At 58.8% G+C, this 57,671-nt stretch carries 56 protein-coding genes (2 of these 56 running past the window's edge); 40 read left to right on the top strand and 16 right to left on the bottom strand.

Annotated elements, in window-relative coordinates; translation table 11 throughout:
* Nucleotides 1-286, bottom strand: partial view of a bifunctional NUDIX hydrolase/histidine phosphatase family protein gene (locus CHU71_RS07285; RefSeq protein WP_147760642.1) — the 5' end (the start) only. It extends 713 nt beyond the left edge of the window; only the first 286 of its 999 coding nucleotides appear in the window; it begins with the start codon at nt 284-286; its stop codon lies off the left edge, out of view.
* Between the two features lie 210 nt (nt 287-496).
* Here CHU71_RS07285 and CHU71_RS07280 point away from each other — a divergent pair, with 210 nt between their 5' ends.
* Nucleotides 497-1,495: an NAD(P)H-dependent glycerol-3-phosphate dehydrogenase gene (locus CHU71_RS07280; RefSeq protein ID WP_147760641.1), complete on the top strand. Its 999-nt coding sequence runs from the start codon at nt 497-499 to the stop codon at nt 1,493-1,495.
* A 23-nt stretch (nt 1,496-1,518) separates the two neighbouring features.
* Complete coding sequence (locus CHU71_RS07275) at nt 1,519-2,583, top strand: D-alanine--D-alanine ligase family protein (protein WP_147760640.1); 1,065 nt, start codon at nt 1,519-1,521, stop codon at nt 2,581-2,583.
* Nucleotides 2,584-2,602: 19 nt separating this feature from the next.
* On the opposite strand, the gene CHU71_RS07270 is transcribed toward CHU71_RS07275, so the two are convergent.
* Nucleotides 2,603-3,505 carry a DUF3515 domain-containing protein gene (locus CHU71_RS07270; protein ID WP_147760639.1) on the bottom strand — a complete coding sequence of 301 codons (903 nt, stop codon included), beginning with the start codon at nt 3,503-3,505 and terminating at the stop codon, nt 2,603-2,605.
* A gap of 44 nt (nt 3,506-3,549) precedes the next feature.
* Between CHU71_RS07270 and CHU71_RS07265 the strand changes: the two genes are divergently transcribed.
* From CHU71_RS07265 to CHU71_RS07230, 8 genes are all read left to right on the top strand, one after another.
* Complete coding sequence (locus tag CHU71_RS07265; RefSeq protein ID WP_049151715.1) at nt 3,550-4,521, top strand: thiamine-phosphate kinase; 972 nt, start codon at nt 3,550-3,552, stop codon at nt 4,519-4,521.
* A 31-nt stretch (nt 4,522-4,552) separates the two neighbouring features.
* Nucleotides 4,553-5,218: a uracil-DNA glycosylase gene (locus CHU71_RS07260; RefSeq protein ID WP_147760638.1), complete on the top strand. Its 666-nt coding sequence runs from the start codon at nt 4,553-4,555 to the stop codon at nt 5,216-5,218.
* Nucleotides 5,219-5,228: 10 nt separating this feature from the next.
* A complete protein-coding gene (locus CHU71_RS07255) occupies nt 5,229-6,575 on the top strand; it encodes a DAK2 domain-containing protein (RefSeq protein WP_147760637.1) in 1,347 nt (448 codons plus the stop codon).
* 2 nt (nt 6,576-6,577) lie between these two features.
* Nucleotides 6,578-8,692: an ATP-dependent DNA helicase RecG gene (locus tag CHU71_RS07250; protein WP_147760636.1), complete on the top strand. Its 2,115-nt coding sequence runs from the start codon at nt 6,578-6,580 to the stop codon at nt 8,690-8,692.
* A gap of 63 nt (nt 8,693-8,755) precedes the next feature.
* A complete protein-coding gene (locus tag CHU71_RS07245; RefSeq protein ID WP_147760635.1) occupies nt 8,756-8,971 on the top strand; it encodes an acetyl-CoA carboxylase biotin carboxyl carrier protein subunit in 216 nt (71 codons plus the stop codon).
* Complete coding sequence (gene rsmD, locus CHU71_RS07240) at nt 8,968-9,570, top strand: 16S rRNA (guanine(966)-N(2))-methyltransferase RsmD (protein ID WP_147760634.1); 603 nt, start codon at nt 8,968-8,970, stop codon at nt 9,568-9,570. Before CHU71_RS07245 ends, rsmD begins: the two co-directional genes overlap by 4 nt.
* 3 nt (nt 9,571-9,573) lie before the next feature.
* Nucleotides 9,574-10,050, top strand: a complete 477-nt coding sequence (coaD, locus tag CHU71_RS07235; protein ID WP_147760633.1) for a pantetheine-phosphate adenylyltransferase — start codon at nt 9,574-9,576, stop codon at nt 10,048-10,050.
* On the top strand, nt 10,050-10,790 hold the full coding sequence (locus CHU71_RS07230; protein ID WP_147760661.1) for a sulfite exporter TauE/SafE family protein: 741 nt from the start codon (nt 10,050-10,052) through the stop codon (nt 10,788-10,790). The genes coaD and CHU71_RS07230 overlap by 1 nt, the downstream gene beginning before the upstream one ends.
* A 92-nt stretch (nt 10,791-10,882) precedes the next feature.
* On the opposite strand, the gene CHU71_RS07225 is transcribed toward CHU71_RS07230, so the two are convergent.
* The 5 genes from CHU71_RS07225 to CHU71_RS07205 form a co-directional block, all read right to left on the bottom strand.
* On the bottom strand, nt 10,883-11,389 hold the full coding sequence (locus CHU71_RS07225; protein ID WP_147760632.1) for a hypothetical protein: 507 nt from the start codon (nt 11,387-11,389) through the stop codon (nt 10,883-10,885).
* Nucleotides 11,389-12,069: a hypothetical protein gene (locus tag CHU71_RS07220; protein ID WP_236593738.1), complete on the bottom strand. Its 681-nt coding sequence runs from the start codon at nt 12,067-12,069 to the stop codon at nt 11,389-11,391. The genes CHU71_RS07225 and CHU71_RS07220 overlap by 1 nt, the downstream gene beginning before the upstream one ends.
* 108 nt (nt 12,070-12,177) lie before the next feature.
* Nucleotides 12,178-12,654, bottom strand: a complete 477-nt coding sequence (locus tag CHU71_RS07215) for a YbjN domain-containing protein (protein WP_147760631.1) — start codon at nt 12,652-12,654, stop codon at nt 12,178-12,180.
* Nucleotides 12,647-13,150: a YbjN domain-containing protein gene (locus tag CHU71_RS07210; RefSeq protein ID WP_005531666.1), complete on the bottom strand. Its 504-nt coding sequence runs from the start codon at nt 13,148-13,150 to the stop codon at nt 12,647-12,649. Before CHU71_RS07210 ends, CHU71_RS07215 begins: the two co-directional genes overlap by 8 nt.
* 83 nt (nt 13,151-13,233) lie before the next feature.
* Nucleotides 13,234-14,649, bottom strand: a complete 1,416-nt coding sequence (locus CHU71_RS07205) for a TIGR01777 family oxidoreductase (protein WP_147760630.1) — start codon at nt 14,647-14,649, stop codon at nt 13,234-13,236.
* 303 nt (nt 14,650-14,952) lie between these two features.
* Here CHU71_RS07205 and pyrR point away from each other — a divergent pair, with 303 nt between their 5' ends.
* The 29 genes from pyrR (at nt 14,953) to secG (ending at nt 46,654) form a co-directional block, all read left to right on the top strand.
* A complete protein-coding gene (pyrR, locus tag CHU71_RS07200; RefSeq protein WP_005531662.1) occupies nt 14,953-15,531 on the top strand; it encodes a bifunctional pyr operon transcriptional regulator/uracil phosphoribosyltransferase PyrR in 579 nt (192 codons plus the stop codon).
* Nucleotides 15,532-16,485 (top strand): aspartate carbamoyltransferase catalytic subunit, encoded by a 954-nt coding sequence (locus CHU71_RS07195; protein WP_147760629.1) that lies wholly within the window; start codon nt 15,532-15,534, stop codon nt 16,483-16,485.
* Between the two features lie 16 nt (nt 16,486-16,501).
* On the top strand, nt 16,502-17,851 hold the full coding sequence (locus CHU71_RS07190) for a dihydroorotase (RefSeq protein ID WP_049145867.1): 1,350 nt from the start codon (nt 16,502-16,504) through the stop codon (nt 17,849-17,851).
* A gap of 44 nt (nt 17,852-17,895) precedes the next feature.
* On the top strand, nt 17,896-19,065 hold the full coding sequence (carA, locus tag CHU71_RS07185; RefSeq protein ID WP_147760628.1) for a glutamine-hydrolyzing carbamoyl-phosphate synthase small subunit: 1,170 nt from the start codon (nt 17,896-17,898) through the stop codon (nt 19,063-19,065).
* 25 nt (nt 19,066-19,090) lie between these two features.
* Nucleotides 19,091-22,432 (top strand): carbamoyl-phosphate synthase large subunit, encoded by a 3,342-nt coding sequence (gene carB / locus CHU71_RS07180; protein ID WP_147760627.1) that lies wholly within the window; start codon nt 19,091-19,093, stop codon nt 22,430-22,432.
* Entirely contained in the window at nt 22,416-23,255 is an 840-nt protein-coding gene (pyrF, locus tag CHU71_RS07175; protein ID WP_147760626.1) for an orotidine-5'-phosphate decarboxylase, read from the top strand. Before carB ends, pyrF begins: the two co-directional genes overlap by 17 nt.
* Before the next feature lie 293 nt (nt 23,256-23,548).
* Nucleotides 23,549-23,869 (top strand): integration host factor, actinobacterial type, encoded by a 321-nt coding sequence (gene mihF / locus CHU71_RS07170; protein WP_005531652.1) that lies wholly within the window; start codon nt 23,549-23,551, stop codon nt 23,867-23,869.
* Between the two features lie 8 nt (nt 23,870-23,877).
* On the top strand, nt 23,878-24,447 hold the full coding sequence (gene gmk / locus CHU71_RS07165; RefSeq protein ID WP_147760625.1) for a guanylate kinase: 570 nt from the start codon (nt 23,878-23,880) through the stop codon (nt 24,445-24,447).
* 40 nt (nt 24,448-24,487) lie between these two features.
* Nucleotides 24,488-24,790 carry a DNA-directed RNA polymerase subunit omega gene (rpoZ, locus tag CHU71_RS07160; protein WP_100622042.1) on the top strand — a complete coding sequence of 101 codons (303 nt, stop codon included), beginning with the start codon at nt 24,488-24,490 and terminating at the stop codon, nt 24,788-24,790.
* Between the two features lie 110 nt (nt 24,791-24,900).
* On the top strand, nt 24,901-26,175 hold the full coding sequence (gene coaBC, locus CHU71_RS07155; protein ID WP_147760659.1) for a bifunctional phosphopantothenoylcysteine decarboxylase/phosphopantothenate--cysteine ligase CoaBC: 1,275 nt from the start codon (nt 24,901-24,903) through the stop codon (nt 26,173-26,175).
* A 120-nt stretch (nt 26,176-26,295) separates the two neighbouring features.
* Complete coding sequence (gene metK, locus CHU71_RS07150) at nt 26,296-27,528, top strand: methionine adenosyltransferase (RefSeq protein WP_147760624.1); 1,233 nt, start codon at nt 26,296-26,298, stop codon at nt 27,526-27,528.
* An 11-nt stretch (nt 27,529-27,539) separates the two neighbouring features.
* Complete coding sequence (locus CHU71_RS07145) at nt 27,540-29,576, top strand: primosomal protein N' (protein WP_147760623.1); 2,037 nt, start codon at nt 27,540-27,542, stop codon at nt 29,574-29,576.
* A 133-nt stretch (nt 29,577-29,709) separates the two neighbouring features.
* Nucleotides 29,710-30,219, top strand: coding sequence for a peptide deformylase (gene def, locus CHU71_RS07140; protein WP_147760622.1), 510 nt, complete (start codon nt 29,710-29,712; stop codon nt 30,217-30,219).
* A 58-nt stretch (nt 30,220-30,277) separates the two neighbouring features.
* Nucleotides 30,278-31,231 carry a methionyl-tRNA formyltransferase gene (gene fmt / locus CHU71_RS07135; protein ID WP_147760621.1) on the top strand — a complete coding sequence of 318 codons (954 nt, stop codon included), beginning with the start codon at nt 30,278-30,280 and terminating at the stop codon, nt 31,229-31,231.
* Nucleotides 31,228-32,748 (top strand): RsmB/NOP family class I SAM-dependent RNA methyltransferase, encoded by a 1,521-nt coding sequence (locus CHU71_RS07130; RefSeq protein ID WP_147760620.1) that lies wholly within the window; start codon nt 31,228-31,230, stop codon nt 32,746-32,748. Before fmt ends, CHU71_RS07130 begins: the two co-directional genes overlap by 4 nt.
* 64 nt (nt 32,749-32,812) lie before the next feature.
* Nucleotides 32,813-33,478, top strand: coding sequence for a ribulose-phosphate 3-epimerase (gene rpe, locus CHU71_RS07125; RefSeq protein ID WP_147760619.1), 666 nt, complete (start codon nt 32,813-32,815; stop codon nt 33,476-33,478).
* A 77-nt stretch (nt 33,479-33,555) separates the two neighbouring features.
* Nucleotides 33,556-34,590 carry a bifunctional diaminohydroxyphosphoribosylaminopyrimidine deaminase/5-amino-6-(5-phosphoribosylamino)uracil reductase RibD gene (ribD, locus tag CHU71_RS07120; protein ID WP_147760618.1) on the top strand — a complete coding sequence of 345 codons (1,035 nt, stop codon included), beginning with the start codon at nt 33,556-33,558 and terminating at the stop codon, nt 34,588-34,590.
* 37 nt (nt 34,591-34,627) lie between these two features.
* Nucleotides 34,628-35,242, top strand: a complete 615-nt coding sequence (locus tag CHU71_RS07115) for a riboflavin synthase (protein ID WP_147760617.1) — start codon at nt 34,628-34,630, stop codon at nt 35,240-35,242.
* Nucleotides 35,243-35,253: 11 nt separating this feature from the next.
* On the top strand, nt 35,254-36,516 hold the full coding sequence (locus tag CHU71_RS07110) for a bifunctional 3,4-dihydroxy-2-butanone-4-phosphate synthase/GTP cyclohydrolase II (RefSeq protein ID WP_147760616.1): 1,263 nt from the start codon (nt 35,254-35,256) through the stop codon (nt 36,514-36,516).
* Between the two features lie 28 nt (nt 36,517-36,544).
* Nucleotides 36,545-37,024, top strand: coding sequence for a 6,7-dimethyl-8-ribityllumazine synthase (ribH, locus tag CHU71_RS07105; RefSeq protein WP_086891449.1), 480 nt, complete (start codon nt 36,545-36,547; stop codon nt 37,022-37,024).
* A gap of 52 nt (nt 37,025-37,076) precedes the next feature.
* Nucleotides 37,077-37,631, top strand: a complete 555-nt coding sequence (locus CHU71_RS07100) for a PH domain-containing protein (RefSeq protein WP_086891448.1) — start codon at nt 37,077-37,079, stop codon at nt 37,629-37,631.
* 1 nt (nt 37,632) lies between these two features.
* On the top strand, nt 37,633-39,684 hold the full coding sequence (gene uvrC, locus CHU71_RS07095; protein WP_147760615.1) for an excinuclease ABC subunit UvrC: 2,052 nt from the start codon (nt 37,633-37,635) through the stop codon (nt 39,682-39,684).
* Nucleotides 39,685-39,729: 45 nt separating this feature from the next.
* Nucleotides 39,730-40,602, top strand: a complete 873-nt coding sequence (gene rapZ / locus CHU71_RS07090; RefSeq protein ID WP_147760614.1) for an RNase adapter RapZ — start codon at nt 39,730-39,732, stop codon at nt 40,600-40,602.
* A gap of 42 nt (nt 40,603-40,644) precedes the next feature.
* Nucleotides 40,645-41,610: a uridine diphosphate-N-acetylglucosamine-binding protein YvcK gene (gene yvcK, locus CHU71_RS07085; protein ID WP_147760613.1), complete on the top strand. Its 966-nt coding sequence runs from the start codon at nt 40,645-40,647 to the stop codon at nt 41,608-41,610.
* 103 nt (nt 41,611-41,713) lie between these two features.
* Nucleotides 41,714-42,703, top strand: a complete 990-nt coding sequence (gene whiA, locus CHU71_RS07080) for a DNA-binding protein WhiA (protein WP_147760612.1) — start codon at nt 41,714-41,716, stop codon at nt 42,701-42,703.
* A 450-nt stretch (nt 42,704-43,153) separates the two neighbouring features.
* Nucleotides 43,154-44,161 carry a type I glyceraldehyde-3-phosphate dehydrogenase gene (gene gap, locus CHU71_RS07075; protein ID WP_147760611.1) on the top strand — a complete coding sequence of 336 codons (1,008 nt, stop codon included), beginning with the start codon at nt 43,154-43,156 and terminating at the stop codon, nt 44,159-44,161.
* Nucleotides 44,162-44,285: 124 nt separating this feature from the next.
* Entirely contained in the window at nt 44,286-45,503 is a 1,218-nt protein-coding gene (gene pgk / locus CHU71_RS07070; protein WP_147760610.1) for a phosphoglycerate kinase, read from the top strand.
* 38 nt (nt 45,504-45,541) lie between these two features.
* Nucleotides 45,542-46,321: a triose-phosphate isomerase gene (tpiA, locus tag CHU71_RS07065; RefSeq protein ID WP_147760609.1), complete on the top strand. Its 780-nt coding sequence runs from the start codon at nt 45,542-45,544 to the stop codon at nt 46,319-46,321.
* A 96-nt stretch (nt 46,322-46,417) separates the two neighbouring features.
* Nucleotides 46,418-46,654 carry a preprotein translocase subunit SecG gene (gene secG, locus CHU71_RS07060; protein ID WP_005531608.1) on the top strand — a complete coding sequence of 79 codons (237 nt, stop codon included), beginning with the start codon at nt 46,418-46,420 and terminating at the stop codon, nt 46,652-46,654.
* Nucleotides 46,655-46,844: 190 nt separating this feature from the next.
* On the opposite strand, the gene pgl is transcribed toward secG, so the two are convergent.
* From pgl to tkt, 5 genes are all read right to left on the bottom strand, one after another.
* On the bottom strand, nt 46,845-47,606 hold the full coding sequence (gene pgl, locus CHU71_RS07055; RefSeq protein ID WP_147760608.1) for a 6-phosphogluconolactonase: 762 nt from the start codon (nt 47,604-47,606) through the stop codon (nt 46,845-46,847).
* 39 nt (nt 47,607-47,645) lie between these two features.
* On the bottom strand, nt 47,646-48,578 hold the full coding sequence (locus CHU71_RS07050; RefSeq protein WP_070420257.1) for a glucose-6-phosphate dehydrogenase assembly protein OpcA: 933 nt from the start codon (nt 48,576-48,578) through the stop codon (nt 47,646-47,648).
* Nucleotides 48,579-48,590: 12 nt separating this feature from the next.
* Nucleotides 48,591-50,123 (bottom strand): glucose-6-phosphate dehydrogenase, encoded by a 1,533-nt coding sequence (gene zwf / locus CHU71_RS07045; RefSeq protein WP_082254333.1) that lies wholly within the window; start codon nt 50,121-50,123, stop codon nt 48,591-48,593.
* A 97-nt stretch (nt 50,124-50,220) separates the two neighbouring features.
* Complete coding sequence (gene tal, locus CHU71_RS07040) at nt 50,221-51,303, bottom strand: transaldolase (RefSeq protein WP_147760607.1); 1,083 nt, start codon at nt 51,301-51,303, stop codon at nt 50,221-50,223.
* Nucleotides 51,304-51,310: 7 nt separating this feature from the next.
* Nucleotides 51,311-53,380, bottom strand: a complete 2,070-nt coding sequence (gene tkt, locus CHU71_RS07035; protein WP_187272045.1) for a transketolase — start codon at nt 53,378-53,380, stop codon at nt 51,311-51,313.
* 287 nt (nt 53,381-53,667) lie between these two features.
* On the opposite strand from tkt, the gene CHU71_RS07030 reads away from it, so the two are divergent.
* On the top strand, nt 53,668-54,612 hold the full coding sequence (locus tag CHU71_RS07030; RefSeq protein WP_147760605.1) for a heme o synthase: 945 nt from the start codon (nt 53,668-53,670) through the stop codon (nt 54,610-54,612).
* 106 nt (nt 54,613-54,718) lie between these two features.
* Here CHU71_RS07030 and CHU71_RS07025 read toward each other — a convergent pair whose 3' ends face one another.
* From CHU71_RS07025 to CHU71_RS07010, 4 genes are all read right to left on the bottom strand, one after another.
* Entirely contained in the window at nt 54,719-55,690 is a 972-nt protein-coding gene (locus CHU71_RS07025; RefSeq protein WP_147760604.1) for a quinone oxidoreductase, read from the bottom strand.
* Nucleotides 55,691-55,792: 102 nt separating this feature from the next.
* Nucleotides 55,793-56,800, bottom strand: a complete 1,008-nt coding sequence (locus tag CHU71_RS07020; RefSeq protein WP_046645952.1) for a heme A synthase — start codon at nt 56,798-56,800, stop codon at nt 55,793-55,795.
* Between the two features lie 78 nt (nt 56,801-56,878).
* Nucleotides 56,879-57,640: an ABC transporter permease gene (locus tag CHU71_RS07015; protein ID WP_147760603.1), complete on the bottom strand. Its 762-nt coding sequence runs from the start codon at nt 57,638-57,640 to the stop codon at nt 56,879-56,881.
* Between the two features lie 5 nt (nt 57,641-57,645).
* On the bottom strand, nt 57,646-57,671 hold the 3' end of the coding sequence (locus CHU71_RS07010; protein WP_147760602.1) for an ABC transporter ATP-binding protein. 904 nt of this gene lie beyond the right edge of the window; 26 of the gene's 930 nt are visible here — the last part of the coding sequence; its start codon lies off the right edge, out of view — the gene reads right to left on this strand; its stop codon occupies nt 57,646-57,648.

Here is a 57,671-nt window from a genome sequence, read left to right as displayed (position 1 = left end):
CGTCGTAACCGGTTTCCTCACGGATTTCGCGCGCGGCGGTAGTAGGAAGCGATTCGCCCGGATCGACCTTGCCCTTGGGCAGGGACCAGTCGTCATAACGCGGGCGGTGAATAATGGCTACCTCTGGGTCATGAGGGTTTCCGCGCCACAGCACAGCGCCAGCTGCCAGGGTGGTGCGCTTGAATTCCTTGGCTGGGTCGGTGGGAATTTCCTGGTGGCGGCCGGAGATGAATACCTCAGACTTTACGTCCTTGTCGGTCTCGTGCATGTTCTTTTCCTTCGGCATTGTGCTCCTTAAAAGATTATGGCGCGCAGATTAACTCTTCTATTTTCCACTTTCTGGGCGAGCTTTGCATCCGCACGCGCCGCGGCGAAGCTTGTCCACCCCCTATGTGGAAGTAGCGAGCGCCGAAGCAGTCTTAGTCCAAGCTTCCCGTGCGTTAGTCTGGGTGCAGAACATAGTCCATGAATAAGTCTGGGGATTAGAGGTAGGGCAATGCATAACGTTGCGGTGATGGGTGCCGGTTCTTGGGGTACGACCTTGGCAAAGGTGTTTGCTGACGCAGGCAATGAGGTTCGTCTGTGGGCTCGGCGCCCAGCACTGGCGGAAGCAATCAACCAGACCCACGTCAACGCCGATTATCTGCCGGGCTTAGCGCTGCCAGAAAGCCTTTACGCGACGTCGGATGCTACAGAGGCTCTGGCTAACGCAGACATCGTGATCTTTGGCGTCCCATCCCAGACGTTGCGCTCCAACCTTGAGAAGTGGACTCCGCTCTTACCAGCTGACTCCACCCTGGTATCGATCTCCAAGGGTGTGGAGTCTGCGACGCTTAAGCGCATGAGCGAGGTCATTGCAGACGCAACCGGAGTAGAGGCGTCGCGTATTGCTGTGCTCTCGGGTCCAAACTTGGCCAAGGAGATCGCTGAGGAACAACCGGCTGCCACAGTTATCGCGTGCACCGATGAGGAACGCGCAAAGCTTGTGCAGCATGCAGCGGCGGCCCCTTACCTACGTCCGTATACCAATACGGACGTTATTGGCGCGGAAATCGGTGGCGCCTGCAAGAACGTCATCGCCCTAGCCTGCGGTATGGCCTCTGGACGAGGCTTAGGCAACAACACGCTTGCCACCATTATCACCCGTGGATTGGCAGAGATCACCCGGCTTGGTGTGGCGCTTGGTGCTGATCCTTTCACCTTTTCCGGCCTCGCAGGCATGGGCGACTTGGTGGCTACCTGCAGCTCGACGTTGTCTCGCAACCGCACCTTCGGTTACCGCCTAGGCCAAGGCGGAACGCTGGAAGAAGCCAAGGCTGCCACAAATGGGCAAGTCGCAGAGGGCGTCATCTCCTCGGATTCTATCTTCCGCCTCGCCCAACAGGTTGGGGTGGAGATGCCAATTACTCAGGCGGTGTTCGGCGTGTGCCACCGCGGAGTGAGTGTGGAAGACATGATTGTTGCGTTGATGGGGCGTACTAAAAAATCGGAGTAGCGGGCGGGGTAAAGTTTGACTCCATGAGCGAAAAGATCCGTGTAGCCGTAGTTTATGGCGGCCGTAGTTCCGAGCATTCAGTTTCCTGCATTTCTGCAGGCGCGATTATGAAGCATTTGGATCCCGCCAAGTATACGGTGGTGCCGATTGGCATCACTAAGGATGGCCAATGGACGCCAGGCACCATGGAAGGCCTTGAGATTGTTGACGGCGTGTTGCCAGAGGTCACTATGGGGGATGAGTTGGCGCTCTCCCTTAATCCTGAAACCAAAGGTCGTTTCCACAACGTGACCCAGCATAGCCACTTCGAAGAAGTCGACGTTATTATCCCCGTGCTGCATGGTCCTTATGGCGAGGATGGAACCGTCCAGGGTCTATTCGAGCTTTCCGACATCCCTTACGTTGGCGCCGGGGTCCTTGCCTCCTCCGCTGGCATGGATAAAGAGTTCACGAAGAAGCTTCTCACTGCCGAGGGACTGCCAGTTGCGCCCGAGGTGATTCTCAAAGGCCGCACCGAGCTGAGCGCTGATGAGAAGGCGCAACTGGGTCTGCCTGTATTCGTAAAGCCGGCACGAGGCGGATCGTCGATCGGTGTTTCCAAGGTCAGCGATTGGGCAGAGTTCTCGCGCGCCGTCGAGGTGGCATTCGAAAGCGACAACAAGGTGTTGGTAGAACCGGAGATCGTGGGCGCTGAGGTGGAAATCGGTGTGCTCGAATATGCGGATGGGACGGTGATCGCCTCTGTGCCTGCCCAGCTCAACGGCATTGAAGAAGCAGAGGAAGGCTTCTACGACTTTGATGCTAAGTACATTGATGAAGGAGTTAGCGCACAAATTCCGGCGCCTCTTGACACGGATCTGATTCAGACCTTGCGCGAAACTGCGGTCTCAGCCTTTCGCGCGCTCGGCTGCGAGGGGCTCAGCCGCGTTGACTTCTTCGTCACTAAGGATGCTTTCTACATTAACGAGATCAACACGTTTCCGGGATTTACGCCGATCTCCATGTACCCACAGGTTCTTGCAGCAACAGGCGTGGACTACGCCGCGCTTCTCGACGCCCTCATCGAAGGCGCGATGGCACGCGTATAACGCGGCGCCCAGCCTCCGGCTACTGGCTTGGTGTGGCTTTAACGAGGGCGTCGCTAAGCCGCACCAGAGCGGAGTTAGCGGCATCCTGCGGTGCGAACAGCGCTAAGTCATTCGAACGGCCGAGTGCGAATCGAGTGCTGCCAGTGGTGCCCTCAGCCAAGGTGGTGTCTTCAAACCAGGGGACGTTATTGACCTGCTGCAGCTGCGCGCCAGCTGCATAGTTCTCGGGGGGTGCTACGCCGCACCGCACCACAATGTCCTCGCGGCCTTTAGCACTCCAGACGTAGGTGTTCTTTTCTTTTATATCGGTGCGGCGGGTGTACTCATCGGCAGCCTCGGCTGGAAGTGCTTTTTCTAGGGCGTTGCACATGTCAGCGGGTCCGGTTTTGAGCTGGGAAAGCGGAGCCTGACGAGGTTCGTGTTTGGCTTTAGGAAGCTTTGCGAGTGCCTCTACAAGACCTTCTGGACGTTCGTCATTAAACGTGGTTACTGCAACAACCGGAGTGCGTTCAGTGTTGTACCACGTGGTGAGGTTCGATCCAGGGGTCATGTCTTTTACCTGCAGCCATTGATCGCCATCAACATCCTGGGTTTGGGAGTAGGTGGTGTATTGATAGGGCAGACTTGCTCCGCAGCGCAGGCTCACCGATTCAGAAGATAGTTTTGCCCATGCTACGGCCCCTGGTGGGACTGGCTCGGCGATTTCAGCCCGGGGCTGGCCCATCAATTCTGCAGGGGCAGCTGCAACAACTGCCTGGCACTCGGGGGAGTCTGCGTCTTCTGATTGAATAGGGGAAAGCGCAATTGGCGCTTTGGCCGTGTTCTCAAAGTAGAACTTGGCACCAAAAATAACCGCGAACACCATCGCTATGGAGAGGCCAAGTGAGATTAGAACGGCGGTGCTGTTAAATTGGTTGCTCATAAGCGTTTATCCTAACGCGTCGTAGAAGTACAAGCTCAAACCCCATGAGAAAGGCCATCGTGCATTTGTCTCACACTCTCGGGCAAGCAGGGGAACACTATGTCATTGGTGAGATCATCGCAGCGGCGCCGAGTGCGCTCAATGGCGACGACGCAGCAGTGATGTATCCCGCCACACCGAATTCCCGGACCGTGGCATCGACCGACATGATGGTCGAAGGGCGGCATTTCCGGCGCGATTGGTCAACTCCCAACGAGATTGGTCAAAAGGCCATTCTGCGCAACTTTGCGGATGTTGAAGCAATGGGTGCGCGCCCCACGGCGGCCCTACTAGCTATTGCAGCGCCTGCGGATACTCCAGTTAACTTCGTGCGAGGGATAGCCGAGGGAATCGGTCTGCGCTGTGCTTTTTATAACGCTGAGCTGGTGGGCGGCGACCTTACGCGCTCCAAGGAACTGGTCATTACGGTAACTGCAATCGGTTCCTTGGGTGGCAGCCAAGAGCCCTTGGTCTTGTCAGGAGCGCGGCCGGGGCAAAAGGTGGTCAGCCACGGCAAGATTGGCTATTCGGCTGCGGGGCTTGCTTTGCTCCAGGAGTTTGGCAGAGATTTACCACCCGAACACGAGGAGCTGTGGCCGCTTATCGACGCCCACTGCAATCCTTGGCTCAAGCCGGGCCGCGGCGTCATTGCGCGGGCGACTGGTGCAACCGCCATGACCGACAACTCGGATGGCTTGGTGCCCGATATTGGCACGATGGCGAAGCAGTCGAACGTCCACATTGACCTGAACTCCCACGCTATTGCGCCGGACTCTTTGTTGGTGACGGCCGGAGCGGTACTCGGTATAGACCCGTGGGAATGGGTCCTGACCGGTGGGGAAGACCACACTCTTGTGGCCACTACGCAGAAGGATGCTCCTTCGGGTTTCCGCGTTATCGGCACGGTCAACCGCGGTACCGGGCTCACCATCGACGGGAATAAACCTCGTTATGCCTCAGGATGGCAAAGTCTCTAGCACGGTCACGCGTGAAGAGAGGGGATAGGACATGAAAGCATTACACAGTCAGCTCTTCGATACTTCGGTCATCGATGAGTCATGGTTGCCAGTCTTAGAACTTGCGCTTGAGCGCTACCTGCCAGGCATTGAAGAAGCATTGGCTGGCCAGGAGTTCTTGCCTGCGCCTCCTTACGTGTTTGCTGCTTTTAGCCTGCCGCTGCCGCAGGTGAAGGTTCTCATCGTGGGGCAGGACCCTTACCCCACGCCAGGGCATGCGATGGGGAGGGCATTCTCAACGGCTCCCGGTGTTCCCGCGCCTCGTTCGCTGCGTAACATTTTTGCCGAGTTGGAGGCCGATCTGGGCATCGCGCCTAAGGCCGATGGGGACCTGAGCGTGTGGCAGGAGCAAGGGGTTCTGTTGCTCAACCGCGTTCTCACCGTTGCGCCAGGTGATGCTGGTTCGCACCGGAATTTGGGGTGGGAGCACATCACGGAGGCTGCGATTAAAGCCCTGAATAAACAGCCAATCGTGGCGATCTTATGGGGTAAGGATGCCCAGGCGTGCGGCGCATTTTTGCCCGACGTTCCGCGAATCGAGTCGCCGCACCCGTCGCCGCTTTCTGCGCGCCGAGGATTCTTTGGCTCTAGGCCCTTTTCCCGCACCAATGCGTATTTAAGTGACCAAGGCGCGCAGAGTGTCGACTGGCACTTGTAAACTAATCGGCATGTCTTTCCCGAGTTCGTTAGATGCCCGCGGTCTCCACAATTGGGCGATCCGCACCGTCGGCGAGCTTTCCCATCGAAGAGCTGAGATCAATGCGCTCAACGTGTTTCCGGTCCCGGACTCCGATACCGGCTCAAACATGGCGCACACCATGGAGGCCGCCCTCGCAGAGGTGGAAAAGGGCGGCGACGTAGCCGAGGCATTGGCTATCGGCTCGGTGCGTGGTGCACGCGGCAACTCCGGCATGGTGCTCTCGCAGGTGCTCCGTGGCGTTGCCGACTCAACCGTGGACTCCCGGGTGGATGGCCAAACACTGGCAGAGGCGTTGAGCCTGGCAGTTCGACTCGTTGAGAGAGCAATTGCGCGCCCAGTCGAAGGAACGGTCATCTCGGTGCTTCGTGCAGCAGCAGCTGCAGCGGAGGAATCCGCCCAGCGCCCTGGTGCTCAGCTCCATGAAATCTTGGTTGATACCATCACCGCTGCGCGCGAAGCGCTAGAGAAAACGCCCACCCAGCTGGCGGTCCTCCGCGAGGCTGGAGTGGTCGATGCAGGAGGAACTGGATTCGTCATCCTGCTCGAGACACTCTTGGCCGAGATCGAGGGCGGTACCGTTCGCGATGCTGAGGCTATTGAAGAGGTAGAGGCTGAGCTCGAGGTGGTCTTCTTCTTCGAAGGTGATTTGGTTGCGCTCGAGCAGATCTTGGCGCCGCACGGCAACAGCTTGGTCGTAGCGCGCGCAACCGAAGACGCTGGCACCGTTCACATTCACACCCGCGAGGCGGGCCCTGTCATCGAGATGGCTTTCGCAGCTGGAGCAGTAAGCAGCCTGCGCCTTGAGGTTCTTCCTGAAGCACAAGCACAAGCGGAAGCTGAAGCGGAAACGCGCACCATCTTCGCCGTTGCACCAGCTGGTCCTGTAGCCGCGCTATTCGAGACCGTTGGTGCCCGGATCGTGCGCCCTGATGAGGTCGTGGAGACCTCGGCGGCGCAGGACATCTATCTGCCCAACGGCTACGGTGGTGACGCCGGCGATGCCCGCGTTGTGCCCACCGCCTCCCTGGTGGCCGGACTCGCTGCGATTTCGGTCTACGAGCCAGATAACCCGGATACCGACTCCATGGTGTCAGTCATGCGCGACGCCGCGCGTTCCATGCGGGTAGATAGCCCAGATGAAGAGTCAGTGGAGGCAATCATCGCCAAGAGCCGGGAGATGCTCGCCGGGGGCGGGGAACAAGTGACTATCCTGTCTGGTGTTGAGCTCAGCGACGCTGAGTTGAGCGATGAGCTCGACGTAGAAGTCGTTGCGATTCACGTAGGCGGAATCACTACTGAAATTGGGGTGGAGTAGGCATGTTGGGCTGGCAAGATGATCGGCTATTAAAGGACGTCTTGCCTGCGAAGGATGCCGCCAAAATCAAAAAGGCCTTTGGCTACACCACCTGCGGGCAGCTGCTTAGCCACTATCCGCGCGACTACATCCGCCACAACAAGGAAGTAGGCCTAGGTGGCGCCAATGAGGGCGACTACGTCACCGTCACCGGCCAAGTATTGCGCCTCCAGCAGCGCAACACGGGCAAGGCTTTCCTGCTGACCTTGTCGATGGATAACGGCATCACCGCCACCTTTTTCAACGCCCATTACCTGACGCGAGTTTTGCGCCAGGGCATGCGCTTGATGCTCAGCGGCAAGCTCAAGTTCTTCCGCGGTCAGCCACAGCTTCAGCACCCTGACTTTGTCATCATCGATGCCGGTGGGCAGGGCGATGCGCTTTACGACGTTGACGATTCAGCAACTGGACCCAAGCTCAAGGCCACGGGCTCGCTGCGCAACCTCTCGCAGTTTGGCCAACTCGAGCAGCTGCTCGAGCAGGAGTGGATTCCTGTGTATCCGGCCAGCGGTAAGGTCACCTCGTGGTACATCATGGGCGCCATTCACATGGTCTTGGCAAATACGCCGCCGATTCCTGAACCATTGGACTATCGCATGATGGTGAGCCTGGATCAGGCTGTGCGCGAGATTCATCAGCCCACGGCCGCTGGCCCTGAACGCGCTATCCAGCGGCTGAAGTACAACGAGGCGCTGTCCATCGGTATTGTTATGGCACTGCGGCAGCGCGATAGCCAGGCGCGCACTGCGGTGGCCATGCCCGCCATTCTTGAGGGATATCGTGACGAGTTGCTGGCTAACCTGCCTTTCGAGCTCACGGCAGGCCAACGTCAGGTCATCGGCGAGATCGACGCGGATCTCTCCGGCACGCTGCCAATGATGCGCCTGCTGCAAGGCGAGGTCGGCTCGGGCAAGACCATGGTTGCAACCTGCGCGATGCTCCAAGCCGTCGATGCCGGCAAACAGGCAGCACTTCTTGCCCCGACGGAGGTCCTCGCGGCGCAGCACGCGGCGTCGATTAGCGCCAGCGTCCCTACTGGAGTAACCGTTACCTTGTTGACCGGTTCTATGCGTACAGCGCAAAAGCGCCAAGCGTTATTGGACATTGTCTCGGGTGAGGCCGACATCGTTATCGGTACACACGCGATAATCCAGGACACCGTCGAGTTCTTTGACTTAGGCCTTGTGGTGGTCGACGAGCAACACCGCTTCGGAGTCGAGCAGCGCGACAGCCTGCGCAATAAAACCAGGGAGGGAATTAGCCCACACCTATTGGTGATGACGGCGACGCCGATTCCGCGCACGATTGCCATGACCGTGTTCGGCGATCTTGCGGTCTCTACTCTCAAGGAGCTGCCGGGTGGGCGCAAACCTATTCAATCGAATGTGGTTCCCGAATGGGCCCCCGCCTGGGTGCAGCGCGCCTTGGCTCGCATCCGCGAGGAGGTTGTTGCCGGCCATCAGGCCTATATCGTGTGCCCCCGTATCGAAGGCGAGGGTGGGGTACTTGAGGTAGCAGAACAGCTGGAAAGTGGCCCGCTGCAGGGGCTCAACGTGGACATACTGCACGGCAGGATGGCCGACAAGGAAGAAGTTATGAGTCGCTTCAGCCGAGGCGAGACTGATGTGCTGGTCTCCACGACTGTGATTGAGGTGGGCGTGGACGTACCCAATGCCACGGTGATGCTCATCCGCGAGTCAGAGCACTTTGGAGTATCCCAGCTCCACCAGCTGCGCGGACGTGTGGGTCGTGGAGGCAACGCTTCCATTTGTTTGTTTCACACCACGGCTGCGGAAAACACTCCGACCTTTAAACGCATCATGCAGATCGCGGACACCACCTCCGGCTTCGAGCTCGCTGAGTTGGACTTAAGGCAACGACACGAGGGTGACATCTTGGGCACAGTACAGTCGGGCACGCAACGTTCCCTTAAGCTATTGGACTTGGCTCAGGATCGGGACATCGTCGAGCGCACACATGACGATGCTTTCGCTTTAGTGCAGCGCAATCCGCAACTGGCGCATGAGCTCACTAAAAATCTGAGCCAAAGTGAGCAGGAATATTTGGAGAAGAATTAGTTTTCCCGGTGGATAGTGCAGCCGGTTGAATGATGCCCCGCTTTAGGCGCTAACCTAGAAGCCATGATTATTTGCGCCCCCTTCGCCGGCACCGTGCGCTATCACGTACGCGTGGGCGAGCACGTCGCGGCAGGACAAGTGATAGCGACGGTGGAGGCGACCAAGCTCGAAGCGCCTGTTGTGGTGCCGGGGTCAGGTATCGTCGCCGAATTGTCCCAGGAAGACTATGCCAGTGTTTATGGCGGGGATGTGCTCGCAAATATTGGGGAGGAACGATGACCAGAATCATTGCAGGCGAGGCGCGTGGGCGCAGCATAAAGGTGCCCGAGTCCGGTACTCGACCGACCTCCGACCGTGCACGCGAAGGACTGTTTTCTTCGCTCAACGTGCGGTGGGGTTTTGCCGATAGTCGCGTTCTGGATTTGTTTGCAGGCTCGGGTGCCCTGGGTTTGGAAGCCGCGAGCCGTGGGGCAGAGGAGGTCGTGCTCGTTGAATCGAGTCCGGCGGCCGTAAAGGTCATCCAGCACAACATGGGCGTCGTCAAGCACCCGCGGGTGAGTGTCCGCGAGATGAAAGCCTCGACGTACCTGGCATCCGCTCCGCGCAAATACTTTGACATGGTGCTCGCGGATCCTCCGTACGCTTTTGACGACGTCGATGGCTTGCTTGCGGCGATTGAGCCAGTGCTTGACGACGCCGCGATAGTGGTCATCGAGCGTCACGTTGATAGCCCCGAAACCGTCTGGCCGAAGGGCTTCGAGCCGACCGGACAGAAACTGAAAAAGCGTACGTTTGGCATCGCCCGCTTTGACATGGCTATTTACCATCGAGCACTAGAGACGGAGCCGAACGGCCATGCCTCCGAGGAAGAGGAATAGAAGTTGACCACTAAAGCGGTATGCCCGGGTTCATTTGACCCGATCACCTTGGGCCACGTAGACATCATCAACCGTGCGGCTGCGATGTTCGATGAGGTGACGGTTCTGGTGACCGCCAACCCGGACAAGCCTTCAGGCCTGTTTAGCGTTGAGGAACGCGTGGATTTTATCCGCAAGACCTTCGATTCCCACATCAAGGTCGACTGGTGGTCAGGGCTGCTGGTGGACTACACCACTGAGCATGGTATCGACACCCTGGTTAAGGGCCTGCGTTCCTCGCTCGACTACGAGTACGAGCTGCCGATGGCGCAGATGAACCGCCGGCTTTCAGGAATCGATACGATTTTTCTGCTAACCGACGAGAAGTACGGTTACATCAGCTCCTCGTTGTGCAAACAGGTGGCGAAGTTTGGCGGTGACGTGACGGGTATGTTCCCTGAACACGTAGGACGAGCCGTGGTCGAGAAGTACGCACAATGATGTGGATTCCATTAGCGATCCTGGCGACGGTAGCGCTTGGGTCGTGCCTCCAGCGCGTCTCAGGCATGGGTCTGGGTCTTATTGGTGGCCCGATCCTAACCCTGCTGTTGGGACCAGTCCAAGGCATCATGGTGATCAACGTTTTGGCGGTGGTCAATGCGCTGCTCACCACGTATTCGATGCGCGCGAACGTAGACTGGAAGAAGTTCCTGAGTATCGCACCGGTAATGGTTCTGGGCGCAATACCAGCGGCATTGTTGGTCGCAAACATTGACTCGGCGGTGCTGCTCGTCTTGGTCGGAACGGCTTTGCTCGTGGCACTGGGCGTAGTGACTTTTGGTAAGAAATTCGTGCCGGAGATGAACGGAATTGGCCCGGCCCTGTCTGCCGGCGTTATCGGTGGCTTTACCAACACACTAGCGGGCGTGGCTGGTCCAGTGATCACGGTTTATGCGCAGGCTGCTCGCTGGCCGCAAGCCGTCTACGCCGCGACGTTGCAGCCGTGCTTCTTCGTCGGCGGGCTATTCTCCGTGACGACGAAGTTGCTTGTTGGTGCCGGGGGATTCTCCGATGTCACGTGGCTCATTTGGCCAGCTGGCGTGCTGGGCATGTTCATCGGTATTACGGTGGGCAAGCGCATCGCTCGCCACGTCCCGCGCGAAAAGGCGCGCATGCTGTCTTTGAGCGTGGCGTCATTGGGCGCGTTCAGTGCGTTGGTGCGCGGCTTGCTGAGTCTTTGAAATCGACTCCGTGGCCCCTTCGGCCACGGCTTCGACCCAGAGGCCGAAAGGCCGCGCATTCGCGACGCCGAATAGGCGACAGAGCCAGTGGGCTAGTTGCCCTCTTGCTCATCGGCCTCTTTGACGGCCAGCGCGAAGGCGTTGAAGCGGTCCAGGGAACTAAAGAGGGCATCCTGAGCTGCGATGATGGCGAGATTCAGCGCGTGAAAGAGCTGGTCATCATTCATGCCGGCGGTGGTGACAAAGCTGGCGTCGCCACGCAGCTCAATCATGCCTTCTTCGGTTTGACCGAGCAGCGCGCGGCCATCAAAAGCTGATGCGTTGTGTTCGTTCGTGATCACTTGCAGGACTTGGGCGACATCCTCGTAGGACAGCGTGGTGGGCAAGATGCACTCCAGCTTGACCAGATCCTCCGCAACCGAAATCACCCAGTCAAGATTGTTGAGCTTGCCGCTAAGTGAATCCGGAAAATCAGGATTCTCAACCGGGTCCATGTTGAGTTCAGGGGTGCCCAATTGCTTGGCGGTGCGCTGAACGGTCACAGCGGGAAACGACAGCTCACCGAAGAGTTGAAATGGGTCAACGTTATTGTTCGACATTAGCGGCCTTGACCTTTCTTGCGCGCAGCAGGGGACTGGTGCACATTTTCTTTCTCCTGCCACTTCACAGACTGTGGAAACTCCTGAGCCACAGTTTCGAACGCGGAGCCGAAGCTATCCAAGGCGCTCAGCACGAAGCTGCCGAGCTGGTTGCGGGTGAGACCTTCGCCGACGCCCATGGCGCGGTTGGCGCAGATGGCAATCTCTTCCGTGGGTTCCTTATCTGTGGGGGAGCCATTGCCTTTGACCCGGAAGTCATAGCTTAGCGTCGGGGCGGCCATGTTCCAGTTGAAGTGGGAGACGAATGCTCCTACTTTCGCCTCAGCGCGGGCTGGAATTCTGCCTTCCCACACCGCAAAGGCACTAAGCACATCGTCCTCTAGATCAAAATGGATCGTGATGTGGGGAAGACCGGTTTGCAGTACAAGGGCGTCGCCAAGCGAGGGGCCTGTGCTGCTCTCAGTGTTCTTTTCAGTGTTCTTTTGAGTGTTCTTTTCAGCGTGCTTCTCGGCGGTGTCATCAAGGTCGCCGTCGCTGCCGGACTCGCTGACCTTGTTTACCAAGACATAGTCTGCTTCAAGCAATTCAAAAAGCTCTGCGAGACGGTGGATATTGACCGGCTTAATTTGATGCAGGTCTGGGGATGCGGGAGATTGGTTGGAAGTGGACTTGATAGCCACGAAAGATGCCTTCTTTATCAATGGAGGATAAAAGGAGGGAGGCGCATTGGCCTCCCTCGGTAAACGGTGAGAGCTTAGGCTTGGGGCGCTTAAGCCGCGTTGCAGAGGCTAAGAATCCTCGCCGGCCTTCGCCGCTGTCTCGGACCCCAACTTCGCCATCTCTTCTGCGGAAGCCACCATGGCGTCCTGGGCGCCAATAACGCCGTCAACAGCTACTTTCAAAGAAGCAGCGAGTTGCTCATCGGACATTCCAGCGGCGCAAGCAATATCCCGCTCGGTCCGGACCACGAGGAGTCCTTCGTGCTCGGTGATGACTGCGCGTGCGCCCAGCGCGACGGAGTTGATTTGATTAGCAGCCAAGAAAAGACCGGCGTCGGCCTTTGCATAAGAAGCATCGGTAGGAACATCGCAGCGGACGATGGCCACTGAGTCAAGGACAGCAAAAAGGCATGGTAGGCCGTTTAGGTTAGCGGTAGCCGCGTCATCGCGGCCTTCGACTGCAGTCAGTTCAATGTCGAAGGTCTTCATGGCTTCAATAACGCGGTCTAGATCGACCTGCGGCTGAGCGGCGGCTTGATTAGTCATTCTGGTGCTCCTCCCAGGTTACGAGCTGCGGGTACTGTTCTTCCATCCACGCGAAGGACTGCAAGATGGCGTCCAAAGTGGACATCACGAAGGCACCAAGCTGGTTACGCGACGCGCCGTGCGTGATGTCGAGTTCTCGAACGCCGGAAACAGCCAGGGTGTTTTCCGGGCCTTCGAAGAAACGGAAAGTGGGTGCAAAGTGAGTCTGATTCCACTGGTTGATCAGCATCAAGAGGTTTGGGCCCTCAGAAGCAGGAACAGTACCGCGCCACACAGAATCAGCGGTGAGCGTATTTCCGCGCAGTTGCAATGCGATGGCGGTATTCGAGAAACCAGTACGCAGCAGCTGGACCGTCTGGTCCTCAGATACTGGTTGCTCTTCGATGCGGTACTCCAGATTCTCTGAATCGAAGATTTCAGCCACCCGCTCAAGAGTCACTGCCTCAATTGGGGTGTCTGGCACGATGGTGGGTTGACCGTTGGGCTGATCAGTCACTGATTACAATCCTCACGTTGGTACTTAGTGAACAAATTGGACGACTCACCCAAGGGTACCGGAGTGATAGGTGATGTGTTTACTCACCCGCGCTGCGACTGAGACCCCCACAGCTCTTCGCCGCCCAGCTCGTGTGCAAGGGCCGCATCGACACTTTCATAGCGGAAGGAATGACGCACCTGCTGAAGCTTTGTGGGAAGTACCCTTTGGTTGGCCAAGGCCAACTCACGCGCGCCTTCTTTGCCCAAAAGCAGTGCCGGCCCGATCGTGGGGATCGGCACTACAGCAGGCCGTTTGAGTTCCTCGCCCAATGCGCTCACAAACTCCTTGTTAAGGATTGGGGTGGGGGAGACTGCGTTGATAGCGCCGCTAAGTTGGGGATCTACCGCGGCGCGGAAATAGATGTCGGTGAGATCATCGAGTGCAATCCAGCTATACCAAAATTCGCCTTTTCCGAAAGAGCCACCGAGTCCTGTGGAGAAAAGGGCGCGCAGAATTGGGAGCAGGCCGGTGTTGCCAGAGAGAGCGATGCCGGTGCGCACATTTACTACCCGCTTTCCCGCGTTCCGGGCAGGAGCACAAGCATCTTCCCAGGCTTCTACGACATCGGCGAGGAATCCCTCGCCGCGCGGTGCGGCTTCGGTCAGCTCTTCATCGCCACGGTCAGATCCATAAAAACCAATAGCAGACGCGCACACCATGGTGCTCAATCCTGGGGTATGAGCTGCAACCTGCGCCAGGAGGCGCGTCGGTCCCACGCGGGAGTCCCGAATCTCTGCCTTGTGGGCGCTGTTGAATCGCCCAAAGATCGGCTCGCCAGCGAGATGAATGAGTACATCTACGCCTTCTAAGAGCTCAGGTGAAGGCAGGTGTGGCCGCCACACACGCTGGCCCGGCTTCGGGTTGGCGCGTACAAGTTGGATGACCTGGTGCCCAGCGGTGGTGAGCTGGGCAGTCAACGCACGGCCCACCCCACCACGGGAACCGGTAATAGCGAAGACGAGCGGACGGACGGCTTTTTGCTCAGCGACTGCAGGGGGTAGCGCATGCGGTCCCAGCCCCTTGAGCTGCGTAAGGAATTCAAAATCCTTGATGAGCTGCTGCTGGCGGTAAGCGAACAGGGAGTTCATCGCGTGGGCTGGAATGCGGGTATCGACGTTATCCGTGATCCGCGTGTACGGGACCTCGGCGCCTGCCTGGTTTTCGTCTTTGAAAAGGTGATCATGGCGCCATGTAGCCAGGGAGCGCATTGGCGCGGTCAGGCAGACGTCGGTGAAACTTACTCCGGTTTGGAAGCGCGAAAGGTCATGCCGCGCGATCCATTTAAGTCCGCCTGGCAGGCCGAGAATCGATGTACCGTCTGCCAAGGACTCGGCTTGTTGGAGCGGCGTCATGAAAACGAATGGAGGAGTAAGACGCGCTAGGGCTCCTCGGCGGGCGTGCCATTGCCATACTTGCTCACGTGGGGCAGGTACCACGTGCTGTGCCGAAAAACTCACTAGGCCTGTGCCTTCCTTCTCACCCGTTTGGTTACCTCATTGACGCTTTCACAGCACCAAACGAACTAATTCTTGATAGCTATGCACGACGCTAGCAGCGCGGAGTGCTGCTGTGTGGTTTCACCGTGCGCAAGTGCACACAAGTTAGGCACCGAAGTGCTAAAGTAATTGCTGTCTTTTAAGCATAGACATCTAAAACCATTCGAGGTGGAGTTTGTTGCGCAATCCCGCGGCAGATTTCCCTCGATTACATCTACCGGCATCCTTTAAAGACCGCACCGTGAGGCGGGGAAGGAGGTCACGATGAGTGGAACTGGCACCAACGCGGAGTCAAATGAGCTGTTGAGCTCTGATGACGTCGCGCGAACTGTCGCACGCATCGCGCACCAGATCATTGAAAAGACGGCGCTCGACTCTGAGGACGCACCTCGGGTCGTACTCCTTGGCATTCCCTCTGGTGGCGTGCCATTGGCTATGCGCCTAGCAACCAAAATTGAGGAATTTTCAGGGGTGGAAGTTCCATGGGGCTCGTTGGACATCACGCTCTACCGCGATGATCTCAACAGCAAACCGCACCGTGCCCTGCAGCCAACCAAGATCCCTAACGGAGGAATTAACGGCGCAACCGTTATTTTGGTTGATGACGTTTTGTTCTCCGGTCGTACGATTCGAGCGGCGCTTGATGCTCTCTCGGACGTGGGACGCCCCGACATCATCCAGCTCGCTGTCCTCGTTGATCGCGGTCACCGCCAGGTTCCGATCCGCGCTGATTACGTGGGCAAGAACATCCCTACGGCACGCGACGAAGACGTCACCGTCTTCAACGCTGATATTGACGACCGCGACGCCGTCGTCCTGACCCGCACCACCGCGGAGGCTTAAATGAAGCACTTACTGTCCATTTCAGATCTGTCCAAGGACGAGATCGTTGGCCTTCTCGACGAAGCCGACCGGTTCCACGAGGCTCTCGACGGCCGTGAGGTTAAAAAGCTGCCGACGCTGCGCGGCCGTACCGTCTTTACCCTGTTCTATGAAAACTCCACTCGCACCCGTTCCTCGTTTGAGACCGCGGGTAAGTGGATGTCTGCTGATGTCATCAACCTGTCTGCCTCGACGTCGTCAGTGAAGAAGGGCGAGTCCCTCAAGGATACGGGCCTCACTCTTTCCTCCATTGGCGCGGATGCCATCATCATCCGCCACCCATCTTCGGGAGCTGCTCAGCAGCTTTCCGAATGGGTTGCACCAGGTGGCAAAGGCCCGTCCGTTATCAACGCGGGCGATGGCGCGCACCAGCACCCAACGCAGGCGCTTCTCGACGCCTTGACTATGCGTCAGCGTCTTGGTCTAAAGGACGGAAACTTCTCGGGTCTCAAGGTCAAGATCGTTGGTGACTGCCTGCACTCCCGCGTAGTCCGCTCCAATGTTGATTTGCTGACCACGCTTGGCGCGGAGGTCACCCTTGTGGCACCGCCGACCCTCTTGCCTTTCGGAGTAGATACCTGGCCGGTGAACGTCTCCTATGACTTTGACTCTGAGATTGCCGACGCCGACGTTGTGATGATGCTGCGCGTTCAGGCTGAGCGCATGAACGGTGGCTTCTTCCCGTCGCATCGCGAATACGCCAACCTCTACGGGCTGTCCAAGACCCGTGCTGCAGCGATGAAGAAGGACGCCATCGTCATGCACCCAGGTCCTATGCTCCGTGGCATGGAGATCAATTACGCGGTGGCTGAGTATGACCAGACTGTGGTTCTGCAGCAGGTAAACAACGGTGTCCACGTGCGCATGGCAGTGCTGTTCACACTTCTGACTAATGGCGAGAACGCTGGAATCTAAAAGGGGAGAGCAACTTATGACTAACTATCCAGAAACCGGCCGTCTTTCCGCCCCCGCGGAAAAGAGTCTGTTGCTGACCAACGTTCGCCCTTATGGTGAAGGCGAGCCAGTGCAGCTCCTTATTGAGAACGGCGTAATTGCTGCCATCGGAGCAAACTTGGAATCCAATACCTCCTTCGATGAGAGCATCGACGGTCAGGGCAACGTCTTGCTGCCGGGCCTTGTGGACATGCACGTCCACCTGCGCGAGCCTGGCCGTGAGGACACCGAGACCATCGAGACCGGTTCCAAGGCAGCCGCCAAGGGTGGATTCACTGCGGTGTTCACCATGGCTAACACCACTCCGGTTACTGACCAGCCGATCATCGCTGAGTCCGTCTGGGCTAAGTCGCAGGCACTGGGCTTGTGTGACGTTCACCCGGTGGGTTCCATCACCAAGGGCCTCGAGGGCAAGACTCTTACTGAGTTCGGCATGATGGCGCGCTCTGACGCGAAGGTCCGCATGTTCTCCGACGACGGTAAGTGCGTCCAGGATCCGCAGCTGATGCGCCGCGCGCTGGAATACGCCAAGGGTTTGGATGTCTTGTTGGCGCAGCACGCGGAGGATCACCGTATGACCCAGGGTGCTTCGGCGCACGAAGGGGAAACCGCCGCGAAGCTGGGTCTGCGTGGCTGGCCGCGCGTGGCTGAGGAGTCCATCGTGGCCCGCGATGCCCTGCTCGCCCGTGACTACGGCAACCGTATGCACATCTGTCACGCCTCGACCGAAGGCACGGTGGAGCTTTTGAAGTGGGCTAAGAGCCAGGACATTCCGCTGACCGCAGAGGTCACCCCGCACCACCTGCTGCTCACCGACGAGAAGCTCGTGACCTATGACGGTGTGTTCCGAGTGAACCCGCCGCTGCGCGAGGAGCGTGACACCCTTGCTTTGCGCCAAGCCTTGCTCGATGGGCTTATCGACGTCGTTGCAACCGACCATGCGCCGCATGGCTCGGAAGACAAGTGCGTGGAGTTCGAGAACGCGAAGCCTGGCATGTTGGGCCTAGAGTCTTCACTGGCGGTCATTGCGAAAATCTTCGTTGCCACTGGGCTCGCTGATTGGCGTTTCGTCGCCCGCGTGATGTCTGAGCGCCCAGCTGAGATCACCAAGCTACCAGGTCATGGCCGTCCGATTGAGGTTGGCGAGCCTGCGAACCTGACCATCGTTGACCCGGAGCACCCGTGGGTATCTGATTCCACGCAGCTTGCCTCGAAGTCTGAAAACAACCCTTATGAAGGTGAGGAGTTTGGCGCCCGCGTCACCCACACCATTCTGCGCGGCACCGTAACTTATGAACTCGGCGCAGACGAAGCTGAAGGTAAGTAATCTTGCAACCTAGGAAATCTTTTGAGCCAGAGAAAGGCCACATTGTGACTGACAACAAACCGGCAAGGATCCCGGCAATTCTCGTGCTGGCTGACGGTCGTAGCTTCCGTGGATACGGGTTCGGCGCCACCGGCACCACACTCGGCGAGGCAGTGTTTACCACCGCCATGACCGGTTACCAGGAGACCTTGACGGACCCGTCCTACCACCGCCAGATTGTGGTTGCAGCCGCACCACAGATCGGTAACACCGGCTGGAATGACGAGGACAACGAGTCCCACGGCAACAAGATCTGGGTCGCGGGCTTGGTTATCCGCGACCTCGCACAGCGCGTGTCTAACTGGCGTGCCGAGCGCTCACTTTCCGAAGAGATGGAAAACCAGGGTATCATCGGCATCCGCGGCATCGACACCCGCACCCTGGTTCGCCACCTGCGCAACTACGGTTCCATTGCCGCCGGCGTGTTCAGCGGCGAGGCCGCTGAGCGCCCTGTCGAGGAGTTGCTTGCTGAGGTCAAGGGACAGCCGTCGATGGAAGGTCTTGACCTTTCGGCAGAGGTCTCGACAAACGAGCCTTATACCGTTCCGGCAGAGGGGGAGAAGAAGTTCACCGTTGTTGCCTACGATATGGGCGTCAAGACAGCGACTCCGGCCAACTTTGCTAAGCGCGGAATTGAGACCATCGTCGTGCCGGCGAACACCCCTTACGAGGAGATCAAACAGTACAACCCGGACGGGGTCTTCGTTTCCAACGGCCCTGGTGACCCAGCAACCGCTGACAAGATGGTCGTCGTTGTGCGCGATGTTCTGGACGCCCGCGTGCCTTTCTTCGGAATCTGCTTCGGTAACCAGATTCTGGGTCGTGCCCTGGGCCTAGACACCTTCAAGATGAAGTTCGGCCACCGTGGCATCAACGTTCCGGTCCGGAATCACCTGACCGGCAAGATTGATATCACCTCTCAGAACCACGGCTTTGCTATCGCTAGCCCATCCGGCAAAGAGAATCCGGCTGGCGAGGAATTCGACACCGACTTCGGTCGCGGCATCGTGACCCACACCTGTCTTAACGACAACACCATTGAAGGCGTGGCGCTCAAGGACGGAATGGCTTATTCCGTGCAGTACCACCCTGAGTCGGCAGCTGGCCCTCACGATGCCAACCCGCTGTTCAATCAGTTCATTGAGCTGATGACCGAGCACACCCCGAACAAGTAAGAACCAGGAAGAGGATTAGAAACTTATGCCAAAGCGCAACGATGTAAACCACGTCCTGGTTATCGGCTCCGGCCCGATCGTCATTGGTCAGGCTTGTGAGTTCGACTACTCGGGCACCCAGGCCTGCCGCATCCTGAAAGAAGAAGGACTGCGCGTCACCCTGGTCAACTCCAACCCGGCCACCATCATGACCGACCCGGAATTTGCCGACCACACCTATGTCGAGCCAATCGACCCTGTCTTCATTGAGAAGATCATCGTCAAGGAGCTCGAAGAGGGCCACAAGATTGATGCCGTCCTGGCTACCCTGGGCGGCCAAACCGCGCTGAACGCTGCCGTGCAGCTCGACCGCGCTGGCATTCTTGATAAGTACGGTATCGAGCTCATTGGTGCAGACATTGACGCTATCGAGCGCGGCGAGGACCGTCAGAAGTTCAAGGACATCGTGGCCTCCATCGGTGGCGAGTCTGCGCGCTCCCGCGTGTGCCACAACATGGACGAGGTCCACGAGACCGTTGCAGAGCTTGGCCTGCCGGTAGTCGTGCGTCCTTCCTTCACCATGGGTGGTTTGGGTTCTGGCCTGGCTTATAATCAGGAAGATCTCGACCGCATCGCAGGCGGCGGCCTGGCTGCTTCGCCCGAGGCCAACGTTCTCATTGAGGAATCCATCCTTGGTTGGAAGGAATTTGAGCTCGAGCTGATGCGCGACGGCGACGATAACGTCGTGGTCATCGCTTCTATCGAAAACGTCGATGCATTGGGCGTGCACACTGGTGACTCTGTAACCGTGGCACCAGCCCTGACCCTGACTGACCGCGAGTACCAGAAGATGCGTGACCTCGGCATTTCGATTATTCGCGAGGTCGGCGTTGACACCGGCGGCTGCAACATCCAGTTCGCCGTCAACCCGGTTGATGGCCGCATCATCGTCATCGAGATGAACCCGCGTGTGTCTCGTTCCTCCGCTCTTGCCTCCAAGGCAACGGGCTTCCCCATCGCCAAGTTGGCTGCAAAGTTGGCCATTGGATACACGCTGGATGAGGTTCAGAACGACATCACGGGTGTTACCCCGGCCGCCTTTGAGCCGACCTTGGACTACGTCATCGTCAAGGCTCCTCGCTTTGCTTTCGAGAAGTTCCCAGGTGCAGATGACACCCTGACCACCACCATGAAGTCGGTGGGTGAGGCCATGGGCATCGGCCGCAACTACATCTCTGGTCTGAACAAGGTGATGCGTTCGCTTGAGAGCAAGCCTAACGGGTTCTGGACCAAGCCTGACGAATTCTTTGCAGGCGATCGTGCTCAGGATCTGGACGCAGTCCTCAAGGACCTCGAGCGCCCGACTGAGGGCCGCATGTACGACGTCGAACTAGCTTTACGCTTGGGCGCTACCGTTGAGCAGCTCCACGAGCACTCCAAGATTGACCCATGGTTCCTTGCAGAGCTTAAGGCACTCGTTGATTTCCGCGCAGAACTCGTTAATGCGCCGGTTCTCGATGCTGAGCTTCTGCGTGAGGCAAAGGTCTTCGGGCTTTCCGACGCCCAGATTGCTGCGCTTCGTCCTGAGTTCGCGGGCGAGGATGGCGTTCGTTCCCTGCGTTGGTCTCTGGGCATTCGCCCGGTGTACAAGACCGTCGACACCTGTGCAGGTGAGTTCGAGGCACAGACTCCGTACCACTACAGCTCTTACGAGCTCGACCCAGACGCTGAGTCCGAGGTCCGGCTGGCGCCGGACGACAGCAAAGGAAAAGTCATCATCCTGGGCTCCGGCCCGAACCGAATTGGCCAGGGCATCGAATTTGACTACTCCTGTGTTCACGCAGCGCTCGAGCTGTCCGCACAGGGCTACGAGACCGTCATGGTTAACTGCAACCCTGAGACCGTGTCCACGGACTACGACACTGCTGACCGCCTTTACTTTGAACCGTTAACCTTCGAAGACGTGATGGAGGTATTCCATGCGGAATCCGAGTCCGGTCCGGTAGCTGGCGTCATTGTCCAGCTTGGTGGACAAACTCCACTGGGCCTTGCTGAGCGCCTGACTCAGGCCGGTGTTCCAGTCGTTGGTACTTCCGCATCGGCAATCGACCTGGCCGAGGACCGCGGCGAGTTCGGCAAGGTACTTGCCGAAGCAAAGCTGCCAGCACCAGACTTTGGTACCGCCACCTCCTTCGAGGAGGCACGTTCTGTTGCCCTCAGCATTGGATACCCTGTCTTGGTCCGTCCGTCCTATGTCTTGGGCGGCCGCGGTATGGAGATCGTGTACGACGAGACCTCCTTGCGCGATTACATTGAGCGCGCCACCGAAATCACCTCCGACCACCCAGTGTTGGTTGACCGCTTCTTGGATAATGCAATCGAAATTGACGTCGATGCGCTCTGCGACGGCGAGGATGTCTACCTGGGCGGCGTTATGGAGCACATCGAGGAAGCCGGTATTCACTCCGGTGACTCCTCCTGCGCACTGCCTCCTATGACCCTGGGCCCTGAGGACATTGAAAAGGTCCGTCAGTCCACCCGCGCCCTTGCACACGGCATCGGCGTGAAGGGCTTGATGAACGTTCAGTACGCACTGAAGGATGACATTCTCTACGTCATCGAGGCTAACCCGCGCGCATCGCGTACCGTGCCTTTCGTTTCTAAGGCAACAGGCGTCCCGCTAGCTAAGGCTGCCGCACGTGTGATGTTGGGCGATTCTATCGCCAGCCTGCAGGCTGAGGGAATGATTCCAACTGACTACGATGGTGGCTCGCTGCCAATTGAGCACCCGATCGCCGTAAAGGAAGCTGTTCTGCCGTTCAACCGCTTCCGCCGCGAAGACGGTAAGTTGCTCGACACTCTGCTTTCGCCGGAGATGAAGTCCACCGGTGAGGTTATGGGCCTTGCCAGCAACTTCGGTGCTGCTTATGCCAAGGGTGAGATGGCAGCCTTCGGCCCGCTGCCAACCGAGGGCAACGTGTTTGTTTCCGTGGCTAACCGCGACAAGCGCACCCTCATCTTCCCGATCCAGCGTCTGGCCTACATGGGATACAACATCATCGCTACCTCGGGAACTGCGCAGATGCTGCGCCGCAACGGCATTGACTGTGAAGTAGCAGTCAAGGTATCCGAGGCTGCAGAGGGCCAGGAATCCATCGTGGACCAAATCCTTGGTGGCAAGATTGACCTCATCCTCAATACCCCAGCTGGTTCTGGTACCGCACGCCACGATGGCTACGACATCCGCGCGGCTGCGGTATCTGTAGGCGTGCCGCTTATCACCACTGTGCAGGGCGTAACCGCAGCGGTCCAGGGTATCGAGGCGCTTCGTGTTGGTGACCTCGAGGTCCGTGCACTCCAGGAGCTCGAGCATGGTCCAACCAAGTAAGACCTTTGGTGAGCGGCTGGTCGCTGCAGGGGTTGCGCGCGGACGTCTATGCGTAGGCATTGACCCACACGCGCACCTTCTGCAGGCCTGGGGCCTGAACAACGATGTTGACGGTCTGCGGACGTTTGCTCGCACCTGTGTGGAAGCATTTGCTGACACTGTTGCCGTGGTTAAGCCGCAGGTGGCCTTCTTTGAGCGTTTCGGCTCCGCCGGCTTTGCAGTACTGGAAGAAACACTCCAGGGCCTACGCGAGGCCGGATGTTTCACGCTTGCTGATGCAAAGCGCGGTGATATCGGTTCCACCATGGCTGGCTACGCTGATGCCTGGTTAGGGGAGACCTCACCGTTGCTTTCGGATGCGGTCACGGTATCGCCGTATTTGGGGGTTGGCTCTCTTAAACCAGTCTTCGACTTGGCGGAAGAGACTGGACGCGGTGTGTTCGTTCTCGCTGCGACCTCCAACCCTGAAGCGGTGAGTTCCCAGTCCATCAAGGACGCTGACGGTGTGACAGTGGCACAGGGAGTGGTCAATCAATGTGCTGCGATTAATGCGTCTTACGCGGCAGAAGGCCGTGCTGGCAATGTCGGAGTAGTCGTTGGTGCAACATTAAAGCATCCACCGGTCCTTGACCAGCTTGCGGGTCCAGTTCTGCTTCCTGGCGTTGGAGCACAAGGGGCCACGGCACAGGACGTGAAAGCAATCACCATCGCAGCGCCGGAACTTGGTTTTGCAAATGTCTCCCGCTCTGTTCTTTCGCGCGGTCCGCAGGTGCGTGACCTGCAGGAAGCCGTGAAGGAAGCGCTGGCAGAAACTGCTTTTTAGGGAAGTGGTGTGGCCGATTAACAGCCACGCCATTTACCTGGTAGTTTGTAAAACGCACCGCGATGACGTGCAGGAATTCTATTTAAACTGGACCCAAATAATGTCATCGCGTAAACACCAGTGCTAGGATTGCCAGAAGTCGGTTCGCGCCAAGTGACAAAACCGGGCTCTACTCCAGGGTTGTAGCTCGGAGGTTGTCATGGCATCAAGGGATTCGCTCCCGCTATTGCGGCCGGAATCTGGTAAGACTTACTGGACGTAAATTATCAATCTAAAGAAATCGGAGGAAACCCGTGGCCCTTCCAAAGTTGACTGATGAGCAGCGCAAGGAAGCTCTCGCAAAGGCTGCTGAGGCTCGCAAGGCTCGCGCTGAGCTCAAGGCTGCGCTGAAGCGTGGCGAGACCAACCTGAAGGACGTTCTGGACAAGGCTGAGACCGATGAGATCATCGGCAAGACCAAGGTCTCCGCGCTCCTCGAGGCTCTGCCGAAGGTTGGCAAGGTCAAGGCCAAGGAAATCATGGAAGATCTCGAGATTGCTCAGACCCGTCGTCTGCGCGGCCTCGGTGATCGCCAGCGCCGTGCTCTGCTTGAGCGCTTCGGCTACGGCGAATAAGAGTCGCGATGTCTGACGCAACTACGCGCGGTCGCCTAGTCGTTTTGGCTGGGCCGTCCGCGGTGGGTAAGTCCACTGTAGTTTCGCGCCTGCGCAAAGACGTCGACAAGCTGTACTTCAGCGTCTCAATGACGACGCGTCAACCCCGACCTGGTGAGCAGGACGGGGTTGACTATTTCTTCGTTACTCCTGAAACCTTCCAACAGCGTATCGACGCCGGGGAGATGCTCGAATGGGCGGAAATCCACGGTGGCCTGCAGCGCTCCGGCACTCCTGCCCGTCCAGTACAAGAGGCAATGGCAGCCGGTCGCCCCGTGCTTGTCGAGGTAGATCTGGAAGGGGCTCGCAACGTCAAGGCGGCTTTGCCTGAGGCAAAAACCGTGTTCTTGGCGCCACCATCCTGGGAAGTGCTCGTTGAGCGCTTGACCGGTCGTGGAACGGAGCCACAGGATGTTATCGACCGCAGGCTAGAGACCGCACACGCGGAACTTGCCGCTCAAGACGAGTTCGACCACGTGGTTGTCAATGAAAATCTTGATGACGCCGTGGCAGCAATTAGTGATATCCTGCAAGGATAGAACTAGATTTTGACCATTTCCAAGTGAAGTAAAGGTGCATGTGACTAACGTGACCACCCCTGCTAATACTGAGGCCCAGAAGCCAGAGCCAGTATTCGATCCGCCAACGGGCATTACCGCCCCTCCGATCGATGAGCTCCTCGATAAGGTCTCTTCCAAGTACGCACTGGTGATCTTCGCCGCAAAGCGCGCGCGCCAGATCAACAGCTACTACCAAGAGCAGGATGAGGGCGTCTTCGAGTTTGTTGGACCTCTGGTAACTCCTGAGTCCGGCGAGAAGCCGCTTTCCATCGCTCTTCGTGAGATTGAAGCTGGCCTCCTCGACCACGAGGAAGGCAAGTAAGCTTTCTCCCGTTAAGGCCCCCGCTCGCATCACCCGATGTGGTTGGGGGCCTTCGGCATGTTCAAGTGCGTGGAGTACCGCCCTGTAGACTTGGGCGGGTGACTGACGCAATTGAGAATCTAGCGGCTCCTACTAACAGCCAAGAGCCGGAGAAGCAGCCGCGTAGCATCGTCGTTGGCGTAGCTGGCGGAATCGCTGCCTACAAGGCTTGCCACTTGGTCCGTGACCTTAAAGAGCACGGCGATGAAGTCCGCGTTGTTCCAACGCCCGCTGCGCTAAACTTCGTTGGCGCTGCAACCTTCGAAGCGCTCTCCGGCAATCCCGTCTCAACAACTGTCTTCGATGCCGTCGATGAGGTGCAGCACGTCAATATTGGGCAACATGCTGATGCCGTTGTTATCGCGCCGGCTACTGCAGATGTCATCGCCCGAATCGCTGCAGGCCGCGCAGATGATCTGCTGACAGCAACCGTGCTTGTGGCCACGTGCCCGGTCATCGTAGTACCGGCCATGCACACCGAGATGTGGCTCAATCCGGCCACCGTTGAAAACGTTGCTACGCTGCGTCGCCGTGGTATCACAGTCATGGAGCCTGCCCATGGGCGGCTTACTGGTAAGGATTCTGGCCCCGGCCGTCTACCTGAGCCTGCGCAGATCGCGGAGCTCGTGCGCACTGAGCTAAATGGCTACCGTATCCCGCATGATTGGACAGGCAAGAAGGTAGTTATCTCCGCGGGAGGCACCCAGGAGAACCTAGACCCAGTGCGCTACCTCGGCAACCGCTCTTCTGGGCGCCAGGGTTTCGCGTTAGCCGAGATTGCAGCGCAGCGCGGGGCAGAGGTATTCATTGTGGCTGGAAATACCGCTGAGCTTCCAGTGCCATCCGGAGCCAAGATCCGAAACGTGGTCTCTACCGCAGACCTAGAGGCCGCAATGGCTGAGGAATCGAAGGACGCCGACGTCATCATCATGGCCGCAGCCGTCGCTGACTACCGGCCTGCGCTTGTCGCCGAGTCAAAGATGAAAAAGGGCACGGATGACGACGCCCTCTCCTCACTCCAGCTCGTGGAAAACCCCGATGTCCTCAAGGGGCTGGTGGCCCAGCGCGCAGCAGGAGAGCTCAAAGGAGGCGTCGTCATCGTCGGCTTTGCAGCCGAGACCGGCGATTCCACCCATACCGCTTTGGAGTTCGCCCAAGCGAAGTTTGAACGCAAGGGCTGCGATGTACTCATGGCTAACGAAGTGGGCGAGGGCAAGGTCTTCGGCCAGACCACCAGCGAAGGGTGGATTCTACGCCGCGATAGCGAGCCGCGAGTCGTTGCCCATGGCTCAAAGCAAGTGGTCGCAGCGCAGATCCTGGATGCTGTGAATCAAATCCTCAGCTAGTAGACCGGCCTAATTGCATTAATAGACCGCTTGGTCTATGCTGGCTAGTTGTTAAAGCTTGGGGCCAGAACCATGCAATGAACGCTAAATAAGCACTTCTTTCTGCACTAAGGAATATTTGTGACTGTTAACCATGCAGCGGCTACCCGTTTGTTCACCAGTGAGTCTGTGACTGAGGGACACCCGGATAAAATTTGCGACGCAATCTCCGACACCATCCTCGACGCGCTGCTCGAGAAGGACCCGCATGCTCGCGTCGCCGTCGAGACCCTAGTCACCACCGGCCAGGTCCACGTAGTAGGTGAGGTCCGCACCACCGGCTATGTCGAGATCCCGCAATTGGTGCGCAAGACTCTCACGGACATCGGCTTTACCTCTTCTGACGTCGGATTCGACGGACACACCTGTGGCGTAAACGTCGCCATTGGCGAGCAGTCCCAGGAAATCGGTGCCGGCGTCGACACCTCTACCGAGGCCCGCGATCGCGGTGACGACTTTGATGAGGAGAATGACTCCGCAGGCGCCGGCGACCAAGGCCTGATGTTCGGCTACGCCACCAACGAGACCGCCGAGTTCATGCCGCTGCCTATCGCTCTGGCGCACCGCCTTTCCCGCCGCCTCAGCGAGGTGCGCAAGGAGAAGATCGTTGATCACCTCCGCCCAGACGGCAAGACCCAGGTGACTTTCGCCTATGACGACAACAACGTTCCTTCGCACTTAGACACCATCGTCATTTCCACCCAGCACGACCAAGACGTGACCCAGAAGTGGCTTGAGGAACAGCTGCGCAAGCACGTCGTCGAATGGGGCATCCAGGATGCTGGCTTGGAAAAGTACTACGGCGAAGACACCACCTTGCTCGTTAACCCTTCCGGCTCCTTTATCCTCGGCGGCCCAATGGGCGATGCGGGTCTTACCGGCCGCAAGATCATCGTTGACACCTATGGAGGCATGGCCCGCCACGGTGGCGGTGCCTTCTCTGGCAAGGATCCGAGTAAGGTTGACCGTTCCGGAGCTTACGCAATGCGTTGGGTGGCTAAGAATATCGTCGCCGCAGGACTCGCCGATCGGGCCGAGGTTCAAGTGGCCTACGCCATCGGCCGTGCGAAGCCGGTGGGCCTGTACGTCGAGACGTTCGGCACCGCACATGAGGGGCTCAGCGACGCCGCTATTCAAGCGGCAGTCAACGAAGTCTTCGACCTTCGCCCGGCGGCCATCATCCGTGATCTCGATCTGTTGCGTCCTATCTACCGGCAGACTGCGGCCTATGGTCACTTCGGTCGTACCGACGTTGACCTGCCATGGGAGTCGACCTCCCGTGCCGCCGCACTGCGAAAGGCAGCTGGCCTGTAGAATCTGAGCCTATGCCGAAGAGAACACCCGCCGCCCACAAACCGGTCGCGCGGGTGTTGCCTCTTTTAGGGGTTGCTCACTTAGATCGCGGGTTCGACTATCGCGTGGACGAGGAACAATCGGAGGCCGCACAGCCTGGGGTTCGCGTACGTATCCGCTTCAATGGGCGGCTTAGCGACGCCATCGTTCTTGAGCGCCGCAACGACTCGGAGTTCGCGGGCGAGCTGCGCTATCTCGACCGTTTGATCTCACCCTTTGCAGTCTATCCAGCGCAGCTCTCACAACTCGTCGAATCGCTTGCCGCCCGGTACGGGGCAGTTCGCTCCGACATCATTCGTTCCGCGATCCCTCCGCGTCATGCCAAGGCGGAAGAATCAGACTTGTCGACGCCGTGGGAGGAGCTGGGAGACGCCAGCGAACCCGATCTGTCCAGCTGGTCCTCGTATCAGTTCGGCGAGTCTTTCGTGGATACAGTGTTAGGCGGCGGCATTGCGCGCGCTGCCTGGCAGGTAGCACCTGGCGATGACTGGGCAGCAGCGCTGGCTGCTTTGGCTGCAAAGATTGCGGTAGACGGAGGTGGCGCGCTCATCGTGGTGCCGGATCAACACGACGTCGACAAGCTCGAGCGTGCGCTGCGCGAGATAGTCGCGGCTAAACAGGTAACCGTGCTCGGCAACGCCACTGGCCCGCAGGCTAGGTACCGGCGCTATCTTTCAGCCTTGGTAGGCCAGGCACGCATCGTCATCGGCACGCGGTCTGCGGCTTTTGCTCCGGTGGCGAATCTGCGCCTTGCCGTCATCGTGGACGATGGTGACGACAATCTCGTGGATAATCTCAAGCCCTACGTACATGCGCGCGAGGTGCTCACCACGCGCTCTGCGTTAGAGGGATGCAGCCTTATTTTGGCCGGGCACTCGCGCACCGCGGAGACGCAGCTACTGGTGGAGTCGGGGTGGGCGCACGACCTAGTGCCGAGTGAGTCGACGCTTTCGGCGCGGCGTCCTGCGATCACGCCGGTTGGAGCCTTCGGATTCCAGGTGGCGCGTGACCTGCAGGGCGGAACGACGTCGCTAAGCGGTCCTGCATACCAAGCCGCGCGTCGTGCCCTCGACCGCGGCGAACCAGTTCTCGTGCAGGTCCCGCGCAAGGGCTACGCGCCCATCCTGGCATGCGGGAATTGCCGCGCCCCGGCAAGGTGCCGCCATTGCAACGGTCCGCTTGGCCTGCCGGGTGATTCGCACGGTGGGCATGAGGGCCAAGCATCCCTGCCAACCTGTACGTGGTGCGGGCGCATCGACTCCAAGTTCCGGTGCACAGAATGCGGCTCGCCGCGCCTGCGCGCCATCGTATTGGGCTCGGAGCGTACAGCGGAAGAGCTGGGTCGCGCCTTTCCGAGCACGCGGATTGTCATGTCTGGCGGTAACAAGGTCATCGATGAAGTGCCAGGGGAGCCGGCACTTGTCATTGCGACTCCCGGTGCGGAACCCCATGTTGCGAACGGCGGTCATTATGGCGCGGCGCTGCTGCTAGAAGCTGCCACGCTGCTCAATCGTCAGGATCTGCGCGCAACCGAAGAGGCCCTGGCCAAGTGGGCTGCGGCAGCGACCTTGGTGAGCCCGCACTCCAAAGGCGGGGAAGTGATTATCGCTGCGGATGAGGCGTTAGCAGTTGTCCAATATTTAGTGAATTGGGACATGGTGGCAGCAGCGCGCGCTGAGCTGGCGGGGCGTCGGGAAGTGCGCTTCCCACCGGCCGTGCATATGGCAGCCGTGGATGGAGCGGATGCCGCACTGGATCACTTTCTTTCGATTGCAGAGCTGCCTGAGCATGCTGAGATCCTGGGCCCGGTCCCGCTTCCGCCCGGAGTCACCCTGCCCGGTGAGTATGACGAACAGCGCTTTGGGCCGCCACAAAGGGCACTCATCCGCACCCCGTTGGGACCGCGCTCACAACTGGGCACGGCGCTGCGCAACGCCAACGCTGCGCGCAGCGCCCGTAAGGACGAGCTGCCACTGCGCATTCAGGTAGACCCAATTCACGTCGGTTAACCGCCACCTTATGGACGTGGAGCGCGTGGTGGAGACGGTTTAGTGCTGCTGGGTCTACCCAGTCCGCCGCTGTGTCTGGCATGTCCACTATTGTCGAGTGCGACGTAATTGTTTGAAAGGTAGTGGTTCCGCAGTGGCAATCAGAGCAATTCGCATGTACGGCGATCCAGTCTTGACGTCTCGTGCTACCGAGATTGAAAAGTTTGATTCATCGCTTGAGGCCTTGGCCAATGACATGCTGGAGACCATGGACGCGGCCGGCGGAGTCGGCCTTGCCGCAAACCAGATTGGTTTGACCAAGCGCATCTTTGTCTATGACTGCTCCTACTTTCAGACCGGCTTGCGTGGAGCCATCATCAACCCGGTGTGGACCCCGTTGGGGGACAAGACGCAGGACGGCCCCGAGGGCTGCCTATCGATTCCGGACATCACCGAAAACACCGAGCGCTATGAATCGGTCGTGGTCCACGGCCGCGATGTACGGGGCAATGCCATCTCGATGGTGGCCTCCGGGCTGATGGCGCGTTGCATTCAGCATGAGACTGACCACCTTGATGGCGTCTTGTTCCTGCAAAGGCTCACCCCTGAACGGCGCAAAGAAGCGATGCAGGTTATCCGCAATTCAGAGTGGTTTAACTCCTAGTAGCTAGAGCAGCCTAAGAAACTAGAGCAACAAGAGAAGAAAGAAGTAAAGGTTCAGCATGCGAATTGTCTTCGCCGGTACCCCGGAGCCCGCAGTGGTGGCTTTGGAAAAGCTCATTGCCTCCAAGCATGAGGTTGTCGCGGTCATCACTAGGCCCGATGCGCGCAGGGGCCGGGGCCGTACTCTGCACCCCAGCCCGGTGAAAGAGCTGGCTCAAAAACATGGAATCGAGGTGCTCACCCCAAGCATCCTCAAGCCCGGCACCGAGGACGGCGAGGCGCTGCGCGCACGTCTGCGGGATCTTTCTCCTGAGGCTATCCCCGTTGTGGCCTACGGCAGCCTTATTACGCCGGATCTTCTTGACCTACCGCGCCATGGCTGGGTCAACCTGCACTTCTCCTTGCTACCTGCGTGGCGCGGTGCGGCCCCAGTGCAAGCTGCGATCGCAGCCGGCGATGAAGTCACGGGTGCTACTACGTTCCGTATCGATAAGGGATTGGACACCGGCGTCATCCTGGGCACGCTCGAAGAGAAGATTCAGGCAACTGATACCGCAGACGATCTTCTGACCCGCCTGGCCTATGCCGGTGGTGATCTCTTGGTGGAAACGATGGACGGCTTGGCGGCAGGCACCATCACCCCACACGAGCAATCGGGCGAGCCCTCCTACGCGCACAAGATCGCAGTTGAGGATGCTCGCGTCAATTGGCAGGATTCCGCGGAAGCCATCGACCGCCACATTCGGGCACACACCCCGGCCCCGGGTGCCTGGACCATGCTTGGGGAGGAGCGAGTCAAGCTTGGCCCGGTTAGCCTCATAGGCGTTGACCCGGCACTTGAGGGCGTTGCCCTCGCACCAGGTGAGGCGCACATTACGAAGAAGTCCGTGTACGTCGGCACAGCTGATGCGGCAGTCAAGCTGGAGCGTCTGCAGGTCCCTGGCAAGAAGATGATGAACGCTGCAGACTGGGCGCGCGGCCTGGGCGGCAACAAAGAGGTGAGGTTCTCATGAGTGGTGGTTTCCGTTCCCGCTCCAAAGGCGGCGATTCCGAGCGCAAGGCCGATGGGCGTAAGCAGCATGCGCGTGACGCACAACGCGGATCTTTACAGCGCAATGGCAAGAATAACTCGCGTAATTCACACCACCCTCGAGGCAGGCGAGGCGCGCAGGAGAAGAACTCCTTCGTCCAGGCTGCGCGACGAAGCGGCGTAGACACCGCTCGTGCGGTCTCCTTTGAGGTACTGCGCCGCGTTCACAGCGATGATGCGTTTGCGAACCTGACCTTGCCCAAGGCTTTGCGCGTGCACAAGCTCGAAGGCCGCGACGCTGCTTTTGCAACCGAGCTGACCTATGGTTCTTTGCGCACCGAGGGGGTGCTCGATGCAGTCATCGGGGAGTGCTCGTCCCGTGCGCTTGATGCGATTGCCCCTGAGGTTTTGGATGCTTTGCGGCTAGGCGCCTACCAGGTGCTCTTTACCCGCGTGGAGCCGCATGCTGCCGTAGACACCACTGTGCGTTTGGTTGAGGCCGCAGGCTTTGAGAAAGCTAAGGGCTTTGCCAACGGCATCATGCGCACCATCACGCGCACCCCAGCCGAGAAGTGGCTCGACAAGCTCGCCCCGCAGGGCGAGATCGCGGCACTGGCCTTCAAGCACGCGCATCCCGCGTGGATCGCACAGTCTTTTAGCCGTGTCGTCGGCTTGGGCGAACTCGAAGCAGCGCTGGAAGGCGACTCCCAGCGTCCTATCGTCCACCTAGTAGCGCGTCCCGGCGAGATTAGCGCCGAGGAGTTAGCGCTTATGACCGGCAACGAAGAAGGCAAGTACTCGCCTTATGCCGTCTACATGGAATCTGGTGATCCGGGTGATCTGGAGCCTGTGAAGCAGGGCTTTGCCGCGGTCCAGGATGAAGGCTCGCAGCTCATTGCCCGCGCAGTGGTCGAAGCACCCGTTGCAGGTACTGATTCCGGGCGGTGGCTCGACCTGTGTGCGGGCCCTGGCGGCAAGGCGGCCCTCATGGGTGCGCTGGCACGCATTGAGCAGGCCCATGTCGATGCGGTGGAAGTCTCGCCGCACCGCGCTGAGCTCATCAAGAAGACTGTTGCGGATCTGCCTGTTCGTGTGCACGTAGCTGACGGCCGTAACCCCGGCCTTGAGGCTGGCTTCGATCGCGTGCTTGTCGACGCCCCGTGTTCCGGCCTTGGCGCCCTTCGTCGCCGTCCGGAGGCTCGTTGGCGCAAGTCCGAGTCCGACATCGCCGAACTCAACGAGCTGCAATTTGAGCTGCTCGAATCCGCGCTCAAGCTCGTGCGCCCCGGCGGTGTCGTGGTTTATTCGACGTGTTCGCCGGACCTGAGGGAAACGCGCGACGTTGTGGATCGCGCCGTCGCCAAGCTGGGCGCCGTGGAGCTCGATGCCCACGAACTCATTCCGGATATGGGTGACGTTGGACACCACAAGTCGGTCCAGATGTGGCCGCATCGCCACGGCACCGACGCGATGTTCTTCGCCGCGCTTCGTCGTGACTAAGCGTTATCCGAGCTGCTAAAGAAGTGGCTGCGCGCAATCGAAGGGAAGGTCTAGACTGAACACCATGCCTGCACCGATTATTTCCCCTTCGATTCTCGCCGCTGACTTCTCCCGTTTGGGGGAAGAGGTACGTGCGGTACACAACGCTGACTGGATCCACGTCGACATCATGGATGGCCACTTTGTGCCCAACCTCTCCTTCGGCCCTGACATCACCAAGACTGTTGATGGCATCACGGATCAGGTCTTGGACGTTCATCTCATGATTGAGGAACCGGAAAAGTGGGTCGAAACCTACGCTGAAGCAGGCGCTGATTGCATCATCTTCCATGTGGAAGCCGTCGCTGACGAGCATGCGGCGCTCGCGCTGGCGGATAAAATCCGCGGCATGGGCGTACGCGCGGGCTTTTCCATCAAACCCAACACTTCTATCGAGCCGTGGTTGGACAAACTGGAGCACTTTGATTTGGCACTCGTAATGTCGGTTGAACCTGGCTTCGGAGGCCAGAAGTTTATGCCTGAGATGCTGGATAAGGTACGCACATTGCGCGCTGCCATTGATGAGCAGGGCCTCGATACCCTGATCGAAATCGACGGTGGCATCTCCGCCGAGACCATCGCTGCATCCGCGGAAGCTGGCTGCCACGCGTTCGTGGCCGGTTCTGCCATCTACAAGCAAGCAGACAAGGCCGCAGCAGTCGAGGAACTGCGCCAGCTGGCCTCGCAATAGTTTTCTAACCGCTTCACGTCCCGAACCTTTCGTGGGACCGTCCTTGACCAAACGGAAATTGCAATCAGAAAGTCTTTATGAAGCTTGACCTCGATGCCGCCCTCATCCGTGCGATGGAGGCGGGTCAATCCGTGCGCGGCACGACGAGCCCCAACCCGCCGGTGGGTGCAGTCATTCTCGACGCCGAGGGCAACCTCGTAGGCACTGGCGCCACTCAGCCCGTAGGCGGGCCGCATGCCGAGGTCATGGCCCTACAAGAGGCCGGCAGCAGCGCCCGCGGCGGCATAGCAGTCGTTACACTCGAGCCGTGCAACCACACTGGACGCACTGGCCCCTGCGCGGAAGCACTTATCGCGGCGGATATTTCCCAGGTATATTTCCTGCATCCTGACCCGAACGACGTGGCTGCTGGCGGGGCGCAGACTCTGCGCGCCGCGGGCATTGAGGTCGCACAGATTGAAGTGCCTGCGGAGTTGCCCGTGTCCGATGCTCTCATCCCGTGGTTGACTTCGCTGCGCCTGGGCCGCCCGCACGTGACCCTAAAGTTTGCGCAAACACTCGACGGTTTTACCGCCGCAAGCGATGGTACGAGCCAATGGATTACCGGGGAGCACGCGCGTGAATGGGTGCACGTCGACCGCGCGCGGCGTGACGCCATCATCATCGGCACCGGCACCGCGCTGGCAGACAACCCCTCGTTGACCGCTCGTTTCCCCGATGGCACGCTGCGGGAGCAACAGCCGCGCCGCGTCGTGATTGGCCAAAGGAACTTAGAGGATGCGGGAGCGGCATCATCGCATTTGCGCGAACTTGGCTACGACCAATTTGCCAACATCGATGACGCACTGATCTCCCTTTACGAGGCGGGCGCACGCGACGTGTTGGTCGAGGGCGGGGCCGGGCTGGCCAGCGCCTTCCTCAATGCCGGATACGTGGATGCGGTGCAGGCCTACATTGCGCCGCTGTTGCTCGGAGAGGGGCGGGGAGTGTTGGCCCATCCGGTGGCCCAAACCTTGCAGGATGCGTGGCGTTTTCAGCGCGTGGGCACCACCGTGCTGGGCGACGACGTGCTCATCGAGTACGTGCGCAGTCCATACGTGGATGGCGAGTAGAGTCAAGCCTTCGAGATTAAAAGTTAAAGGATAGATTTTGTTTACTGGACTCGTGGAAGAAATCGGCACGGTCGCTTCCTTGGAGCGGCAGGGAGACGCGATCCGCTTAGGAATCGCCGCGCCTAAGGTACTTGACGACGCCGCCCTTGGTGACTCCATCGCAATCAACGGCGTGTGCCTCACCGTGGCCGAGCGAACCGCGGACGTCTTCATCGCCGACGTCATGCAGGAATCCCTAAACCGTTCGGCGCTCGGCGAACTGCGCGTGGGGTCCCAGGTCAACGTGGAGCGTGCTCTGCTTCCAACTACCCGCTTGGGCGGCCACATCATGCAGGGCCATGTCGACGGCACTGCAAAGCTCATCTCGCGCACCCCGTCTGAGAACTGGGAGGTGGTGCGCTTCGAGCTGCCCGCCGGACTTGCGCGATACGTGGTAGAGAAGGGTTCTATCGCAGTCAGCGGCACCTCGCTGACGGTAAGCAACATCGGCGCAGACTGGTTCGAGGTTTCTCTCATTCCGACAACGCTGCGCGACACCATATTCGGGCAGCTGGAAGTTGGTGCCTCAGTCAACCTCGAAGTAGATGTGCTGGCCAAGTACGTGGAAAAAATGTTTGGGCCTAACGCTTCCGGCGCCAACGGCAAGGGCTAGAGTAAGTCTTTATGACCGCTGCAGAATCTTCCGTCAAACTCGATACCGTCGAACAAGCTATTGCTGACATCGCCGCCGGCAAAGCCGTGGTGGTGGTAGACAATGAAGACCGTGAGAATGAAGGAGATCTGATTTTCGCCGCCGAGCTTGCGACTCCGGAGCTCGTGGCGTTTATGGTTCGATACACCTCCGGCTATATTTGCGCGCCACTTATGCCCGAAGATTGTGCTCGCCTCAATCTTCCGCCGATGATCGCGGTTAACGAAGATGTTCGCCACACCGCCTACACCGTCACGGTGGATGCTGCGACTGGCTCGACGGGTATCTCGGCTGGTTCCCGCGCCGAGACCATCCGGCGTCTAGCTGACCCGACCTCCGAGGTCGGAGATTTCACTCGCCCTGGTCACGTAGTTCCGCTGGCTGCCCGCCCCGGCGGCGTGCTGGAGCGCGACGGCCACACTGAGGCTTCCATCGACCTTGCTCGACTGGCCGGGCTGCGTCCGGCGGGCGTGTTGTGCGAGATCGTATCGGAAGAAGACCCGACCGATATGGCGCGTTCACCGGAGCTGCGCCGTTTCGCAGATGCTCATGGTTTGTCGATGATTTCGATCGAGCAGCTCATCGAATGGCGCCGTCACCATGAGACTCAGATCGTGCGCTCGGTGTCTACCCGCCTGCCTACTGAGCACGGTGTGTTTACTGCAATCGGCTACACCCACGATGTCGACAAGAGCGAGCATATCGCCTTAATCGCAGGCGACGTCGACGCGCTTAAGGGCGCGGAGAATGTGCTCGTTCGTGTGCATTCCGAATGCCTTACTGGCGACGTTTTTGGTTCGCGTCGCTGCGATTGCGGTCCTCAGCTCAACGCCTCTTTGCAGGCGGTGCAGGAGGCCGGACAGGGTGTTGTGGTCTACCTGCGTGGTCAAGAGGGTCGTGGAATCGGCTTGGTCAACAAGCTCAAGGCCTATCACCTCCAGGACAAGGGCCTCGACACAGTCGACGCCAACCTCGAGCAGGGACTGCCCGAAGACGCACGCGAGTACTCGGTTGCGGGCCAGATCTTGCGAGACCTTGGCATTGTTTCCGTCAACTTGATGACCAACAATCCGCACAAGGGCGACGGTCTCTTTGGCTTTGGCGTCGACGTCTCCCAGCACACTAATCTGGCTGTTGCTGCCAATGAGGACAACATCACCTACCTGCGCACCAAGCGTGACCGGATGGGCCATGATCTGCCGCAGGTTGCGCAGTGGGACTCCGAGCACAGCTAAAAATTAGCACTTCTTAGAAAGGACCGTGATGGCTAAAGAAGGCCTGCCAGACATTCAGCTCGTTCCGGCCGAGGGCGTTCGCGTCGCGATCGTTACTTCAACGTGGAATGCCGAAATCTGCGATCAACTGCATAAGCGCGCGATCGAAACCGCTCAAGCATGTGGCGCCAAGGTCACCGAGCTGCGCGTGGTTGGCGCACTGGAACTGCCTGTCGTTGTCCAAGCAGCGGCTCGTTCTCACGACGCTGTCGTGGCTTTGGGCTGCGTCGTCAAGGGCGGAACCCCGCACTTCGACTACGTCTGTGACTCGGTCACCCAAGGCCTGACGCGCATTGCACTCGACGAGTCGACGCCCGTGGCGAACGGCGTGTTGACAGTTAACGAGTACTCCCAGGCCGTCGATCGTGCAGGCTTTGATACATCTGATGAAGACAAGGGCGCTGAGTCGATGGTTGCGGCTTTAGACACCGTCATGAAATTGCGTACACTGGACGGGCTAGCAGGCTAAACGCCTGCGCCGAACCTGTAGTGACGCTTAAATAGGTGAAAAGAAGGACTAAATGACGGACGCACACGAATCTCAGGCGAGCGAGCCTACTTCTCGCAAGCACCTATCTGATGCCGAGATTCTGGCCTACACCAGCGCAGACCCTTTTGCGCAGACTTCGACCAAACCTTGGCTTTATGAGACCAAGTCTCCATACCTGCGCAGGATTGCGATTGGTTGGGTAGTCCTCGTCATGGCTATCCACATCTTTATGGGTGTTACCTTGGACGTCTCCTTTACAGGTGCGGCGGTGACCACGATTGATAAGTTTGCATTCCCCGGCGTTGGCGTATTGATTTCCATCCTGTCGTGGATTGCACTGACCCGCCCACGCTTGCGGGCTAATGAGGACGGAGTTGAGGTCCGCAATATTGTCGGAACTCGTTTCTACCCGTGGCAGGTTGTGTATGGTCTGTCCTTCCCAGAGGGCGAGCGTATGGCCCGCATCGAGCTTCCCGATTTCGAGTTTGTTCCTGTCTGGGCACTGCAGTCTGGTGACAAACAAGACGTAATCACCAAGGTTCGCCAGTTCCGCGAACTTGAAGCCAAGTACATGCCGCAGGACTAACGTGGCTGATCCCACAACATATAGGCCAGCGCCCGGAACGATACCCACGGAACCGGGCGTTTATAAATTTCGCGATGAAAACCGACGCGTAATCTACGTCGGCAAGGCCAAGAATCTCCGGGCCCGCCTGTCCAATTACTTTCAGGACATTACGCAGCTGCATCCACGCACCAGGCAGATGGTGCTCACGGCTGCTTCGGTGGAGTGGACCGTGGTGGCCAGTGAAGTCGAAGCACTCCAATTGGAGTACACATGGATTAAGCGTTTCGATCCACGATTCAACGTCATGTATCGCGATGACAAGACGTACCCGATGTTGGCGGTCTCGGTGGGAGAGGCGGTTCCGCGTGCATTCTTCTATCGCGGGCCGCGACGCAAAGGCGTGCGTTACTTCGGCCCTTATTCGCACGCCTGGGCAGTCCGCGAGACCCTAGAACTACTGACCCGCGTCTTTCCTATGCGCACCTGTGCCAAGGGCGTATACAATCGCCACGAGCGCCTCGGCCGACCGTGCCTGTTGGGTTACATCGGCAAGTGCGATGCGCCGTGTATCGGCCGCGTATCAAAGGCTGAGCACCGTGAGACGGTCAATGAGCTGGTTTCCTTCATGAACGGCAACACAAGCAAGGTAACCCGCGAGCTGACCCAGCGTATGGAGGAAGCTGCGGAGAATCTTGAGTTCGAGCTTGCGGCCCGATTGCGCGACGACCTGGGCGCCATCAATAAGATCATGGAACAGCAAGCCGTGGTGTTCGGCGATGGCACCGATGCCGACCTCATCGCTTTTAGCTCCGACGAGCTAGAAGCAGCGGTACAGATTTTCCACGTCCGCAATGGGCGAATCCGCGGCCAGCGCGGATGGGTCGTGGAGCGCTCTGGTGAGCAGGCCCCACTCGAGCCACTCGAGGAAGGCAAACCAGACCCCGGACTTCCGGCCCTCATGCAGAACTTCCTCATTCAGTTCTATTCCGACGCTGCTGATAGGCAGAAACAGGAATTGGAGGAAGACGCTGCGCTCAATAGGCGAGGGGTGGATCAGGAGTCCCATACCGAGGAACACCTCGGCAACGTCATCCCACGAGAAATCCTGGTCCAGGCTATGCCGGACGAGGCTGCTGAGGTCAAGTCCTTGTTGGAGCAGCTGCGTGGTGCGCAGGTGGACCTGCGCGTGCCCCAGCGCGGCGACAAGCGGTCCCTGATGGAGACCGTGGAGAAGAACGCCAAGGAGCAGCTTCGTCAACACAAGCTCAAGCGCGTTGGCGATATCACAGCGCGCTCTGCCGCGCTGCAGGACATTCAGGAGGCCTTGGGCATGGACCAGGTGCCTTTGCGCATAGAGTGTACGGATATTTCCCACATTCAAGGCACGGACGTTGTCGCTTCCTTGGTGGTTTTTGAGGACGGGCTTCCGCGCAAGTCGGACTATCGCCGTTATCGCATTAAGGAAGCAGCTGGCGACGGCCGCTCAGACGACGTCGGCTCCATCGCTGAGGTCACGCGGCGTCGCTTTAAGCGCCACAATGAAGACAAGCTAGCCAACCCAGACGAAGAGGTGGAGGAGTCGACCTTCGCTGACGAGAAAGTGGCGGAAGAGTCTGCTGAAGCTGGGCGTCGTTTCGCGTATCCGCCGCAGCTCTTCATCGTTGATGGCGGTGCGCCGCAGGTAGCCGCTGCCCAGGAAGTCTTTGACGAGCTGGGCATTGTCGACGTCACGCTCGTCGGCTTGGCCAAGCGCTTGGAAGAGATCTGGGTTCCCGGCGACGATGAACCAGTTATCTTGCCGCGAACCTCCCAGGCGTTGTTCTTGCTGCAACAGATCCGCGACGAGGCTCACCGCTTCGCCATTACGTATCACCGCCAGCAGCGCTCCAAACGCATGCGTTCTTCCGTGCTGGACAGTGTGCCTGGGTTGGGTCCACAACGCAGGACCGACTTGGTCAAGCACTTTGGCTCGGTGAAGAAGCTGAAAGAGGCTAGCGTCGACGAAATTGCCGCCGTAAAGGGCTTTGGCCCCAAGTTGGCCAGCGTAGTTTTTGAACACCTACATAGTTAGGAATCTTCAGGAATCTTCCAGCTGTGGCGCGTTAAGATGGTTACTATGACGCACTTAGAAACACCGCCGATCTTCATTACTGGCATGTCCGGCGGCGGCCTCACCTCGGCAGCTAAGGTTCTCGAGGACAAGGGCTACTACGTGGCCCACAACATCCCGCCAAAAGCCATTGTGGATCTTCTAAAGCTGTGTGCCTTGGAAGAGACGAAGGTCAAGAAGGTTGCTGCGGTAACCGATGTGCGCTCCCGCATGTTCCATGGTTCACTGTTGGAGACCATTGACGAGGTCACGCAGTTAGGCATGAAGCCCACGGTTTTGTTTCTTGATGCGCGCGATGATGTGCTCATCCGCCGTTTCGATTCTGTTCGTCGCACGCATCCTCTGCAGGGGGATGACACGCTCAAGGCCGGCATCCAGAGGGAGCGCCAGGCTGTGGCTGGTGTGCGCGAGCGCGCTGATATCATCATCGACACCACAAACCTGTCAATTCATGATCTGCGTCGTGCCATCGAGGCAGCATTTGGTGACATGAGCAAGGACACCCAGCACGTCACCGTTGAGTCATTCGGCTTCAAACATGGCTCCCCACGAGACGCGGATTTGGTCGTCGACGTGCGATTCCTTCCCAACCCTTATTGGGTTCCGGAACTACGCGGATATCGAGGCACCGATGAACCTGTCTCTGACTACGTGCTCGCCCAGCCTGCTGCAGAGAGCTTCATCGAGCATTTCTTGGAGATGTTTGAGACCATGCTCGCTGGTTACCGCCACGAGGGTAAAAACTTCATAACCGTGGGCGTCGGGTGTACAGGTGGACATCACCGCTCCGTCGCTGTGTCAGAGGAGATTGCTCGCCGCTTGCGCCAGCGCGACGAGCTTGATGTCAATACCCTCCACCGCGACATTGCGCGCGATTAATCTCGCCCCTATTTCATTACCCGGAAAGCTCTTTTAGAACCAATGACTCGATTTTCACACATGGCATGCCTGGGTGGCGGTCACGGCCTTTACCAAACCCTTCTAGCCGCGCGAATGAGCAAACCCGAACGAATCTCGGCAATCGTCACGGTTGCAGATGACGGTGGTTCTTCTGGACGTCTTCGCCGTGAGCTCGACATCATTCCGCCCGGAGACCTCCGGATGGCGTTGGCGGCCCTGTCTGGCGATACCGAAGCAGGCAAGATGTGGGCGCAGACTATCCAGCATCGATTCGGCGGTAATGGGGCCATGGCCGGTCATGCGGTGGGTAATCTGCTCATTGCGGGGCTTACCGAAGTTCTCGGCGATTATCAGGCCGCTCTGGACGCGGTAGCGGTGCTCACTGAGTCCCACGGCCGAGTGCTGCCCGTGGTTAATCAGCCTCTCGAAATCGAAGCTGAGGTTGCCGGATTGGATGACGATCCTCGAATTATGCGGGCCGTCCGCGGGCAGGTCGCGGTGGCATCGACTCCTGGTCAAGTTCGAAGAGTAAAGATCCTTCCTGAGTACCCCGAAGCTAGTCCTGAGGCTGTCGCCGCGCTTGCCGACGCCGACCTCATCACCATTGGCCCAGGTTCTTGGTTTAGCTCGGTTCTACCGCATGTGTTGGTCCCGGAAATTGTCGATACAGTCCGTAATTCCCATGCGCTGCGCGTTGTGATACTCAACTTGTCTGCTGAGCCAGGGGAGACCAATGGCTTTTCTGCGGAGAGGCACTTACACGTTTTGGCTCAACACGCGCCTGATCTAAGAATCGACCGAGTTTTGGTGGATGAAGGCGCAATCCCGAGCGAAAGTGAGCGGGTCTATCTGCAGCGTGCCGCGAGCGTTTTGGGTGCTAAAGCGTCCTTCGCGGACATTAGCGAAAGAGACGGAAATGGAGCAAGTACAAACAAACATGACCCGGAGAAGCTGTCGGTTGCTCTGGGCGAGCTTGCTAAGGGCTAAGAGGCCTGAAATGTCGACATTGAACCTATCGCGCTAAACTACAAATTCTGCCGTGTGCTTTCTTGGCGCACGCTCCAATGCTTTTAAGAAAGGGGCAAAGACTTTGTCTGCTTCATTGACGGATCAGGTCAAGGACGAACTCACTGAAGTCTCGGTTCCGCGCCAATCCGCACGAGCTGCGGAGATTTCAGCCATCTTGCGCTTTGCCGGCGAGCTAACCATTAGCGGCGAACAGATGGCTTATGAGGTTGAGCTTGATAATCAGCGCATTGCTGACCGCTTGGTTGATGGACTTGATGAACTCTTCGGCGTGAAGGTCGGCACTCACGTCGTAGGGCCTGCAACTTCACAGAAGAAATCGCGGGTTCAGCTGCGTATTGCTACAGGGGCAAAAGAGTTAACTAGACGTCTCGGCCTGATCACCCGCTCAGGCCATCCCGTGGTGGGTATGCCCCCGCAGGTGATCTCCGGCTCCATTGCTGATAACGAAGCCGCATGGCGTGGCGCATTCTTGGCGCAGGGAGCGTTGACCGAGCCTGGTCGTTCTTCCACTCTGGAAGTATTGTGTCCTTGCCAAGAGGCGGCGCTTGCCCTTGTAGGGTGCGCGCGACGCCTTGGCATCGTCGCTAAGACGAAAGAAACCCGGGGGGCAGACCGTGTGGTCGTGCGTGACGGCGACGCCATTGGCGCTTTGCTGACCCGCATGGGTGCGCAAGAAACTCGTTTGACGTGGGAGAAGAAACGCGTAAAGCGCGAGGCGCATGATACCTCGAAGCGCTTGGATAATTTCGACGACGCAAACCTTCGTAGATCGGCGCGCGCCGCAGTCACCGCAGCGGCTCGAGTAGAACGCGCGATGGAGATCTTGGGCGATGATGTGCCAGAACATCTTGCCGATGCCGGACGTCTGCGTGTACAGCACCGTGAAGCCTCCCTCGAGGAGCTAGGTCGCCTCGCAGATCCGCCCATGACCAAGGACGCGGTGGCCGGCCGCATTCGCCGCCTGCTTTCGATGGCTGACAAACGGGCGGAAGAATTGCAGATTCCCGACACCAATGACTCAGTGACGGAGGATCTTTTCGACCAGTCCTAAAGGTTTTGGTTTAGTTCGATTCAGTATTGCCTGCCGCCTTGTCCGATCGGATGGGGCGGTTTTTGATTGGGCAAAACGGTCACATTCGGGGCGGTGAAGCTAATTTTCTTGCTGTGAAATTCCCCCGTTATTGTTGATTATCTGCCGTTAAGCTGGGGGAGTGACATATCCCACCTTTATCAACATAAAACAACATATACGGGCAAAAGCAGGTGAATTCCTGCGCATATTTACCAAGCGCTTAGACACAGGTTGCAATATTGTACGCCTCTTTTCTGGTTTCGGCATTCAACTTTCTGCACCCGCGCTCAGCCGCTGCACGCACTATGTTTGCTCGGTACTATCGGCGGTGTTGGGAAAACTCACCGAGGTTCTTCGCACCAGGCAGAACTAGAGGAGATGCCTCGGACCCACACGAACGTTTACTCGATTTTAAGAGGAGAAATATCAGTGACCATCCGCGTAGGCATCAATGGCTTTGGCCGCATCGGCCGCAACTTCTTCCGCGCAGTTGCTCAGGGCAACACCGACCTCGAGGTTGTTGCAGTCAACGACCTGACCGATAACGGCACCCTCGCAAACCTGCTGAAGTACGACTCCGTGCTGGGCCGTTTCGATGGCGAAATCTCCTTCGACGATGAGTCCATCACCATCAACGGCCACCGCATCGCAGTCTCCGCAGAGCGCGATCCAAAGAACCTAAAGTGGTCCGACCACAACGTTGACATCGTTGTTGAGTCCACCGGCTTCTTCACCGACGGTGAGGCTGCAAAGGCTCACATCGAGGCTGGCGCAAAGAAGGTCATCATCTCTGCACCTGCTAAGAACGTGGACGCAACATTCGTTTACGGCGTCAACTCCGATTCTTACGACCCTGCAAACCACAACGTCATCTCCGCAGCATCTTGCACCACCAACTGCCTAGCTCCGATGGCTAAGGTTCTCAACGACAAGTTCGGCATCGAGAAGGGCCTCATGACCACCGTTCACTCCTACACCGGTGACCAGCGCATCCAGGACGCTCCTCACAAGGACCCACGCCGTGCACGCGCCGCTGCTGTGAACATGGTTCCTACCTCCACCGGTGCAGCTAAGGCTGTTGCTCTGGTTCTGCCTGAACTCGAGGGCAAGCTGGACGGCTACGCAATGCGTGTTCCGACCATCACGGGTTCCGCAACAGACCTGACCTTCACCGCTTCCCGCGACGTCACCGTTGAAGAAGTCAACGCTGCAATCAAGGAAGCTGCTGTCGGCGAGTTCGGCGAGACCCTGGCTTACACCGAGGACCCAATCGTCTCCACCGACATCATCACCGACCCGCACGGCTGCATCTTCGATGCTGGCGTAACCAAGGTTTCCAACGGCAACCTGGTTAAGGTTCTCGGCTGGTACGACAACGAGTGGGGCTACACCAACCAGCTCGTACGCACCACCTCCCTGGTCGCTTCCAAGCTCTAATCCGCTGCGAGTCCTAAAGACCTCACTTGGATGATTAACCGGCCCACACTTTGCCCACTTGGGCTAGGCGTGGGCCGGTATTCTTATATAGAACTCTTTTTAAAAATCGATTAAGGAGAAAATTATGGTTTTCAAGACCCTAGATGATCTCATCGCCGAAGGCGTTGAGTCCCGCCACGTACTCGTCCGCTCCGACTTCAACGTCCCACTGGACGATGAGGGTAACATCACCGACTCCGGACGCATCACCGCTTCGCTGCCTACCATCAAGGCACTCATCGAGGGCGGCGCCAAGGTTATCCTGTCCGCACACCTTGGCCGCCCTAAGGGTGAGGTCAACCCGATGTACTCCCTGGCTCCTGTGGCTGAGGCTCTTTCCGAGGCTCTCGGCCAGTACGTCGCACTGGCTGGCGACGTCACCGGTGAAGACGCTCACGAGCGTGCCAACGGCCTCAACGATGGCGACGTAATGCTCATCGAAAACGTCCGCTTCGACCCGCGTGAGACCTCTAAGGACGAGGCAGAGCGCGGTGCTTTCGCAGACGAGCTCGTTGCCCTTGCCGCTGACAATGGTGCATTCGTCTCCGACGGTTTCGGTGTTGTCCACCGTGCACAGGCTTCTGTGTACGACGTCGCCAAGCGCCTGCCCGCATACGCCGGCAAGCTCGTGCAGAAAGAGGTAGAGACTCTCGCTGCAGTTGCTGAAAAGCCTGAGTCCCCATACGTCGTTGTGCTCGGCGGCGCCAAGGTCTCCGACAAGCTCGGAGTCATTGAGGCTCTTGCTGGCAAGGCAGACAAGGTCATCATCGGCGGCGGCATGTGCTACACCCTGCTAGCAGCTAAGGGCTACAACGTCCAGAACTCCCTTCTGCAGGAAGACCAGATCGGCAACTGCAAGGACCTCCTTGAGCGCTTCGGCGACAAGATTGTCCTGCCAGTTGACTTGATTGCTGCAACCGAGTTCAACGCTGATGCGGAAAACAAGGTTGTCGCCCTCGACGGCATCCCAGAGGGCTGGATGTCCCTAGACATCGGGCCAGAGTCCGTTAAGGAATTCGACAAGGTGATTGCTTCCTCCAAGACCGTCTTCTGGAACGGCCCAATGGGTGTGTTCGAGATGGAGGCATTCTCCAAGGGCACCGCTGGCGTCGCTCAGTCCATTATCGATGCAACTAAGAACAACGGCTCCTTCACTGTTGTCGGTGGTGGCGACTCCGCCGCTTCCGTCCGACTCCTTGGCCTTGATGAGGACGGCTTCTCCCACATCTCCACCGGTGGTGGCGCTTCCCTCGAGTTCCTTGAGGGCAAGGAGCTGCCGGGTGTATCGGTTCTGCAGTCCTAATCGAGCCACTAAACCCTTTAAGAAAGGAATTTCCCACTATGGCACGTAAGCCACTAATCGCCGGCAACTGGAAGATGAACCTCGATCACAAGGAAGCAATCGCTTCCATCCAGAAGTTCGACTTCTCCCTTCCAAAGGACTACTACGAGAAGGTCGACGTTGCCTTCATGGTTCCGTTCACCGACCTGCGCACCTTGCAGACTCTCTCTGAGGGCGACAAGCTCGAGCTGACCTACGGTGCTCAGGACATCTCCAAGCACGAGTCCGGCGCCTACACCGGCGAAGTCTCCGGCAAGATGCTCTCCGCACTCGGCTGCACCTGGGTTGTCGTTGGTCACTCCGAGCGCCGCGAGTACCACGGTGAGACCGACGAGCTCGTCGCAGAGAAGGCTGCTGCTGCGCTGAAGAACGGCATCAGCCCGATCGTCTGCGTTGGCGAGCCGCTCGATGTCCGTGAAGCTGGCACCCACGTTGACTACGTGGTCAATCAGACCCGCAATTCCCTCGCTGGCCTGAGCGCTGAGGATCTTTCCAGGACCGTCGTTGCCTACGAACCAGTGTGGGCTATCGGTACTGGCAAGGTTGCTTCGGCTGACGATGCACAGGAAGTATGTGCGGCAATCCGTGACCTCATCCGCGAGCTTGCTGGCGATGAGGTAGCAGAGGGCATCCGCATCCTCTACGGTGGCTCTGTCAAGGTTGATTCCGTGGCTGAGATTGTGGGTAAGCCGGACGTTGACGGCGGCCTGGTCGGCGGCGCATCGCTCGTTGGTGACGAATTCGCCAAGCTCGCTGCGAACGCGTCGACTGCAGTTTAACTCTGGAACCTAGGCGTGGGTCGGAATATCGTCCGGCCCACGTCGTGGTGTAAAGTGGTCCGGAGTTAATTAATAAAGTTTGAGAGGAACGATCCTATGATCTTGGCACTGGAAATCATCCTGGTGATTGCCGCGATCCTCATGTCTATCTTTGTTCTCCTGCACAAGGGTAAGGGTGGCGGTCTGTCCAGCCTTTTCGGTGGAGGCGTCCAGTCCAACCTTTCGGGCTCCACGGTCGTGGAGAAGAACTTGGACCGCTACACCATTGTCATGGTGATTATCTGGTTGGCGTGCATCGTTGCGCTGAACCTGATCCAGGCATTCGGCGTCTAATCGCGTAAGAAGAAGCCCGCGTTGACTGTTAATGGTCAACGCGGGCTTTTTCTATGCCTAGCTTCGGAGCTGTCGGGCTCCGTGCTATCGGTATATCCCACCCTAAAACGTGCATAACTGCCAACGAAAGGCTCACAAAGCGCTTGCGGAGGCGCTTCGTTGGCAGATACGCAGATCTCTCAACGAGTTGTTAGAGTTCACCCGCTGCGTCATCGGACAGGAAGAGGATTGTCTCCTGGGTTCCGTGTGCACCAGCAGCCGGCCACTCCACAGCAGGAGAGCCCTTAACGATGTGAGACGCAGCCTCAGCCTTTTCAGCACCGGACACTAGGAACCACACCCGCTGGGAACGGTTAACCGCAGGGAGGGTCAAAGTAACCCGCTCTGCCGGGGGCTTCGGAGAGTCGTGAACTGCCACAACGAGTTCCTCCTCCTCGAGGACCGCTGGGGAGTGCGGGAACATCGAGTTGATGTGCCCCTCGCCGCCCATGCCCAACAAGTGAAGGTCGAAGCCGTTTGGGGCGAATTCGGCAATCTCGCCGGCATATGCCTTAGCGGCATGCTCCATGGCGATGGCGCCTAAATCGAGACCATGGATGTGTTGCTCAGGAATGCCCACCGCGTGGAGAAGAGCAGCACGGGCTTGTCCCTCATTGGAATCAGGATCAGAAACTGGGACGTTTCGCTCATCACCGAAGAATACGTGGACGCGAGTCCAGTCAATTGCCAGAGCAGGGTAGTCCTCACTCTGGCCATGTGCTGCCGCATCAAGGCGAGCCAGTTCGCGGAGTGTTCCTATGCCAGCGCCGCCGCCAGTGAGAACCACGCGGGCAACGCCATCGTTGTGGAGGCCGCCGCCCGGGGCCTGAATCGCCGTCACGACGTCGATGAATTTAAGGGCGGCAGAGGATATGAGTTCGTCTACATCGCTCACGCGGTGAAGAGTGACCATGTCAGTGAGATCCTTAAGGGTCAAAAAATAGTTGTAGGGCTAACTGTAGTCCACGCGCGGCAAAGCTCGAAGCGTATGCGCGTATGTCTTGTCCGAATCGAGATGACGTAGCTCTTCAGAAATGACCTCCGCCTGTGAACGGATGCCCAAAGAGACCAAAGAATCTGGAGAGCCAGGAACTTGTACGCGTACAGTTTCTGCGTCGACCACTTCCACAGTGACGTGGGAAGATACGCGGTTGAAGCGCAAAGAATGAATGGGGAAGGAACCCTTTTCCGGCGACTGCGTGACGTTGCGGTGTACTGGAACGCTCAGGGCGTCGAGAAGCCAGCCTGCAGCAAAGTCCGCTGCTGGGTTGAGTTGTGCCCCGCATACTTCTACTGATTCGACCGGTTCATGAGGGTGGCGGTCTAGGGCCGAGGCCACGATTCCGCGCCACAGCGTAATGGCGGCCCAGGACATATCAGAATCACCCGGGGTGTACCCGTGGGAGAGCTGCATCAGTTCTTCGTGCGTTGCGCCCTCGCCATAGGCCACGTTGGTAATACGGCGCTGCGCGAGCTTGCCAATCGGGCTGCGGGCAGGGTGCTCCGGGCACTTCGTGGGCCACCACGCCACAATCGGGGTATCCGGGAGTAGCAGCGGAGTGACTACGGATTCGGCCTGCGCAGACAGAGCTCCCTTCAAGTGCATGACCACGATCTCCGAAGCACCAGCCTCGCCGCCGACGCGTAGCTCGGCATCGAGATGAGTTTCTTCCTCGTGGGAACCAGCAATGACCACGAGCACGCGTGACGGGTGCTCATGGGAGGCGTCGCGCACGGAGGAAAGAATCGCCTCGATGTCGTCGTCTTCGTTGGCAGCAACGATTAGGGTCAGCACGCGGCCGGTGGTCAAGGTGTAGTGTTCTTGGGCCTCAACGAGTTTCTTGGAGATCTTGCGCGTCGTGGTGTCAGGCAATGGAATAATCAACGCTTCTTCTCCTTATGGTCGGCGCCAGGAGTGGCCCCGGCGGCGCAACATCGTATTGGCAGACTCAGGGCCCCACGTTCCCGCGGGGTATTCCTCAGGTTGGCCAGCTTTGGACCAGTACTGGATGATGGGATCGAGGATGGACCAGGACAGCTCAACCTCTTCGTTGGTGGGGAAGAGCGAGGACTCGTCGAGGAGGGCATCGAGGATGAGACGCTCGTAGGCTTCGGGGGACTCTTCAGTGAAGGCCTCCGCGTAGGCAAAGTCCATGTTCACATCGCGAACCTCCATGGTGGAACCAGGCACCTTCGAGCCGAAGCGCATGGTAACGCCCTCGTCAGGCTGGACACGGATGACCACGGCGTTCTGCCCCAGCGACTCGGCTTGGCCCTTGTGGAAAGGCTGGTGCGGCGCGGTCTTGAAGACTAAAGCGATCTCCGTGACGCGACGGCCCAAGCGCTTGCCGGTGCGCAGGTAGAAAGGAACACCTGCCCAGCGGCGCGAATTTACCTCGAGGGTGCAGGCAGCATAAGTCTCGGTGGTGGAGGCAGGATCGAATCCCTCCTCTTCGCGAAGACCGCGCACGTACTCAGAGCCCTGCCAGCCGGCCGAGTACTGTCCGCGGGCAGTGGTTTTGTTCAGCGGGTGCACCGGCTGCGTCGCACGCAGCACCTTGATCTTTTCGGCCTGCAGAGCTTCCGGCTCGAATGAGGATGGTTCCTCCATTGCAACGAGTGCGAGCAGCTGCAGCAGGTGGTTCTGGATGACGTCACGGGCAGCACCGATTCCGTCGTAGTAGCCAGCGCGGCCACCGAGGCCGATGTCCTCAGCCATCGTAATCTGCACGTGGTCGATGTAATGCGCGTTCCACATCGGCTCGAAAATCTGGTTGGCAAAGCGCAGAGCCATGATGTTTTGTACGGTTTCCTTGCCCAAGTAGTGGTCAATACGGAAGACCGAGGACTCGGGGAACACTGCATTGACGATTTCGTTGAGCTTGCGCGCGGATTCCTGGTTGTGACCGAAAGGTTTTTCAATAATGACGCGGCGCCACGAGTCGTTAGCGCTGTTCGCCATACCCACACGCTCGAGTTGGTGGCAGATGCTCGAGAAGAACTCTGGTGGGACAGACAAGTAATAAGCCCAGTTGCCGCCGGTACCGCGTGAGGTATCGAGCTCCGCGAGGCGAGCAGAAAGGCCGTCGAAGCCAGCGTCGTCAAAAGCGCCATGCACGAACTCAATGCCTTGGACTAGGTGCTGCCAAACATGTTCGTTGAACTTGGTGCGGGCGCCAGCCTTGACGGCTCCCAGCACATACTCGGCAAAAGCGTCCTTGTCCCAGTCGCGGCGTCCGTAGCCTACCAAAGTAAAGCCCGCGGGCAAGAGGCCGCGGTTGGCAAGGTCGTAGATAGCTGGCAGCAGCTTTTTGTAGGCGAGGTCGCCGGTTACACCGAAGATAACCATGCCGGAAGGGCCGGCGATGCGCGGGAGGCGCTTATCCTTCTCGTTGCGCAGTGGATTTACCCAGGCGCTCGATTCCGTCACAGGGGTTCCTTTCCCAAATCTTTGTCCAGCGACACATTCTAGCGACAAGCGCCCCGCTGAGGTTAGTCAGCGGGGCGCAAGGCGAAGAATTCTTTAGTTAAAGGCGAGCAGCCATGGACTCGAGCAGCTCATCCCAAGCCGCGACGAACTTGTCGACGCCTTCCTTCTCCAGCACTGCGAACACGTCCTGGAAGTCGATGCCCAAACCCTCGAGCTCAGCGAATACCGCATCTGCTTCAGCCTTTGCGCCGGAGAGGGTGTCACCGTGCAGGTTACCGTCGGAAAGGACCGCATCAATGGTTTTCTCCGGCATGGTGTTGACCGTGTGAGGGCCAGCAAGCTCGGAAACGTACAGCGTTGCTGGGTACTCCGGGTTCTTTACGCCGGTAGATGCCCACAGTGGGCGCTGCACGTTTGCGCCCTCTGGAAGATCGTCCGAGTTGAGCAATTCTTCCTCGAAAAGGGCGTAAGCACGCTGCGCATTGGCGACGCCCGCTTTGCCACGAGCCGCGAGAGCTTCCGGCGTGCCGATGGTCTCGAGGCGCTTGTCCACCTCAGTATCTAGACGGGAAACGAAGAAGGACGCGACCGAGTGAATCTTGGATACGTCATGACCTGCCTCAGCAGCGCGCTTGATGCCCTTTTTGAACGCATCGATGACCTGGGCGTAGCGCTCCACGGAGAAGATCAAGGTGACGTTGACCGAGATGCCGTCGGCAAGCGCGTCTGCGATAGCCGGCAGCGAGCCGTCCGTTGCCGGAATCTTGATCATCAGGTTCGGGCGGTTGACGCGCGCCCACAGCTCACGAGCCTGCTGGATGGTGGCCTGGGTATCTGCAGAAATGCGCGGATCCACCTCGATGGACACGCGGCCGTCGCGGCCTTCAGATGCCTTGTAGATGCCGGCGAAGAGATCGCAAGCATTGGCGACGTCGTCGATCGCCAGGGAGTAGACGGCGTCGTCAGCCTTGGCGCCCTCTTCCTTCAACGCAGCAATCGCGGAATCGTACGCGGTGCCCTTCGACATCGCTGCCGCGAAGATTGCCGGGTTGGTGGTAACACCCACGATGGACTTGGTCTTGATGATCTCCGCCAAGTTGCCGGACTCCAGCCTCTCGCGGGAGAGGTCGTCGAGCCACGTGGAGGTACCGAGCTGTGCTAGTTCGTCAATGTGAGACATGCTTTCCTTACTTGCTTGCGGTGATGGATTCGCGGGCGGCGTCGACTACCGCAGCGGTAGTGAAGCCGAACTTCTCAAAGAGCTCCTCTGCTGGGGCAGAAGCGCCGAAGTGCTCGAGGGAGACATTGCGGCCGAAGGTGCCGGTGTACTTGTGCCATGGCATTGCCAGGCCTGCCTCGACGGAGACGCGGGCGCGGACAGCGGAAGGCAGAACGGACTCGCGGTAGGCGTCGTCCTGCTCGTCGAACCACTCAAGGCACGGAGCCGAAACGACGCGGGCTGCGGTGCCCTCGGATTCGAGCTGTTGGGCTGCCTCGACCGCGAGCTTAACCTCGGAACCGGTTGCCATGAGGATGACGTCTGGCGTTTCCTTGGAACCTTCGACCAGAACGTAAGCGCCGCGGCGAACGCCGTCGCGTGCCTTCTCCTTGGTGCCCTCGAGAACAGGCAGGTTCTGGCGGGACAGCGCCAGGCCCTTTGGAGCAGCTTTGTACTCGAATGCAGCGGCCCATGCCTGCGCGGTCTCGTTGGCGTCTGCCGGACGGATGACGGAGAGGTTCGGAATAGCGCGCAGTGCGGCGAGCGTTTCTACCGGCTGGTGGGTCGGGCCGTCCTCGCCCAAGCCGATGGAGTCGTGGGTCCACACGTAGTAGGTGTCAGTAGACATCAAGGCGCCTAGACGCACGGCAGGGTACTGGTACTCAGAGAAGATGAGGAAGGTACCGCCGTACACGCGGGTGTTTCCGTGTAGGGCGATGCCGTTCATGATGGCGGCCATGGCGTGCTCACGGATACCAAAGTGGAGGTTGCGGCCGTATGGCTGGGCATTCCAAGCGCCAGTGGTGATGGACTCTGGGCCGAAGGACTCGGCACCCTTGATAACGGTGTTGTTGGAGCCTGCAAGGTCAGCGGAGCCGCCCCACATCTCCGGTACAGCAGCAGCCAGTGCCTGAATGGTAGCTTCAGAAGCCTTACGGGTGGCTACGGATTCGCCAGCATCCCAGGTCGGAAGCTCAGCATCAAAGTTCTCTGGCAGCTCGCGGGCCTGCATGCGGTCGAAGAGGGCCTTTGCCTCCGGATTAGCGGAAGCCCAAGCATCGAACTTTTCCTGCCACTCGACGTGGGCCTGAGCACCGCGCTCGCGCAGCTTGCGGGTGTGGTTGATGACCTCGTCGGAGACCTCGAAGGTCTGTGCTGGGTCGAAGCCTAGGACTTCCTTGGTTGCGGCGACCTCGTCGTCACCCAAGGCAGCACCGTGCACGCCGCCGGTGTTCATCTTGTTCGGTGCCGGGTAACCGATGACGGTCTTGACGCGGATGAAGGAAGGACGCTCGGTCTCCTCACGCGCAGCCTTGGCAGCGGCTTCGAGGGCTACGACGTCTTCGCCGGATTCCACGGTCTGTACGTGCCAGCCATATGCCTCGTAGCGCTTGACGACGTCCTCGTTGAACGCGATGTTCGTATCGTCCTCGATGGAGATGCGGTTGTCATCCCAGAACACGATCAGGTTGCCGAGCTTCTGCGTCCCCGCGAGGGAAGAGGCCTCTGCGGTAACGCCCTCTTGCAGGTCACCATCGGACGCGATGACGTAGACGTGGTGATCGAAAGGGGACTCGCCTGCGGGTGCGGACGCGTCGAAAAGGCCGCGCTCCTTGCGGGAAGCCATGGCCATGCCCACTGCGGAGGCCAGGCCCTGGCCGAGCGGGCCGGTGGTGATTTCAACACCATCGGTGTGGTTAACCTCCGGGTGGCCCGGGGTCAGCGAGCCCCAGGTACGCAGGGACTTGAGGTCATCAAGCTCGAGACCGAAGCCGCCGAGGTAAAGCTGGATGTACTGGGTCAGCGAGGAGTGGCCAACGGAGAGGACAAAGCGGTCACGGCCAGCCCACTTCACATCGTTAGGGTCGTGATTAATGACGCGCTGGTAGAGCGTGTAGGCGAGGGGCGCCAGCGACATCGCGGTACCCGGGTGGCCGGAACCGCACTTCTGGACGGCGTCCGCGGCCAGGACACGGACAGTATCTACTGCGCGAGTATCCACGTCGGTCCAGTCAGCCGGGTAACGGCGTTCAACCATGGCCTGCAGTTCTGGGGACAGCTTTTCTTGCGACACTGTGGGAAGCCTCACTTTTAGGTTCGAATGTTCATTGACCCCTCAAGTCTAGAGGTTTTGATTTGTCAGTGACGAGATTTTCATTTGCCCGTGGCGGATTATTGAAACTGTCTGAGAAACTGTAGGCTGGCATGGTTAAGACGCCACGGCCGCGCGCGGGAACTATTTAAGCCGAATAGCCGACTACTACATTGCGGCCTCTTACCCAGGCAGCTGAAATACACCCATGCCAGATACTGGAGGAATAATCCTTGGAGACGATCAAGGCCTATTTTGCGCTGACGAAGCCGAGGATCATTGAGCTCCTCCTTGTTGCCGCAATCCCGGCGATGCTCCAGGCACAGCGTGGAATCGAGTCCGTGACGGATAACTTCTGGCTGATTCTGTCCACCATCTTCGGCGGCTGGATGGGCGCGGCGGCTGCTCATACCTTTAACAACGTTGTTGACTATGAGATCGACCAGAAGATGCAGCGCACGCGTGCAAGGCCGCTGGTGCGCGCCAAGATTTCGCGCCGTAACGCAGCCATCTTCGCGTGGATCATGCTGTTTCTTTCCGTTTTCTGGCTGGGCGTACTCGCGCACTCGTGGCTTGCGGCCTTCTTCGTGATCCTGACGAACTTCTTCTACGTGTTCGTCTATACGAAGTTCTTGAAAATGCGAAACTCCCAGAACATCGTCTGGGGTGGCCTCGCAGGCTGTATGCCGGCAATGGTCGGCTGGGCGGTCATCCGCGACAACGCCCCGGCCGGCGAGCCGGACAAGTGGTGGCAGGCCATCGTCCTGTTCCTCATCATCTTCTTCTGGACCCCGCCGCACACGTGGGCGCTGGCCATGAAGTATAAGGAGGACTACCGCAAGGCAGGCGTGCCGATGCTGCCCGTCGTGGCACCAGAGGTGGAAGTCACCCGCCAGATCGTCTGGTACACCGTTGGCACCGTCATCGTGACTTTCCTCATCATTCCGGCTGCCTCGTGGATTTACCTCGTTGCCGCAGTGGTCTCAGGTGCAGTCTTCCTGTGGCTTGCTGTGGCTCTGCACCAGGGCGTGAAGAACGGCGCGAGGGTTAAGCCGATGCGCTTGTTTATCTACTCCAACAACTATCTTTCGGTTCTCTTCATCGGCCTGTCTATTGATGCCGTGCTCGGTTGGGAATCCATCGGCAGCATGCTGGGTTGGCCCACCGCCTGGTTCTAAGCTCTCGGGGAGCTTTAAAGGCCATCTAGGGATGTTTAGGAAAGCAGAACGGCGCCGTACGTTAAGTACCGCCGTACGTTAAGTACGGCGCCTTAGAATTTCTGCGTTAGTTGTCCTCGCGCACGCGCAGGACAATCGAGCCGGTGGTCTTGCGGGCGTGCAAGTCACGGTGAGCCTGAGCAGCGTCCTTGAGGGGATAAGAGGCGGTCACGTTGAAGGTGACGGCGCCGTCTGTGACGGCTTGGACGACTGCCTGTGCGCGCATCTGGAATTCGCCCTCCTGAGCGGTCCAGGCACCCAGCGAAGGACGTGTCAGGAAGATGGAGCCATGCTTGTTGAGCAACTGTGGGTCCATGGGCGGGACTGGGCCGGATGCGGCGCCAAACAGAGCCACGGTGCCGCGTGGACGGACAACCTCAAGGGACTCGTTGAAGGTGTCTTTGCCGACGCCGTCGTAGACGACGTCGACGCCGCGGCCGCCGTTGAAGCGGCGCACTTGCTCCGCCAGACCCTCACCGTAGCGGAATACTTGGTCCGCACCCGCTTCGTAGGAGAGCTGTTCCTTTTCATCGGTGGAAACGACCGTGTAGACGGTGGCCCCCAGCGCCTTGGCCATCTGAGTCAAGATGAGGCCAACGCCGCCAGCGCCGGCAGTAATCAGGCAGGAGGCTCCCTCGCCGAGCTGGTAGACCCCATTAGCCAGGTAATGAGCCGTCATGCCCTGCAGGAGCATTGACCCCGCAACCTCTGGTGGGAAGTCATCAGGCACGGCAACAATGCGGTCGCGGGATACGCAGACCTGTTCAGCGTAGGAACCAAAAGCATGGTCCCAAGCGACCATGGTTCCCTCGGCGATTTCTCCCTTTGGGTCGTGAACGACTCGGCCTGTGCCTTCGAGTCCAAGCACGAATGGTGTGGCGGCGTTGTAGATTCCTTCGCGGTAGTAGGTATCGATGTAGTTGACGCCGGCAACGATGACGTCGACAAGCACCTGATCCTCGGTGGGAGTGGGGGCCGGGATCTCGACATACTTGAGAACTTCTGGGCCGCCAGTCTGGTTGACCTGAATTGCGTACATATACAAAGGCTATCCCAGCGAGGCCTGTATATACAGGAAAACCGCCCTCCGAGGGGGTGGCCCGAAGAGCGGAATAAAGATGCTAGCGGCTTCCTAACTTTGTCAACGCTGCGCCAACGCTGCTCGACGCGCTGCGTACTTTTCTTCGGCAGCGGGGGAACCGGTCACAAGGTTCTCCGAACCGCCAGTACGACGTAATCCATGTGCCCAGAGCAGGGCGGTAAAGGCGGTAACCACCGAAGACATGCCGATGTGGATTGGAACAGTCCAGCGTGGGATGTGCATGTAGAACTGAGCTACGCCGATGCCCCATTGGACCAAGATGCAGGCGATGAGCACCCAGCCCGCCTTCTTGGCCAGCTCGGAGGCGCGGAAGCGGTAGAGCATGAAGACGACGATGAGCGTCAAGACCAAGTAGGCGTACATGCACATAGCGTGTACGACAGCCATGAATTCAGTGTCGACGTTAAGGCGGCCTTCCATGCCTACGCCATCGTCGCCGGAGTGAACTCCGGAGCCGGTAACCATGGTGCCGGTGGTCAAGACGACTGCCAGGGCGATGGTTGCCATCGCTGCCATGACGCGGATTGCCTGCGGGAACATACGGGTAGGAGTTCCATCGTCGGGCTCCAGGATGCGGGAGTAGAGCATTGCAGCCAGCCACACCAAGATCATGGACGGCAGGAAGTGCAGCGCCACGGCCCACCAGTTGAGCTTCAGGAACACGGAAATGGCGCCGATGACGGCCTGGACCATAATACCGGCAAGGTTGAGCCAGGCATAGACCTTTAGCTCGGTACGGCGACGAGCCATATGCATGGCGACGATGGCGGCCACGGCTGCGGCGGAAACCACGAAGGTAAGCAGGCGGTTACCAAACTCGATGAGCTGGTGGATCCACGGCGCCGCGCCGGACAGCGGAACCAGCGAACCTGGGTGGCACTCCGGCCAGGTGATACAGCCAAGGCCCGAACCAGTAACGCGGACAATAGCGCCCGATACCGTGATGCCACCCTGGCAGATGAGCAGAATCAGTGCGATGAGGCGCTGCTGCTTAATCGTGGGCGTCGCCTCGCGAAAGAACGTCGTTACTTTATTACCGGAATTCACGTTAAAAAGACTACCGCGCGGGTGCGCTCGGAACGAAACCCTTCACGCTGGAAACCGGGAAAAAGACAAAAGTCACATTTAGCCTTCGAAACGGAACCAACGGACCGCTGCAAACGACGCCGCCCCGGCCCATGCGATAAGGACCAACAGTTCCTGCCAAGGAAACACGTTGTTGAAGGCATCGTTTAGCGCACTTGCCATAGCGACCGTAGGAACGAGCGTAAGAAGCCCATCATTGCCGAGGCCCTGGGAATACATAGCCCAACCGACAACGCCCATGAGAATGAACCAAATGAGGTTCGCCACCGCGAGGACCATCTCGGAGCTCAGGGTTCCGCCGAGCAGCAAGCCTAGTGCAGTAAAGGAAGCCACACCCAGTACGAGGGTAAACAAGGCGAGCACGATCCCCGAGAGGCCGACACGCAGCCCTAGCAGAAAAGCAACACCCCCCAGCACGACCACCTGTAGAAACACCATGGAAAAGACCGCGGCAATCTTGCCCGCGATGATTGTCCATGCGGGTACACCGGAGGCGCCGGTTCTCTTTAGCGCCCCGTAGCGGCGGTCAAAGGCAAGAGAAATAGCCTGACCCGTAAATCCCGAACTGGTGGAGGCCACAGCCAAGACCATGGGGAAAACTTCCTTGAGCCCCTGGCCGGTGACGCTCTCCATGCGGGCCGCCCCGATGAGGAGGGCGAGCGGAATGACGATGCTGAGCAGCTGTTGCTCGCCGTGGCGGATCATCAGCTTTGACTCGATGACTCCCTGTGCCCGGGTCATAGCCCATACGCTGGCGCGCTGCGGATTGGGAGTGAAAGTTCCTGGTTCAAAACGTGACATGGTTCTTAACTCCTCAGCTCGCGGCCGGTGA

The sequence above is a fragment of the Corynebacterium sp. LK14 genome (assembly GCF_008042215.1).
GTDB classification, from domain to species: Bacteria; Actinomycetota; Actinomycetes; order Mycobacteriales; family Mycobacteriaceae; genus Corynebacterium; species Corynebacterium striatum.
This window is presented reverse-complemented; position numbering and strand designations above follow the sequence as displayed.

Excerpts from the sequence above, each read along its gene's own strand:
- CHU71_RS07280 (WP_147760641.1), top strand. The coding sequence starts at position 497 with ATGCATAACGTTGCGGTGATGGGTGCCGGTTCTTGGGGTACGACCTTG.
- CHU71_RS07275 (WP_147760640.1), top strand. The coding sequence starts at position 1,519 with ATGAGCGAAAAGATCCGTGTAGCCGTAGTTTATGGCGGCCGTAGTTCC.
- CHU71_RS07270 (WP_147760639.1), bottom strand. The coding sequence starts at position 3,505 with ATGAGCAACCAATTTAACAGCACCGCCGTTCTAATCTCACTTGGCCTC.
- CHU71_RS07265 (WP_049151715.1), top strand. The coding sequence starts at position 3,550 with ATGAGAAAGGCCATCGTGCATTTGTCTCACACTCTCGGGCAAGCAGGG.
- CHU71_RS07260 (WP_147760638.1), top strand. The coding sequence starts at position 4,553 with ATGAAAGCATTACACAGTCAGCTCTTCGATACTTCGGTCATCGATGAG.
- CHU71_RS07255 (WP_147760637.1), top strand. The coding sequence starts at position 5,229 with ATGTCTTTCCCGAGTTCGTTAGATGCCCGCGGTCTCCACAATTGGGCG.
- CHU71_RS07250 (WP_147760636.1), top strand. The coding sequence starts at position 6,578 with ATGTTGGGCTGGCAAGATGATCGGCTATTAAAGGACGTCTTGCCTGCG.
- CHU71_RS07245 (WP_147760635.1), top strand. The coding sequence starts at position 8,756 with ATGATTATTTGCGCCCCCTTCGCCGGCACCGTGCGCTATCACGTACGC.
- rsmD (WP_147760634.1), top strand. The coding sequence starts at position 8,968 with ATGACCAGAATCATTGCAGGCGAGGCGCGTGGGCGCAGCATAAAGGTG.
- CHU71_RS07230 (WP_147760661.1), top strand. The coding sequence starts at position 10,050 with ATGTGGATTCCATTAGCGATCCTGGCGACGGTAGCGCTTGGGTCGTGC.
- CHU71_RS07225 (WP_147760632.1), bottom strand. The coding sequence starts at position 11,389 with ATGTCGAACAATAACGTTGACCCATTTCAACTCTTCGGTGAGCTGTCG.
- CHU71_RS07215 (WP_147760631.1), bottom strand. The coding sequence starts at position 12,654 with ATGACTAATCAAGCCGCCGCTCAGCCGCAGGTCGATCTAGACCGCGTT.
- pyrR (WP_005531662.1), top strand. The coding sequence starts at position 14,953 with ATGAGTGGAACTGGCACCAACGCGGAGTCAAATGAGCTGTTGAGCTCT.
- CHU71_RS07195 (WP_147760629.1), top strand. The coding sequence starts at position 15,532 with ATGAAGCACTTACTGTCCATTTCAGATCTGTCCAAGGACGAGATCGTT.
- CHU71_RS07190 (WP_049145867.1), top strand. The coding sequence starts at position 16,502 with ATGACTAACTATCCAGAAACCGGCCGTCTTTCCGCCCCCGCGGAAAAG.
- carB (WP_147760627.1), top strand. The coding sequence starts at position 19,091 with ATGCCAAAGCGCAACGATGTAAACCACGTCCTGGTTATCGGCTCCGGC.
- pyrF (WP_147760626.1), top strand. The coding sequence starts at position 22,416 with ATGGTCCAACCAAGTAAGACCTTTGGTGAGCGGCTGGTCGCTGCAGGG.
- gmk (WP_147760625.1), top strand. The coding sequence starts at position 23,878 with ATGTCTGACGCAACTACGCGCGGTCGCCTAGTCGTTTTGGCTGGGCCG.
- CHU71_RS07145 (WP_147760623.1), top strand. The coding sequence starts at position 27,540 with ATGCCGAAGAGAACACCCGCCGCCCACAAACCGGTCGCGCGGGTGTTG.
- fmt (WP_147760621.1), top strand. The coding sequence starts at position 30,278 with ATGCGAATTGTCTTCGCCGGTACCCCGGAGCCCGCAGTGGTGGCTTTG.
- CHU71_RS07130 (WP_147760620.1), top strand. The coding sequence starts at position 31,228 with ATGAGTGGTGGTTTCCGTTCCCGCTCCAAAGGCGGCGATTCCGAGCGC.
- rpe (WP_147760619.1), top strand. The coding sequence starts at position 32,813 with ATGCCTGCACCGATTATTTCCCCTTCGATTCTCGCCGCTGACTTCTCC.
- ribD (WP_147760618.1), top strand. The coding sequence starts at position 33,556 with ATGAAGCTTGACCTCGATGCCGCCCTCATCCGTGCGATGGAGGCGGGT.
- CHU71_RS07110 (WP_147760616.1), top strand. The coding sequence starts at position 35,254 with ATGACCGCTGCAGAATCTTCCGTCAAACTCGATACCGTCGAACAAGCT.
- ribH (WP_086891449.1), top strand. The coding sequence starts at position 36,545 with ATGGCTAAAGAAGGCCTGCCAGACATTCAGCTCGTTCCGGCCGAGGGC.
- CHU71_RS07100 (WP_086891448.1), top strand. The coding sequence starts at position 37,077 with ATGACGGACGCACACGAATCTCAGGCGAGCGAGCCTACTTCTCGCAAG.
- rapZ (WP_147760614.1), top strand. The coding sequence starts at position 39,730 with ATGACGCACTTAGAAACACCGCCGATCTTCATTACTGGCATGTCCGGC.
- yvcK (WP_147760613.1), top strand. The coding sequence starts at position 40,645 with ATGACTCGATTTTCACACATGGCATGCCTGGGTGGCGGTCACGGCCTT.
- pgk (WP_147760610.1), top strand. The coding sequence starts at position 44,286 with ATGGTTTTCAAGACCCTAGATGATCTCATCGCCGAAGGCGTTGAGTCC.
- tpiA (WP_147760609.1), top strand. The coding sequence starts at position 45,542 with ATGGCACGTAAGCCACTAATCGCCGGCAACTGGAAGATGAACCTCGAT.
- secG (WP_005531608.1), top strand. The coding sequence starts at position 46,418 with ATGATCTTGGCACTGGAAATCATCCTGGTGATTGCCGCGATCCTCATG.
- pgl (WP_147760608.1), bottom strand. The coding sequence starts at position 47,606 with ATGGTCACTCTTCACCGCGTGAGCGATGTAGACGAACTCATATCCTCT.
- tal (WP_147760607.1), bottom strand. The coding sequence starts at position 51,303 with ATGTCTCACATTGACGAACTAGCACAGCTCGGTACCTCCACGTGGCTC.
- tkt (WP_187272045.1), bottom strand. The coding sequence starts at position 53,380 with ATGGTTGAACGCCGTTACCCGGCTGACTGGACCGACGTGGATACTCGC.
- CHU71_RS07025 (WP_147760604.1), bottom strand. The coding sequence starts at position 55,690 with ATGTACGCAATTCAGGTCAACCAGACTGGCGGCCCAGAAGTTCTCAAG.
- CHU71_RS07015 (WP_147760603.1), bottom strand. The coding sequence starts at position 57,640 with ATGTCACGTTTTGAACCAGGAACTTTCACTCCCAATCCGCAGCGCGCC.